Here is a 57,671-nt window from a genome sequence, read left to right as displayed (position 1 = left end):
ATGGGGATGGTAAAAAAATAGCGCTTAAAGTGGGTGATGTTGTAACCGACGATACAGAACTGCGCTTTGAAGCTGACTCTGAATTTGAATTAAACACAAGCTTTGATGTACAAAGTGATTTTGTTGGCACATATACGAATGGCCAAGTGACAACTTTCACTACCACATCAGGAACAAGTGCGACAGATGGAATAACGATTTCAGGTGGTACTTTCTCAGGTGAAGCACCGGATACGACAAGTACTTTAACCGAAGCGACACTGAATTATGACGGAAGCGACGGTGAAAAAGGCTTGGGGGTAAATGGCTCAGAAGTTGAAGTGGCAAACCATGAATATATAGCGGTAGATTTTGGTAATAGCCGTTTAGTCCATAGTATTGATGTTGATTTGGGCAGCTTATGGGGCAACTTCACTGATGACCATAAAGCGGATGCTGAAGTGAATGTCATCTTATTGATTAACGGTGAGCAGGTAGGTGAGACGCTCAGCTATGATGAACTGTATAATGGGACGGGAGAAAGTACCCTAACAATAGATAGTGTTTCAGGATTTGATGAAATTCGGATTTATACAACCTCACCAACAGATACCAATTCAAATTTCGTACTGCAAGGCGTCACTATAAATGATGCTGAGTTAGTTGATAGCTTTGACTACAAGGCTATTGATTCAGATAAAGAGGCTTCATTGTTAGACGGTACTATTTACTTGTCAGTTGGTGTTACCAATGATTCACCAGCTGCAGAAAATGACACAATGCGTCTTGATGAAGATGGAGCGGTAAACAACTTTAATGTACTAGGTAATGACAGTGATGCAAATGGTGATGCGTTAAGTGTTACTGGAGCAGAGGCTAGCCATGGTGCAGTGAGCATCAATGCTGATGGGACGATAAACTACACTCCTGAAACGCACTACAGCGGTACAGACACCATTACCTATACAATAAGTGACGGTAATGGCGGATTTGATACAGCTGAGGTTGCGGTGACGATTAACTCCGTTAACGACGCACCAGTTGCGAATGATGACGGACCAATCCCGGTGATAGAAGATACGCTTGCGAAGGGCAACGTGTTAACAAACGACACCGATGTGGACAATGAACATAGTGACTTGAAGGTGACAGCGTTCAGTTTTGACGGTAATGATGGGACGGTTGGTCAGGCGCTGAGTATTGCAGATGTTGGCGAGTTAACAATCTATGCCGATGGGTCATTCGAGTTTATGCCAGAGTTAAATTATACCGGACCCGTCCCGAACGCTATGTATACAGTGAGTGATGGTAAGGATGTTGCTCTGACTCGAGGTACATTGAGTTTTTCTGATGTTTCATCTGTCAACGATGGTCCCGTTGCAACCGACGATTTTAACAACACCATCTTCACAGAAACCTTCGAAGAAGGGCATGATATTACCGGTAATACATGGGGGGTTGTCGACAACTATAATGGTTGGGATACATCAGTTAACGGCGTGGAAATACAGTCTGGTAACGTTGGCGGTTCAACCGCTTCAGAGGGCGAAGCCCATGCAGAGCTTGACGCTCACAACATCGTTACAATGTCTAGAAGTCTAGACACGCCGGACTCTGAATATCAGCTTGTTTTCGATTACAAACCTCGTCCTGGTTCTGAAGCGGATAGTGACATGGAGGTGACTTTTGCAGGGCAAACAGTGCAAATTCACTCTGATGCTGAGGGTAATCTAAGTTTTGTGTCTGATGATGGTGCTACGGTATCGCTGTCGGCGACGTTAAATAACGGTTGGTCGACAGTTAGTATCACGTTCAATACACCTGCTGACAGTAGTCAATTGAGCTTTACCGGACTCGGTGATTCAAATAGTCTGGGTGCGTACATTGATAATATTCGTGTTAGTGAAGGGTTCGATACGAATGAAGATAAAGCGATTGACTTTACAGCGTCTCAATTATTAGCAAATGATAGCGATATCGATGGTGATACTTTGTCTATCGTTGGCGTATCTGATGAAGAAAATGGAAGTGTAACTCTAGTCTATACTGATGATGTCATTACGGGTATCACGTTTGAGCCAGCAAATGATTACTCCGGACCGGCCAGCTTCCAATATACGGTGAGTGATGGTAATGGTGGAACAGACACTGCTACTGTATTCATTAATGTTGCGCCAGCCAACGACGCACCAGTTGCGAATGATGACGGACCAATCCCGGTGATAGAAGATACGCTTGCGACGGGCAACGTGTTAACAAACGACACCGATGTGGACAATGAACATAGTGACTTGAAGGTGACAGCGTTTAGTTTTGACGGTATTGATGGGAAGGTTGGTCAGGCGCTGAGTATTGCAGGTATTGGCGAGTTAACGATAGATGCCGATGGGTTATTCGAGTTTATGCCAGAGTTAAATTATACCGGACCCGTCCCGAGCGCTATGTATACAGTGAGTGATGGTAAGGATGTTGCTCTGACTCAAGGTACATTGAGTTTTTCTGATGTTTCACCCGTCAACGACGCCCCTACTGCGAATGATGCTTCATTCGAAGCCAATACTGGTGAAACATTTATCAATATCAAGCTGGCGGATAAGGCCACTGATGTTGAAGATGATCTTTCTTCTAGTAAAGTGACTACAATTGAAATTACAGATTTGCCTGAAAATGGTGCTTTGTATCAAATTGATGGGGATGGTAAAAAAATAGCGCTTAAAGTGGGTGATGTTGTAACCGACGATACAGAACTGCGCTTTGAAGCTGACTCTGAATTTGAATTAAACACAAGCTTTGATGTACAAAGTGATTTTGTTGGCACATATACGAATGGCCAAGTGACAACTTTCACTACTACATCAGGAACAAGTGCGACAGATGGAATAACGATTTCAGGTGGTACTTTCTCAGGTGAAGCACCGGATACGACAAGTACTTTAACCGAAGCGACACTGAATTATGACGGAAGCGACGGTGAAAAAGGCTTGGGGGTAAATGGCTCAGAAGTTGAAGTGGCAAACCATGAATATATAGCGGTAGATTTTGGTAATAGCCGTTTAGTCCATAGTATTGATGTTGATTTGGGCAGCTTATGGGGCAACTTCACTGATGGCCATAAAGCGGATGCTGAAGTGAATGTCATCTTATTGATTAACGGTGAGCAGGTAGGTGAGACGCTCAGCTATGATGAACTGTATAATGGGACGGGCGAAAGTACCCTAACAATAGATAGTGTTTCAGGATTTGATGAAATTCGGATTTATACAACTTCACCAACAGATACCAATTCAAATTTCGTACTGCAAGGCGTCACTATAAATGATGCTGAGTTAGTTGATAGCTTTGACTACAAGGCTATTGATTCAGATAAAGAGGCTTCATTGTTAGACGGTACTATTTACTTGTCAGTTGGTGTTACCAATGATTCACCAGCTGCAGAAAATGACACAATGCGTCTTGATGAAGATGGAGCGGTAAACAACTTTAATATACTAGGTAATGACAGTGATGCAAATGGTGATGCGTTAAGTGTTACTGGAGCAGAGGCTAGCCATGGTGCAGTGAGCATCAATGCTGATGGGACGATAAACTACACTCCTGAAACGCACTACAACGGTACAGACACCATTACCTATACAATAAGTGACGGTAATGGCGGATTTGATACAGCTGAGGTTGCGGTGACGATTAACTCCGTTAACGACGCACCAGTTGCGAATGATGACGGACCAATCCCGGTGATAGAAGATACGCTTGCGAAGGGCAACGTGTTAACAAACGACACCGATGTGGACAATGAACATAGTGACTTGAAGGTGACAGCGTTCAGTTTTGACGGTGATGTTGGGACGGTTGGTCAAGCTCTGAGCATTGCAGGTATTGGCGAGTTAACGATAGATGCCGATGGGTCATTCGAGTTTATGCCTATGTTAAATTACACCGGACCCGTCCCGAGCGCTATGTATACAGTGAGTGATGGTAAGGATGTTGCTCTGACTCAAGGTACATTGAGTTTTTCTGATGTTTCATCTGTCAACGATGGTCCCGTTGCAACCGACGATTTCAACAACACCATCTTCACAGAAACCTTCGAAGAAGGGCACGAGATCACCGGTAATTCATGGGGGGTTATCGACAACTATAATGGTTGGGATACGTCAGTTAACGGTGTGGAAATACAGTCTGGTAACGTTGGTGGTTCAACCGCTTCAGAGGGCGAATCCCATGCAGAGCTTGACGCTCACAACATCGTTACAATGTCTAGAAGTCTAGACACGCCGGACTCTGAATATCAGCTTGTTTTCGATTACAAACCTCGTCCTGGTTCTGAAGCGGATAGTGATATGGAGGTGACTTTTGCAGGACAAACGGTACAAGTTCACTCTGATGCTCAGGGTAATCTAAGTTTTATTTCTGACGATGGTGCAGAGGTGTCGTTGTCGGCGACGTTAAATAACGGTTGGTCGACAGTTAGTATCACGTTCAATACACCTGCTGACAGTAGTCAATTGAGCTTTACCGGACTCGGTGCGTCAAATAGTCTGGGTGCGTACATTGATAATATTCGTGTTAGTGAAGGGTTCGATACGAATGAAGATAAAGCGATTGACTTTACAGCGTCTCAATTATTAGCAAATGATAGCGATATCGATGGTGATACTTTGTCTATCGTTGGCGTATCTGATGAAGAAAATGGAAGTGTAACTCTAGTCTATACTGATGATGTCATTACGGGTATCACGTTTGAGCCAGCAAATGATTACTCCGGACCGGCCAGCTTCCAATATACGGTGAGTGATGGTAATGGTGGAACAGACACTGCTACTGTATTCATTAATGTTGCGCCAGTCAACGACGCCCCTACAGCACAAGACTTTACTGTGGTAGCGGATGCAGGTAAAGAAATAGCATTTAGCTTCGATGGCGGCCAAAACGGCACACAAAATAACGTTACAGATGCAGAAGATGATAGTACTGGTGGTGATACTCAAGTCATTATCGACTCGGTTCCACAGCACGGCACATTATTCCTAGCAAACAGCGATGTACCTATTACCAAAGAACAACAGATTGATGACATTAGTCAAGTCAGATATGTTGCGAATTCTTCTGAAGATATTCTGGACTCATTGAGCTTCACGGCTTCAGGAGGATTATTATCTCATTTGAATGTTAACGACGGCTCTATGAGCGGGTACGTAGACGGCACGGATACGGTTGTCGAAGCCAACGTACTGATCACTAGCGGCCGACTTGATAAAGAATCTACATCGCTAACCTATGACAGTGGCAATAATGAATCTGGATTTGGTGTTGATAGCGGTGCAGAAGGCGGGAGTAACGAACTTGATGTTCAGGAACCTGAATATATTAAGGTGGATTACAGCGAAAGTGGCGCATTAGTAAATAGCGTCGCCATAGAGTTTGGAAGTTTATGGGGTAACTATGATGAAAGTGACACAAATAATCCGGACAGCAATGATCCTAATGCGCAAATTAATGTAATCGTTACTATGGTCGATGGTGATGGTCATATTGTTACGAGAGTAGAAGATTACAATGACGCCACGAATCAAGACGTGTATACCGGTTCAGGCAACTTTGAAGCGATTATTACAGCGGACAACGGCTATAGCATCCAAAGCCTACAGATATATACGACGAGCAGCACACAGAGTTCAATGAATTCTAATATGCTCGTTAATAGCGTCGAGGTACTGGATGCTCAGGCTAATGAAACTATTGAATATCACGCGATTGATGCGCAAGGACTTGCTGGGAACACTGCCGAAGTAACCTTCGTGGTTAATACGGATCCTACGCTTTATATTGGCGATAACGGAACCAATAATATTGACGGCTCAATTAGCAATGATGTCATAATTGGCGATCTAGGTGGCGTCGAAACTCGTGTTGTGCTTGAGGCAGACGATTACAATATAGCTCTGCTAGTGGATGTATCTGGCAGCATGGGGGAAATTTTCGAGACGGGTTCAATACAATCTAAGCTGTCAGCAGTACAAGACAAACTGACCGATTTGATTGAGTCAATGAAAGATCACCCAGGGGAAATTAATGTCACGCTAATCCCATTTGGGCCTGAGGCAGGATCGCCGGTCGAAGTTACGAATTTAACAGCTAGTAATTTCGCCGCATTTAACATCGCTATTGATGCCCTTACCTCAGGTGGTGGTACCAATTACGTATCTGCCTTCCAGGCTGCCACTAACTACTTCACTGGGTTACCATCTTCTGATGCACAAAACCTGACCTTCTTGTTGAGTGATGGTGAACCAACGATGGTAACACCGGGTGATAACTCTGGCGGAACAACAGAGCCAAGAGATATATCTCAAGCTATAACGGCATTTAGTGCGTTAAGTGCGATTAGTGATGTTAAGGCAATTGGTGTCGGCGATGATATTTCCGTCGAGACGCTTGGCCATTTTGATAATACGGGCACTGCGGATGTAACTCTAGGATTAGGAAATCTTGAATTTTATAACGATAAAGGCGATACCGTTAAAAACGATGGAGACCTTATTAAAGTCGCTGGAAATAAAAAGTCGATAATTTCTGAGGAAATATTCGTTTCAGATAGTGCTGATATTTCGTTTGAATTATCCCATATTACCGGAAACGGTAGCTCTAACTGGGCACTGATAGACTCAAATGATAACGAGGTTAATTCTCAGGCTATTGTGACACCTAATGGTGTTGAGAAAATCAGCATATCCGTAAGTATTCTCGATTTGCCTGTTGGTACTTATAGGCTACGGCTTTCGAATTCTGGTGGTGGTCAAGTTAACCTAGCGAATCTAGCGGTTGTTCTGGCAGGGTTAGGTCTAGTTGACATTGTGAGCGGTAATGACGAATTAGAGCTTGCTTTGAATACGGGTGTAACAGAGTTAACCGAGATTGCAGTTAGTTCGGATACGCTTTACGGCCATGAAGGGAACGACATTATCTTTGGTGATGTGCTAAATACAGACAACTTGGATTGGTCAGGAATAACAGGTGTTGATAAACCTGCAGACGGTTCGGGTATTGAGGCGTTAGAAACGTATCTTGAGGCGAAAAACGGAACAGCACCTACAGAATCTGAGGTTTACGACTTTATTAAAGCGAATGAAGAGTTGTTGTATGTTGACTCTGATCCACGTGGAGATAGCGATACTATTTACGGTGGAGAAGGTGATGATACTCTGTATGGTCAAGGTGGTGCGGACAAGTTATATGGTGAAGAAGGAAATGATACCCTATATGGTGGGAAAGGTGATGACTTCTTAGATGGCGGACTTGGTAACGATATTCTCACCGGAGGTGATGGTGCAGATACTTTCATTTGGTCTACGGACACCATAGATTCAGGCACTGACATTATTACTGACTTCCACCTGAACTCAGATAAAATTGACTTGACTGACCTGCTAGAATCCAACGCCCAAGTGGATAGTATTGATGATATTCTTTCGAGTGTTACTGTTGATGGTGATAATGTTAAAATTCAGTTCAATGAGCAAGGGAGTAGTCAAACGATTGTTCTAGAGCATGGTGTGTCTGCCTTAGAATTGGATAGTTCTTATACTGATGGTTCGACCATTGATTTAACCTCGGAGTTATTGGCTAAAGTATTCACCTACGACGGCTAGATGTTAATATCATGCCAAAGTAAAGAAGGGCTCCTAGGAGCCCTTCTTTTGTATAGGTAATTCAAATCAGGACGTCTTGAACAGTCTGAAGAATCGAATTTATTTTGATGATACAACTAATGTAAATGGTATGATTTTTGGTTATTGTCTAACCTACAACACCTTACAAGCAAATCCTTTCAAGTAAAAACCTTCCGGATAGGCACTATCAATAACGTGATCGGCGGCTTGTTCAAAGCGTTCAATAAATTTAACGCTACGACCAGAATCTACGGCCGCATCTGCGATGACTTTCTGGAAAAGATCGGCGCTCATTAATCCTGAACAAGAATAAGTGAGTAAGGTTCCGCCAGGGTTTAAGATCTGCATCGCTAGCATGTTGATGTCTTTGTAGCCTTTTGCACCTGAGGTTATATTTTGACGGCTGCTTATGAACTTAGGTGGGTCCATAATAACGACATCAAATTTGGTGCCTTGATCCCGGTATTCTCTAAGCAGTTTGAATACATCCGCATTAAGAAACACAGCCCGTTTTTTTGATATATCGAATTGGTTCAATTCTGCGTTTAGCTTGGCGTTATCAAGTGCGGGTTGAGATACGTCAGCATTAATAACACGTTTAGCGCCTGCTTTTAATGCATAAAGGCCAAAGCCACCCGTGTAAGAGAAGCAGTTTAGTACGTCTTTGTCCTTCATATATTTCATTGAACGCTGGCGACTGTCACGCTGGTCTAAGTAAAAACCTGTTTTATGGCCGTTGACGATATCAACGTTTATCTTTATACCGTTTTCTTCGATGACAACCGACTCAGGAGGCGTCTCACCATGCAGTACGCCCATTGTTTCACTCAGACCTTCCTTTTTACGTACTGCAACGTCAGAGCGTTCATAAACGCTACAGTCTGGAAAGCACTCAACTAGGGCTGCAACAAGATGTTTCTTATTGTATTCTGCGCCCGCGCTCAAAAGCTGACAGACAAGGAAATCTTGGTATCTGTCTATTGTTATGCCGGGTAAACCATCGGATTCAGCCGCAATAAGACGGTAACCTGTCAGGCCATCTCTCTCGATGGTGTCTTCTCTCAATAACTGCGCTTGTCGAATTCGTTTAACGAAAAATGCCGTGTCTATCTCTTCCTTTTGAAAGCTCCAGACGCGTGCGCGGATCTGCGATATTGGAGAATAGGCCGCTTTTGCCAACCATTCGCCATTGTGTGCCAACACGTTTACGGTCTCACCAAGCTCAGGCTCTCCTTCGACTTTATGCACACCACGGGAAAAAATCCAAGGATGTTTACGTCTTAAAGATTTGTCTCGACCTTTTTCAAGATAGATTGCAGCTGTCATGGTGTTACCTGAATAGTAATAAGGAGCGGTATTGTGGTGAATTGTAATTAGAAAATCAACAAAGAAACATAGGAATATAATTACAGGTTATTATTAGGACGTTAGAATAGGGTATTCGTTGTCCAAGGAGTGTGTACGATGGCTAAGGTTTGTATGAAATTTATTGTGTCCGGTGTTGTGCAAGGTGTGGGTTTTCGATACCACACGTGCCATGAAGGCAACAAAAGAGGATTAACGGGCTATGCTAAAAACTTGGATAATGGCGATGTGGAAGTGATCGCTTGTGGAGATGAAAGCTCGATAGAATCGTTGCACGACTGGCTGAAAAAAGGGCCGAGAATGTCGATTGTTAATCAGCTTTTGTCACAACAACTCGCGTTTAAGTCGTACAGAGGCTTTAACATTCTGTATTAATACCCGTTAAAGTATTCAATCTCTACAGACATTTGGCTGGTTTTGGTAGGCCAGCTAATTTTGTCGCTTGTTTTGCAGGGCCTTTGCGAAACAGTGTAAATAGGTATTTACTGCTCCCTTTTTCTGGGCCATGTTCTTTAGCCATTGCTTTTACTAGCATTCTAATAGCAGGGGAGGTATTAAACTCTTCATAAAAAGCACGGACAAAAAAAATTATCTCCAGGTGCGCTGCGGTTATTTCTATCCCTTCTTCTTGCGCAAGTACAGTAACCATGCCCTTTTCCCACTCGTCGAAGTTGAGTAGATAGCCTTCCGCATCCGTCTGTATCTGTTTTCCGCTGTATTCAAACATGGTTCTTTCCGATGGCAATTTTTAGCTAAAGATACCGCTTTTTGCGCAAACAAAAAAGCCCAGATAAGTATCTGGGCTTTTATTTTTATCATCTTATCGGTTAGTCATCATTCAAGAAGCCAAGAATGTGAAGCAAACTAACAAATAGGTTCAGAATATTTAAGTACATCGAAATTGTCGCGTTGATGTAGTTTGTTTCTTCACCACGAACGATTCGACCTGTGTCATAAAGAATAAAGCCAGAGAAAACCATGGCAGAGACACTACTAATAACAATATGCATCATCGATGATTGAACAAAGAATATGTTAAGTAATGAGGCGACGATGACAATAATCAACCCTGCCATCAAGAAACTTCTCATGAATGAAAAATCTTTCTTCGATGTGATAGCGTAAGCAGAGAGTCCCATTGTTACCAAACCAGTCATACCTAATGCTTGAGCAATAACGCCCGCACCGTTTGGCATCGCAGCATAGTAATTGAGCATTGGACCTAATGCCGCTCCCATCAAAGTAGTGAAAACAAATGTCCACACAACACCCATTGATGAGTTAATAGCTTTAGGCATAACAAAAAACAGAATACCAATAGCGGCAAGTTGCATACCAAGCGCCATCATTGGAGATATTTGAATCGCCATTGTAACAACTGCTGCAATAGCACTTGTGAATAGCGTCATCGAAAGTAGGAAATAAGTATTACGCAATACTTTGTTCGTTTGAATCGCGCTCGGTTGCGTTGAAGAACGCGACACCAGTGGACTGTTCATAATCTTCCTCAAAAGGTAACTGACTAATTATTTAGTCTATATTTTGGGGTGAAAGTTTCAAAATTCAACCCTTGTTATAAGAGAGTATATAAAAAAACGCAATAAATTATAAAGATACTACCAACCGCAGATGTAACAAATTATTACCGCATCAAAACTATATATACAAGAGGCGGCTATCAGCCGCCTCTTAGGTCATTGTCGCTTACTTTCTCTAGTGACTCAAGATCTGACTTAAGAAGTTTCGAGTACGGTCGGATTCTGGATTCTCAAAGAAATCAATAGGATTGTTTTCCTCTATGATCTCACCAACGTCCATAAAGATAACTCTGTCTGCTACTTCTTTAGCAAACCCCATTTCGTGCGTAACACAAAGCATGGTCATGCCTTCATCTGCAAGTTCAACCATAACATCAAGTACCTCGCGTACCATCTCTGGGTCGAGTGCGGACGTAGGTTCATCAAACAGCATAATTTGTGGGTTCATACACAATGAACGTGCAATCGCCACACGTTGTTGTTGCCCGCCAGAAAGCTGGCCCGGATACTTCTCTGCTTGATCAGGAATCTTAACACGTTCGAGATACTTCATCGCAATCTCTTCCGCTTCAGCCTTGGACATCTTTTTCACCCAAATAGGCGCAAGCGTACAGTTTTCTAAAACCGTAAGATGTGGGAAAAGGTTAAAGTGCTGAAAACACATCCCAACTTCTTTGCGCACGGCTTCGATGTTTTTTAAATCTTCTGTGAGTTCATTACCAGCAACAATAATCTTGCCTTGTTGATGTTCTTCCAAACGGTTGATACAACGAATCATCGTTGACTTACCCGATCCAGACGGACCACAGATGACAATTTTCTCACCTTTCTTAACCTTCAGGTTAATATCTTTAAGTACGTGAAAATCCCCATACCATTTGTTCATCTTCTTTAATTGGATTACATAATCTTCTTGCTGCGTCATAATACGTCCTTGAATCTTTAGCTATCGTTTGTGACCGGTATTGAGTTTGTTCTCTAGATAGATCGAATATCTCGACATACCAAAACAGAATACCCAGAACACTAACGCGACAAATACATAACTTTCTTTTGCAAAGCCCAACCACTCAGGGTCATTGTTGGCCGACTGACCAATGCCCAGAACGTCAAACATACCGATGATAAGTACCAGACTGGTGTCTTTAAACAGACCGATAAAGGTATTTACAATCGAAGGAATAGTGATCTTCAGAGCTTGGGGAAGAATGATTAATCCCACTTTTCTCCAATAACCTAAACCTAATGCGTCGGCTGCTTCATACTGACCTTTCGGTATCGCTTGTAAGCCACCACGAATAACTTCCGCCATATAAGCCGCACTAAACAGAACTACACCGATAAGCGCTCGAATAAGTTTATCTGTTTCTGAACCTTCTGCAAGGAACAAGGGCAGCATAACTGACGCCATAAATAGAACGGTAATTAACGGAACTCCGCGCCACATTTCTATATATACCGTACACATACTGCGTATTATTGGCATATCAGAGCGACGCCCAAGCGCTAATGCAACACCGATAGGTAACGAAACAACGATACCAACGAGTGCAATAATCAACGTAACCAGTAAACCACCCCATTTATGGGTATCAACGACTTCAAGTCCAAAGACACCGCCATAAAGAAGAGCGGCAACAAAAAATGGATAGATGTTTACGAATACTAACCATATCCACGTTCGCTTCGGGGTTCTCTCATAGACTAATAAAGCGATGAAAATAGCCAATGTTGCGTAGAAGATTTGTGGTCGCCAGAGTTCCTCTAGAGGATAAAAACCAAACATGAACTGGTTCCAGCGCACACTAATAAATACCCAACAAGCACCTTCACGGGAGCATGCATCACGGGTTGTGCCGACCCAATCTGCGTTAATAAACGCCCACTGAGCAATCGCCCAAATTAAGTTAAAAGCAATATAACCAAGAACAAAGGTTAATAATGAGTTTACAGGGCCATTAAATAGGTTCTTTCTTGCCCAACCAACGATACCAACAGTATTGGCGGGTGGTGGTAGACTTTCTTGAAATTGATGTATTTTCATTCTATCTCTCCACCAGTGCAACTTTGCGGTTATAAATATTCATCAATGCTGATGTCACCAAACTCAGTGTTAGATAAACCCCCATAGTCATGGCAATGATCTCTATTGCTTGTCCTGTCTGGTTTAGCGTTGTACCTGCAAACACAGAGACTAAATCTGGATAACCGATTGCCATCGCTAAAGAGGAGTTTTTAGTTAGGTTTAAGTATTGGCTTGTTAAAGGTGGAATGATAATTCTTAATGCTTGCGGAATAACCACAAGCTTTAACGTACGGTTGCGTGGTAGGCCAAGCGACATTGCCGCTTCTGTTTGACCATGGCTTACCGCATTAATACCAGAACGCACTATCTCTGCGATAAACGAAGCAGTATAGATACTCAACGCGAAAAGTAGCGCACCAAGTTCCGGAATAATGCTGATACCGCCCTTAAAGTTAAACCCTTTAAGTACTGGGTAATCACCAGAAATAGGAGAACCGGCTAAGAAGTAAACAATCATTGGCAGCACAAGACATAGCGTAATACCAATGCGTACTATTGGTGTTTGTTGTCCTGTGAGCGCTTGTCTGTTTTTGCCCCAAATATTAATGATTATTGTAAATACAATACCAAAAATAAACGATGCAATAACAAAGTTACTGCCACTTTCAAACACAGGAGCAGGGAAAGAGATACCACGTACATTGAGAAATATGGCTTCACCTAAACTTAAGCTTTGTTTTGGTGACGGTAGTGCTTGAAGTACGGCGAAATACCAGAAAAATATCTGTAATAACAGAGGGATATTTCGAAAAGTTTCAATATAAACTGCAGCCATTTTACTGACTAACCAATTCGACGATAACCGAGCTATACCAACGGTAAAGCCAAGTACTGTTGCAAACGCAATACCAAGTACCGAGACTAATGCGGTATTTAGTAATCCGACAATGAATGTACGCCCATAAGAGAACGTTTCATTGTATTCGACGAGCGTCAGACCAATCCCAAAGCCTGCTTCTTGACTTAAGAAACCGAAACCTGTGGCGATGCCACGAGCGTCTAGGTTGGTGAGTGTATTATTTACAATGGTATAAAAGAAATATACGAGAGCAGCGACCGCTATAATCTGAAAAACGATAGAACGAAAGGTGGGATTATACAGCAGGTTTGAGCTTTTGGCTGCCGGGGCGTCCGAGTCCTGCGCTATTGTATTGGTAGGTTTCATACAGCTATAACCTCTAAATCCAAATAACAAAGGGCGGCCGGAACCGCCCTAATTCAATTACTAACTCAAATAAGTGAATTAACGGATTGGTGGAGCATACATAAAGCCACCCGCGTTCCAAAGTGCATTGACACCACGAGCGATCTGCAACGGTGATCCTTTACCAACAGTACGTTCGAAACTTTCACCGTAGTTACCGACTTGCTTAACGACTTGATAACCCCAATCGTCAGGAATACCAAGGCCTTTACCTTTAGGACCATCTACGCCAAGAATACGCTTAACATTTGGATCGGAAGATTTAAGCATATCGTCAGCGTTTGCCGATGTGATGCCATACTCTTCGGCGTTGATCATCGCATTCAGTGTCCACTTAGCGATGTTCAACCATTGGTCATCGCCTTGGCGAACAACGGGACCTAGAGGTTCTTTAGAAATGATTTCTGGTAAAACTTGAGCGCTGCTTGCGTCTTTAAGGTTCAAGCGAAGGGCATAAAGACCAGATTGGTCAGTTGTCAATACATCACAGCGACCAGAGTCAAAACCAGCGGATGTTTGAGCCGCTGTATCGAATACTACAGGCTTGTAAGACATGCCTTTATTACGGAAATAGTCAGCAAGGTTAAGTTCTGTTGTTGTACCAGACTGAACACAAACTGATGCACCGTCTAATTCTTCAGCACTTGTTAGACCAAGTTCTTTCTTAACCATGAAACCTTGACCATCGTAATAGTTTACGCCGGCAAAGTTTAAGCCTAGAGCGGTGTCACGATGCAGTGTCCACGTTGTATTACGACTTAGGACATCGATTTCACCTGATTGAAGTGCAGTGAATCGTTCTTTTGCAGTTAAAGGTACATATTTAACCTTTGTTTTGTCACCTAGAACGGCTGCTGCAATAGCTTGACAATATTCAACATCGATACCTTCCCATTCGCCTTTTGAGTTAGGGTTAGAGAATCCTGGTAATCCTGTTGAAACGCCGCAACTAACAAAACCCTGAGCTTTCACTTTTTCTAGAGTACTTTCTGCTGCTGAAGCTGAATTTGCTATCAAAGCAGTAGAAGCTGCTACCACTGAAGCAATAATCGTAAGTTTATTCGCCATTTGTATCCTTCCTGTATAATCCATGTTGAACTAGGTGACACCTGTTGCCGTGTCTTTATATGTTGTCTGTTGTATATTGTCTTTTTGCAAAATGCGTTTAGAACAATGTTTACATTTGTGCGTAAAGTTTTAATTCTATTAATTAATGTTGTAAAAAGTGTAGTCTATAAAAATTTAATTAACTTCACGTTGTTTAGAATGACGAAATGTTGCGTGTTTGTAAATAGTGCAACAGTGCACAAGTTTGGTGATTTAGAGTGATTTGTAGTAAAAAAGACGTGCTACTGAGTTAATGTGCTGTAAAGCAGCTATAATTAAGTGTAATAATCTGGTATGACGTGTAAATTTAACAGTAAATAGTTATAATTGTGTATAATTTGTTAACTAAATGCACTAAGTTGGGGACGTGTACCACTTTAGTGCTATGTATTAAATAGGAATAACATGCAGTACTTTCCACTATTTTTAGATTTGAACAACAAGCCAGTATTGGTTGTAGGCGGGGGGGAAGTGGCTAGCCGAAAAATAGAGTCCCTATTACGAGCAAACGCAAAGGTCACCATTGTCTCACCTGTATTGACTGATTATTTGCAAGAATGTGTTGAAGAAGGTCGTTTAACTTGGGAGTGTTCTCAATATCGAGATAGTTTCATTACGAGTTACATACAAGTGTGGGCTACAACGAATGATGCTGAACTGAATCATCAAATACATAAAGATGCAAAAAAACGTAATATATTAGTCAACGTGGTTGACGATAAACCCTACTGTGATTTCATTACACCGTCGATGATTAACCGTGGCAAAGTTCAGATAGCAATATCCAGTGGAGGGGGTTCTCCGGTATTGGTGCGAAACATACGAGAGAAAATTGAACGGGTACTTTCTCACAATACAGGTTTATTAGTGGAGTTTGCCGCAGCGAAAAGAAGGGATATCAAAAATGTCTATAAATCAGTCGATGAACGCCGTCGGTTTTGGGAGCGGTTTTTCGCTGATTCAAAAATTGAACTCATTGATAATATGGCAGAACTTGAGTCTCTGTACCAATTCCATTTATTCAACGAAGCTGGTGTTACGCTGTCACAGTGTTGGATCGAATTTGGTCGAGATGTTGAGCTTATCTCTATCAAAACATTACGAATAATGCAGGAAAGTGAGAGAGTATTCTACCCAGAAGGCTGTCCATTCTCATTCATTGATTTATGCCGTAGAGACGCAGAAAGAACCTGTTATCAAAGCCATGCACATTTGGTCCAATTGTTAAAAGAAAACAGTCGAGTGCGAACAAGCCGGACGTGCATATTTATGCCTAAAGGAATTTCTGAAACGAATACGCCACTTAAAGAGCTGATTGCGTCCGACAAGGTTTTGAGGATCATTGAGTAGCAAAGCGGTTACCCCATTCAATCAAATTTGCAGAAATACACTGCAAACAACAAAGCCCCTAGCATCAATCAGATAATAGGGGCTTTGCGGTTAACCAAATTTTTAGTATTTAGTCTCTAAAATTATCGAACTGGAAAGGTTGTCCCAGATCAGATTCTCTCACTAACGCCATCGCGTTTTGTAAATCATCACGTTTTTTTCCGGTGACACGAATTTTTTCACCTTGAATAGAGGCTTGAACTTTTATCTTCGCATCTTTGATCGCTTTAACGACTTTCTTCGCAACTAAGACCTCAACACCTTGCTTAAATTGTACATCTTGAGACCAGTTTTTACCTGAATGAACGGCTGTATTGGTTTCCATAGATTCGGCATCAACACCACGCTTGGCCAGGTTCCCGCGTAGAATATCCATCATCTGTCTTAGCTGAAAATCATCTTGTGCCGCGAGTTTTACCACGTCATCTTTTAAGGTGTAGCTTGCTTCCACATTTCGAAAGTCAAAACGCGTCGTTAATTCACGATTGGAATTGTCCACAGCGTTATGTAGTTCTACTGAATCTACTTCTGAAATAATATCGAACGAAGGCATCAATTATTCTCCTAAATTTCTATCTTTAATCGCTAAAGAAAGCATATCTAACATCTTTTCGGTGTCTTCCCAACCCAAGCATGGGTCGGTAATAGATTTGCCATAAGTTAAGTTATCAAGGTCGGTCATCGATTGATTACCTTCCTCTATAAAGCTTTCTGCCATAATACCGGCAATGAATGTACTGCCAGAACGGATCTGTTGACAAATATCCTCAGCAACGTCTAACTGTTTTCGGTGCATTTTTTGACAGTTCGCATGGCTAAAGTCGACAACTAACCTTTGTGGTAGTTCAACGTCGCCAAGTTTGCTGCATGCTTCTTCTATCGACGTTGAGTCGAAATTAGGGCCATTGTCGCCCCCCCTCAAAATGACATGTCCGAATGGGTTTCCGCTGGTGCGATATACCGTCATTCGACCATTTTTATCTGGAGAGTAAAAATAGTGTCTGGCTCTAGCCGCTCTAATAGCATCGATCGCTATTTTAGTATTACCATTTGTTCCGTTTTTAAATCCAACGGGACAAGAGAGCGCAGATGCCATTTCTCTATGTATTTGAGACTCAGTGGTGCGAGCGCCGATCGCTCCCCAAGTAATCAAGTCAGCGATATATTGCCCTGTAATCATATCCAAAAATTCGGTTGCGGTTGCTAGACCAAGCTTGTTTATATCTAGAAGTAGTTTGCGTGCTTTTTCTAAGCCAGCTTCGAGCGCATAAGAACCATCGAGATTGGGGTCCGTGATCAACCCCTTCCAGCCAACTATAGTACGTGGCTTTTCAAAATAGGTACGCATAACAATAAATAGCTGGTCTTTATATTGGTCTTGAACACGGCTCAGTCGCTCAGCATAGTCAATAGCTGCGTCGGTGTCGTGAACTGAGCAAGGACCCACGATCACTAAAAGGCGATTATCTACACCTGTCAGAATATTTTCAATTTGTCTGCGAGAGAGAGCAATTCGTTCTGCGACATCATCGGTAAGAGGGTGCGATTTAACAAGTTCAGCAGGTGTTGGCATTGGCCCAAGGGCCTGTGTTCTTAGTTCGTCTGTTTTAAGTGGCATCTTCGAGGCAGTTTTGTAATTGCGAAGCGGTAAAGATAACGGAAATATTGATAGGAATAAACTGCCAATATAAGTCGATAAGCAAAAAGAGGGTGAAAAGGTCATAAATATTCAGTTTAATTAGAATTATCGTCACTTTTCGCTTGAGTTAAGCGTAGTTGGATTGTATTTTCGTTAGCATAGTAATTGAATATCTAACGGAGTAGTAATGAGTAACGCAGCTCAAGGTGTCATTCTTTCAGAAATTGAAGTCGTTAACGCGCTTCCTTCTTACATTGAGCAGACTGAGTCTGATCAGTTATATGTGTCATTAGCCGATTTGATTATGGAAAAGGTTTTTTATCACCCATCTATCGATCAGGCATCGTTGTCTGAAACGGACGCGGCAACCTTACAAGCGATACTTAACGGTCAGACTGTTGCGGAACATTTTGTTTCAACACTGTACTCTGCCATTAGAGACTCGATTACACCAAGCCACAAAATTATCCGCGTTTGCCTGAGTAACAGCGACAGTTATGCCTTTAATGCATTGTTGGGTGGGCAATGTGAAACCAACGAAGTAAACCCTGCAATGGGGCTTCGTGGTGTAGGTCGTTACGCATCGGAGTTATATGGTTCATCGTTCGCGTTAGAATGCCAAATAGTGAAACAACTTCGTGCTGAAGGACTGAATATCGAGGTTGTTGTGCCATTTGTTAGAACCTTGAGCGATGCCGCAACGATTATCGATAAACTTGCGGAACAAGGATTACCTAGAGGTTTAAATGGTCTCAAACTACTTTATTCTTGTGACGTACCATCGTCTATCCTTCTTGCTGAAAAAATACTGCAATATTTTGATGGTGTGGTTATAAATGTCGAAAATCTCGCTCAATTTACACTTGGTATTGATAATAAAAATGAGGCGTTAGAGCATAGCTTTGACATTCAAAGTGAAGCGGTATCTATTCTTATTGTTCAGATGGTTAAGCTTGTAAATAAAGCCAAGAAGCCGTATTTGGTTTTATGCCCCGCGTTAGCATCAACCCCTATTTTGCAAGAAACACTAATAGAACTTAAGAACATGAAAGTGGTTGTTACAAGCTAATACCCAATGTAGTTATCATTTTATTAACATTAATTTGACATTTATAGAGGCGCCCGATTAACTGGTCCAATCAGTTAATCAATACGGCGCCTTTATGTTATCTCCTCTAGCGAAAGCAAATCTTTACCTTAATCTCTTCGCCTTTACCAAAGTTCCTTTAATTTGGATATGTAGACCTAAGATACTCGAAATGGATGAAGAGAAAGTCATTGTTAAAATCCCATTAAGACGTAAAACAAAAAATCATTTAAATAGCATGTATTTCGGCGTATTAGCCGTTGGTGCTGACGTTGCGGGTGGTTTTCTCGCAATGAGTAAGGCACAAGAGAGTGGAAAAAAAATCTCGTTGGCTTTTAAAGAGGTAGAAGGTCAGTTTCTAAAACGACCAGAAGCGGATGTTATTTTTACATGTGAAGACGGAAAGTTAATCGATGACATGTTAGACGAGGCAATTAGTACTGGTGAGAGGGTCAATAAGTCAGTGAAAATTGTCGCTACGTGCCCATCAATTGGTGGTAATGACCCGATGGCTATTTTTAGTCTGACCTTGTCTATAAAAGTGGTGGGGTAGCGTTGAGAGCGAAATTTATTTTGATTACGGATGGGTAAAATCGATATTAGATTTTAATAACAACAGAAAGTTAGATAGCGTATAATCCCGAGCTCATTAAGAATGGGAACAGATTCATGATTAAAGTTGGTCAAATAAACGAGCTAGAAGTAGTAAAAATTGAAAGTTTCGGTCTATTTCTAGATGCAGATGATTACGGCAGTGTGATGTTGCCAAAACGTCAAGCACCTGAGGGACTCGAGGTTGGCCAGCGTGTAGAAGTATTTTTATTCTTCGATTCAGAGAGCCAGTTAACCGCGACAACTGAAACCCCAATCGCACAAGTGGGCGAGTTTGGTTTGATGTCTGTAGTGGGGGTTAACAATACGGGGGCATTTGTTGATTGGGGCATAGAGAAGAAAGATCTTCTGGTTCCTTTCAGCGAACAGCGTGCTCGATTTAACGAAGGACAAAATATCCTCGTTTACGTGTACCGAGATAAAGCATCGGGTCGAATTGTTGGTACAACAAAATTCAACAAGATATTAGATCAAACACCCTCTAGTTACACGCTTAACCAGCAGGTAGATATAATCATCGCAGAGCGCAGCGAGCTCGGTTACAAAGCCATTATCAACGGTACTCACTGGGGAATGATTTTTCCTTCTGAAGTGTTCGGAAAGGTCTTTATCGGCAAGCGCCTTAAAGGCTTTATTAAGAATGTCAGAGAAGATGGTAAAATCGATCTGTCATTCCAGAAGATTGGTGTCGCTAAAATGGATGACCTGAGTGAAAAAATCATCGATTTGTTGAAAAAGAAAGAAGGGTATTTACCTTTGAATGACAAGTCGACACCGGACGCTATTTTTTCTGTTTTTCGCACCAGTAAAGGAACCTTCAAAAAGAGCATTGGTGGTTTATACAAAAAAGGCATTATTACTATCGAACAAGAAGGCATTCGTCTTGTAGTCGAGTAGCTTCAAATTAGATCGTGTATTTTTGCTATCGGTTAATCATAAAAAAAGCCCAGATTTAGTAAAATTTGGGCTTTTTGCTTTTGATACCTTGTCGGTTAGAACGTTAGAACAGGTTTCCATCGCGAACCAATTCTCTAGGTAAACCATTTTTGATTCTAGTACCGACCCATTTCCCAAGACCAATGACATCGTTATTGAATGTTATTATTACTCCACCGGTTCCTGTTAACTCTTCTGGTCGCACATCTCTACCCATGTACCATTCTCGAGCGTCTTCGATAGACAGAGCAACCGTGGCCGCTTCGTTGCCTGTGGCTAAAGCAATGATGGCTTCATGCTGCCAACGGTAACCTTTCTTATGAGACTCTGCTAGTTTTATCCCCATACGATCGAAGCGAATCTGGCCGATCATCGATTCTAGCGCGATGGGGAATAACCAGACCTCTTTGTCACGAGTCCATATTTGACCATCGTCAGGGAGATGGACACCAAGTGCTTCAAAGAGCGACTGTGTGACGGTGTCACTTGTTGTTTTGTCTGCTTTAGTAAAGGGAAACTTACCCAATCGTTTTTTGACAGCTGGGGCTTCTACTGAACCAAGTTTGCGCATTTTAGCGACAAAAAAACCTTCACTATCAAATATTTGAGGAAATATATGCAAGAAGCCATCTTCGGTTATTGCTTGTTCTGCATTAGGGAATAGATCGCTTAACGGTTCAAAAGCCACTTTGTCAGGAAAGGTATTGAATAGATGATGACAGACTTGTTGATTCTCTTCTAAATTGAGAGTACAGGTAGAATAGACCAGAACGCCGCCTGGTTTTAAGGCGTGAAAAGCACTTTCAATGAGATCTTTTTGAGTCACCGAGATTTCGTTTACCGATTCCTTACTCCAGTTATTCATCGCATCAGCATCTTTACGAATAGTACCTTCACCGGAACAAGGAGCATCGAGCAGTATTGCATCAAATTTTTCAGGTAACCATCCGCCAAATACCCGGCCATCGAAGTTGGTTAAGGCAACGTTTCTTACGCCACACCGCTGGACATTTGAATACAACCCTTTTATTCGACTCGCTGAGAACTCATTGGCAACTAGAGCGCCTTTATTGTCCATGGCTGCCGCTATTTGTGTTGTTTTAGAACCTGGAGCCGCAGCAACATCTAAAACTGTCTCAAAAGGGTAAGTTTGGTCGTTCAAGAGCGCTGTTACAGGCATCATCGAACTTGCTTCTTGAATATAGAACTGCCCAGACATATGCTCAGCCGTATTGCCCAAAGGCATCTTGTCCGATTCGTCTCTTTCAATCCAAAAACCAGTATCACACCAAGGGACAGGAATAAGTTTCCAACCTTTGTGCGCTGCACGTTCCAAAAAAGCGTCGACAGATATTTTTAATGTATTAACACGAATGCTTCTGCGTAAAGGGCGTTTACACGCTGCAACAAAATCGTCCATATTGAGATGGGACGGCATGATTGATTCGATTTGAGTTAGAAACGCTTGCGGAAGTTTGATGTTAGCGTGCACAGATAATACTCGGTGATTTTATTATGGAGGGCAATTCTAACGAATGTTTTACACATATGAAAACAAAAAGCGTCCTTTGATCTCAATGTTATGTTTTTTGTGGTGGTTAAACTTCGTCATTGGTGACTATACGACGCCATCTCTAGTCAGATGCCATCCAGCGAGACAAAAAGAACACAATCTAAAATGATTAGCACCGTTTTTCGTTTGATTATGTCTACTGACCAAATCAACAAAACGGTGCTATCTACTTCATGTGTCCTAGCTAGGCGATGGCTATTGTCGCGGCTTAGGTATCGCAGTGCGCCACTCTCTCCATTCGGGCTGTAGCGCTGGGTGGAGGATAAAAGTGTGGTCAGCCTTCGCAATGGGCAAGACATTTTGAGTGTCTGGTGTAGCGAAAGCGATGCCGCCTCGCAGTAGATTATCAAATGTACCTGCTTTTATCTGAGCGCCAGATAAGCCGATAGAGATATCCACTCCGGATACGTTCCAAAATACGCTATTTTCCCTGATGAGGTAAGCGTATTTAGGTTGGATCTTAATCGTTGAAACGACTCTATCAGCAAATGTGCCTAAATCGATCTCTGTTACTTTACCTACCTCTATATCGCGGTAGAGTATTGGTGTACCAACGCTCACTGAATTTCGATGTTCGCTTTGCAGAGTGAAACTAATACCTAAGGTATTTATAGGCGTTGAATTTAAGTCGAATAGGGTGCTTTTCTTACCTTTTCCTGGTGATACATTTATATAGGCGCTGATTAGACTATCTAAATTTTGGACGCCGTTTAACCCAATTTCAGGAGAAACAAGCCAAAAATAACTTCCTTTCAAGGCAATTTTTTCCGCATACTCAGGATAGATTCGAGCTTGTATTTCAGTCTGCTTTTTGTCGAAATTTGGGATCAGTAATTCAACTTGGCCTACTTGCACGCCTTGAAACTTAATTGCAGACCCTTTGCTAACGGTTATCTTGTTAGAGCTTATAAGTGAGATGGTTTTACCATATCGCCTAGCGTGGTTAAAGTCGTCATATAGACGCCAGTATTTACCCAGTTTATTTTCTACTCCTGCTAAGTTATCAAAAGCAATACCACCTTGTAACAGCGTTTTTAATGGAGCGGCCTTAATTTTTACCCCAGTCAAACTTGCGTCAATATCAACACCAGATCGATTCCAAAAAACCGTGCTTTTCGTCAAAAGATGTTTATAGCGATTCTCTATTTTAATCACAATTTTAACACCACCATCCGTTAACGAATAGTCGTCTATTTTGCCGACCTGCAGGTTTCGGTAGAGCAGAGGGCTTCCTTTAGATATAGAAGGGAGTTCGTTAGCAAACAGAGTGAGCGTCTGTGTACCAGAACGGTTGTAGCTCGCGAGTTCGGCGAGTGATTTACTCGCAAAAAGTCGATAGTCACTGTTCGCTTTTTTGTCCCCTTCGCTGATAAAACTGATTGACCCAGTCAATAGTTGCTTTGCAGGTGGTACGGTGATGCTTAAACCGGATTCTGTTAGTTCAGCCGTCGCACTTCCGGAGACAAAAAACCGATTCTGAGAACGTATCAAATCGCGATATCTATTATCGATTAGTGCGCTGAACATGACCTGATCATCGACTAATCTGGTTTCAGTTATTGAGCCGACGGCGAAACCGCGGTAAAGAATTTCTATTCCAGCGTCGAGACCATAAGAATTATCTGCTGTTAATGATATTGCGATCGAACGCTGTTTTTCTTTGAGCAAGTCATCTTTGCGTACCGCGGTAAAGTTGCGTGTTTGCACACCCGTTCCAGGAATCAGAGTCAGGAAATTTCCTGTCACCAAGTTGGATAGGTTTTCTACGCCAGTGAGAGAGAGTTTAGGTTCCTCTAACATAAAACGTGTCCCCCCATTTAACGTATCACTGAAAGCGGGTTGAATGGCGGCGGAAGCGACTATACTTGCTCGTCCTTCGCTCAGTGATAAGTCGGTGATTTGTCCAATCTCTAGGCCGCGATACATAATAGGTGCACCGCCAATACTGATTTTATTCCCGTCTGGTAGGGTTATTTTAATGGGAATACCGCGACCAGCCGTCTTTAAGTCTGGGTACAAACTAAACTGCGTCTTCTCTTTTATCGGTTCCCCACCATCTGGAGAATCGACCGCTATCGCACCCGTTAAAAGCGCGCTTAGGCTTTCAAACTGAACATCAATTCCATGGAAACCTATCTGAGCACCAGCACCACTAACATTCCAAAATCGACTTTTATCTGTAATTATATGGGAAAATTCGTTCTTTATGTACGCTCGAATTAAGACGTTTTTAGAATCGTCATCTAGTTTGTAGCTATACACTTCACCTATTGGTATTTTTCGATATACGATCTGCGAACCTATAGATATGGAGCCTAAATCTTGAGACCGGAGAGTTATATTTAATCCTTGCTTCGCTTGTAGGTCTGCAGGGCGGGCGGTCAATGCTGTATATTTTTTAGGGAACTCGTCATCGTCGTCATCGTTTTGTATGTTTTCCCCAGGTTGAATAGCAATATAGTTGCCGGACACGAGGGCATCCAATCCTGAAATACCTGAGATGCTCGCGGTTGGCTTTACGAGCCAAAATCGAGTGTTTTTACCTAATAACTTGGTTGCTTGTGGATAAATATCGGCGTCTACGTAAATATTTTCTAGTTTTGATGATAAAGAGATATCACGAACTATTCCTACCTCAAGACCTTGGTATTGAATAGTCGTACGGCCTGCAATTAACCCTTGAGCATCAGAGAAATAGATCTGAATTCGTTGGCCTGCGTCATTGATTGCATTTATCACCAGCCAGCTCGCCAATGCTAAAGTGACTAAAGGCAAAATCCAAAGAGGTGAAATTCCGAAGTCTCTTTTAACGTTCGGTTTATAAGTTGTCGGTGTTGATTCGGAATTACTCATTGATTACTTAGCCTTCCTTGTCAGTAACATTAGGATTTATTTTGAGGTTGTCTTGTATCGAAAAAACTTCATCTTGTCGAGTCGATGAAGGTGGGACTTTGTCCCATATCAATCTTGGGTCGAAACTATCGGTCGCTAACATCGTCAAAACGACAACCGCGCCAAACGCGACAGCCCCAAATCCTGGTGTGAAATTAAGTATTTGTCCTCTATCAACTAATGTCATCATAATTGATATCACAAAGAGATCCATTACAGACCATTTTCCTATCCACTTCACAACAAAATATATAAACATTCTCTGCTTTTTTAATATTTCTTGTTTGAATTGGATACTGAACAGGATGTAACCCAAACCGACAATTTTTGCTACAGGTACAACAATACTCGCGACAAAAATAACAAGTGCGATGCCATACTTATCGGTCACGATAAGATAAGCAATACCGGAGAAAATGGTATCTTCAATTCTCTGACCATTATTGAAGAGAATGGATATGGGGAGGATATTGGCAGGAAAGATAAACGCTGCTGCAGCAATCAGAAGAGCCCATGTTTTTTGAATCGAGTTGGGCTTTCGGTGATGCAAAGTGGTATGACAACGCTGACACTGCTTAGAAAAAGGCTGAGATAAATGGCAATGACCGCAATGTATCTTTTTATTTTTGAAACTGAAATCAGATTCTTTATGCCAAGCTTCCCAGTAATGCCTCACGTTCACTCTTGAAATTAACATTAACGAAAACAACTGCAACAAAATAATGCCGTATAATCCGATGCCGACGTAGATGTCTGAATAGTCTTGTAGTTTGAAACACGAAATAGCAACGCTGACCAAAAATACATCCAACATCATCCATTGCTTTAGAAACTGAATAACCAACAATGAATACTTCAAAGACGAAAACCATCGATACCTAAGTGCAAGGTGAGTCAATAAGACACTCAAGCTTACTAATAGGGGCGCGATGGAACTGCAAAAAAGAATAAGTAGGCCCAGGCCAACAAACCCTTCTTGCATTAATGTAAATGTACCAGAAGGAAGAGTAGCAGGTATCATCACACCGATTAAACGAATACTTATAAACGGAAAAAAATGCGAGGGAATAAATAGCAACAAGCAAGTTGCTGCAATGGCAAGGTTACCGACTAAAAGTTGTGTACCACCTTTATAAAGCTTCATGTTACATCGTGGGCAATAGGCGCTTTTACCAATGGCGATGTTTTCTACCGCGACAGGTAACTCACAGCCTTTGCAGATGCGTATTTTTGTAGAACTTTCCTTGTTGCTAGCTAAACTTTCCGCATCCATCGTTTGTTGGTCTCTAATCCTTTCGTCAATTACGCGCTATATTCGATATAAATGACATTATAACTTACTAGTCATAACTATTTGTTATTTGTAAGCTTAGTTGCCGATAGGTATGGTAACAAAAATAAATTCCCGCTTAAACAACCTAATGGGCTGTTAAGTATGAACATTACATAGTAATTTGTTAGATTACGAGTAATCATAGTCAAAATAACGAAACAACATATTGTAAAATGGTAAACCTAAGTATGGAATTAAGTAATTATCAAACGTTAACAAAGCAAGCAATCGCGATAATTGAGTCAGAAAAGAATCTGATTGCTAATCTTTCTAACATCAGTGCATTGTTGAATATGGAGTTACCACGGATAAACTGGGTTGGATTTTATTTGATGGATGACGCTGAGTTGGTTCTCGGCCCATTTCAAGGTAAGCCGGCTTGTGTCCGAATACCAACAGGGCAAGGAGTGTGTGGAACGGCGGTTGCTACCAATACCGTTCAACGAGTAGAAAATGTTCATGATTTTGAAGGTCATATCGCTTGTGATGCAGAAAGTGTGTCAGAGTTGGTTATTCCTTTTTCGATCTCTGGTAAGCTTGCGGGCGTTTTAGATATCGATAGTCCTATTCCGTCGCGTTTTAGCGAAATTGATCAACAAGGACTGACTGTTTTGATGGCTGAAGTGCAAAAGGTGCTTAATTCGCAGGCGAACGAGACATAAAAAGTCAATTGCCTGTGGTTTTTCATTAGCATCTCTTTATAATAGCGCAAATATTTGTCAGATTTAGTTCGCGGGAAGGCCGCTCCAACCAGGAAACCTCATGGAAAACACTGAAAAGTTAAAAAACAGCAAAGAAGTAATCGCACATATTGCTGAATGTTTCCCTAAATGCTTTACTCTAGATGGTGAAGCTAAACCACTTAAGATCGGTATCTTTCAAGACCTCGCTGAGCGTCTGTCTGAAGATCTTAAAGTGAGTAAAACTCAATTACGTGCAGCATTAAGACAATATACTTCTTCATGGCGTTATCTTCATGGTATAAAACCAGGAGCGACTCGTGTGGATTTGGATGGTAATGCATGTGGTGAGTTGGAAGAAGAACATGTAGAGCACGCAAAACAAGCCTTGGCTGAGAGTAAAGCTCGAGTTCAAGCACGCCGGAAAGAGCAAGCAATTAAAGCTCGCGAAGAAGGCAAAGCCAAACAAAATGCGACAAAGCCAGCACAGCAACGTCGTGCTAAGCCCGCTACGCCGCAACAGAAACAAAATAACAAGCCTGCAGCCCCAGAAACACGTGCACTAACCTCTGACGATATGATCGTTGGAAAAGAAGTAAATGTGAATATGGGTAAAGGAAATATGGCTGCAACTATAGTTGAAATTAATAAGGATGATGTGCGTGTTCGCCTAACCAACGGTCTTCAAATGGTTGTTAAAGCGGAGCACTTACGCGCATAGAGGAGACTATCCTACGCATGAATTGCCATTTAAAACTGACTCTAGTCGCCGCATGCATTAGCATTGCGGCTTCTGCACAAGCTTTAGAATCCAAAATTTCTAAAGACCAATTACCCACACTTGCAGCGGAAGTTCAACACCAAACCGCAAGCAAAAGAGTAACGTCTCGCTTTACTCGATCTCACTATAAGCATTTTAGCCTTGATGATAATTTCTCTAAGGCGATGTTTGAGCGTTATTTAGAATCGCTCGATTTCAGTCGAAATATATTTGCCCAAACGGATATAGATTCTTTTTCTGAATGGTCGACTCAATTAGATGACCAGCTCAAGATTGGCAACAATCAAATTGCATTTGATGTTTACAACCTTGCAATGGAGAAGCGATTTGAACGTTATGTTTTTGCTTTGTCCGTTTTAGATAAAGAAATCAAATTTGATGTTGAAGAGTCGATTGAACTGGATCGTTCTGAAGCGAGTTGGGCTCAAACTACCGAAGAGTTGGATGAACTGTGGCGTAAGCGTGTTAAGTATGATGCCTTAAGTCTAAAGTTGACGGACAAAGAGTGGCCCGAAATTAAGGAAATGCTTGAAAAGCGTTATAACAACGCTATAAAGCGTATTACTCAATCTAAAAGTGAAGATGCATTTCAGATCTATATGAATGCCTTTGCTCGTCAGGTCGATCCCCATACGAGTTATCTGTCACCACGTAATGCAGAACAGTTCCAATCAGAGATGAGCTTATCTTTAGAAGGGATCGGTGCGGTATTACAGATGACCGATGATTATACGGTGATTCGTTCGCTGGTGGCTGGTGGTCCTGCATCTAAAAGCAAAGAACTATCTGACGGCGATCGCATCATCGGTGTCGGTCAAGAAAGCGCCGAAATGGTTGACGTAATAGGTTGGCGATTAGACGATGTTGTTCAGTTGATTAAGGGACCGAAAGGTACCAAGGTTACATTGAACATACTTCCGGAAGGTAAGACTGCAAAAAGTTACGACGTCACAATCGTGCGGGATAAAGTTCGCCTAGAAGATAGAGCGGTTAAGTCTGAAATCATCGAAAGAGGCGGCAAGAAAATTGGTGTTCTTGAAGTACCTAGTTTTTATGTAGGCTTATCAAAGGATACAGATAAGTTAATCAAAGAACTTCAACAGCAATCTGTAGACGGCATCATTGTTGACTTAAGAAACAATGGTGGTGGGGCATTAACTGAAGCGACCGCATTATCGGGTCTGTTTATTAAGAAAGGACCCGTTGTTCAGGTTCGAGATAGTTATGGTCGTGTCAATGTTAACAGTGATACCGATGACATCTCTAGCTATGACGGACCATTAACTGTTTTGACCAATCGTTATAGCGCCTCTGCTTCAGAGATATTTGCCGCGGCCATGCAAGACTATGGACGTGCAATTATTTTAGGAGAGCAAACCTTTGGTAAAGGAACGGTCCAACAACATCGTTCATTAAATCATATATATGATTTGTTTGATAAAGAACTAGGCTACGTACAGTACACTATTCAAAAGTTCTACCGTATTAATGGTGGCAGTACACAGAATAAGGGTGTTGTTCCTGATATATCCTATCCTAGTGCCGTTGATCCAGAAGAAACGGGTGAAAGTGTTGAAGATAACGCGTTGCCATGGGATAGCATTGATAAAGCAGTCTATGATGTGTTGACACAACGTGAAACACAGATAACTGCCCTTAATTTACAACATGAACAGCGTATAAGTAGCGATAGAGAATTCGGTTTTATTGCGCAAGATATTGCTCAATATAAACTAGAGAAAGACGACAACACATTGTCATTAAGTGAGAAAACTAGGAAAGACAAAATAGAGGATAGAGAAGCAAAGAGATTAGCTCGTATCAATGAACGTCAAAAGTCGCAAGGTGAAGAAGAATTTACCTCTCTTGATGATGTTGACAAAGATTACGAAGGTCCAGATGCTTATTTAGACGAGTCTGTTGCTGTTATGGTTGATATGATAAAGGCAAAGCCAGCTAGTTGATAACAATGAAAATAATCAAAAGGCGAGCGCTATGCTCGCCTTTTTTCTGTTTAAAATAATGTGATTTGCGTCAAATATTTCGCTTTATTCAGAAACTAACTCTACGCTTATAGAAAGTGAGGAGAGTCAGTGATGAAGATTATCATGTTAATTCTAGCCTGTTGCACACTCGTGTTTTCAGTCTCGGTTAGGGCGACTAGCGCAGAAATAAATAATAAAATCGATTTAACTCAGTTTGATTACCCTTTTTTACTCGGTGATTGGTTTCTGACTAACCCAGCTCCAGGAGAAGGTCATGCTGATTTTTTAGCAATACGGTTGCACATAGCATCAAACTATCAATTTGCTATTGAGATACAAAATAATGATCAAAGCATGAATTATTGGCAAGGGAACTATTCATTAAGTAACGACACTTTAATATTAGGGTTAGATACTGAAACGCCCCAGACCTACAGTTACTTGGCTAACCATAACCATTTAATGCTCAATGGCATCCCCTTTGTCAAAGGTTATTCGCCAGAACTCATTGGTCGTTGGAAAAGTGCGGAAATTAAAGGGGATGACATTCTCGCAAGTAATGTCAGCCATGTCAGCCTCACCTTACAACCCGATTTCATGTTTTTATTTATGTCAGAATCTGCAGACGGGAATCTCGCGGCCTATCAAGGTATCTACTATTATGAAGGCGAAAACTTAGTTCTTATGTATGAAAAAGGTGAACACAATTCTCGCTATAAAGTAGAAAATAATACCCTGACCCTTGAAGGAACGGGTTTTGATATGTACACGGTAATGAATAGAGTTGAGTGAATTAATCTGATTACGGTCTAAATAGCACTGTATAGAGAGGGCACTTTGATAAAGGTGCCTTTTTTGTGTTTGTTAAACCTTGTTTTTGTTCAAAATAACCCGACATATAAGGGTAAGGATAAACGAACTCGATTGTTTCAATCTGAACTCGCTTTATGATCTACTCAATTCTCTGGAAAGACTCTTAGCTAAGTAAGAGTAAAGGAAGAACTATGTCTGAACAAACAACACCTGTCGCTAAGTATCGTATAGATTACCAATCGCCATCGCATTCGATTACTCATATAGATTTGGAATTCGACCTCTATGATAGAGAAACCATCGTTGTTGCCGTTTCTAAAGTCCAACAGTTGCAAGAAAGTAATACTCTTACCCTAGAGGGTGATCAACTAAAACTTGTAAGCGTAACCATTGACGGTGAACAATGGACGAATTTTCAAGAATCTGATGGGAAACTTACCATCGAAGAATTACCAAAAGAATTTGAATTAGCGATTACCACTGAGTTAGATCCAGAAGGGAATAGTGCATTAGAAGGTTTATATAAATCAGGTGGCGCATTTTGTACGCAGTGCGAAGCAGAAGGGTTCCGTCGTATTACTTATTATATGGACCGTCCCGACGTGTTAGCCGTCTTCACGTCAAAGGTTATAGCAGACAAAACTCAGTATCCGTTTTTGTTGAGCAATGGGAATAAAATTGGATCTGGTGACCTTGATAACGGGCGTCATTGGGTACAATGGTTAGACCCGCACCCGAAACCTGCGTACTTATTTGCATTGGTAGCCGGCGATTTTGATCTACTAGCGGATAGCTATACAACGATGTCTGGTCGTGATGTTGCCTTAGAGATTTATGTAGATAAGGGAAACCTAGACAGAGCAAGTCACGCGATGCTATCGTTAAAAAATTCGATGACATGGGATGAGCAGCGTTTTGGTCTAGAATACGATCTTGATATTTATATGATTGTTGCCGTCGATTTTTTCAATATGGGTGCGATGGAAAATAAAGGGTTGAATGTATTTAACTCTAAGTTTGTATTGGCGAACGAAAAAACGGCCACAGATACGGATTACTTAGGTATTGAAGCTGTCATCGGTCATGAATATTTCCATAACTGGACAGGAAATAGAGTCACTTGTCGCGACTGGTTTCAACTTAGTTTGAAAGAAGGCTTAACCGTATTCCGAGACCAGGAGTTTTCATCTGATCTTGGCTCTCGCGCCGTGAACCGGATTAACAATGTCAGGATTATCCGCGGGCCTCAGTTTGCTGAAGATGCAAGCCCAATGTCACATCCTATTCGTCCAGACAAAGTTATCGAGATGAATAACTTTTACACGCTTACCGTGTACGAAAAAGGCAGCGAAGTCATACGTATGATGCACACGCTGCTAGGTGAGGTGAGTTTCCAAAAAGGGATGAAACTTTATTTTGAACGACATGACGGAACCGCAGCAACATGTGATGATTTTGTTTCCGCTATGCAAGATGCTTCCGGTGTTGACTTAACTCAGTTCAAACGTTGGTATAGCCAATCAGGTACGCCAACTATTCATGTCACTAGCTCCTATGACAGTGAGCAAAAAACTTATGCCGTTACTGTAGAGCAATCAACCGCTGCGACTCAAGAACAAAAAGAGAAGTTGCCTTTACATATTCCTCTCAATATAGAGTTGTATGGTTCGAATGGTGACGTTATTCCGCTACAGTGTAACGGAAAGATTATCGATAACGTTCTTAATATTATCAAAGAAAAACAAACAGTTATTTTTGAAAATGTAGATGAGTTACCAGTTATCTCTTTGTTGCGTGAGTTCTCAGCGCCAGTGAAATTGGTCTATGATTATACCGACCCAGAGCTGATGTTCCTGATGGTCCATGCGACTAATGAGTTCGCTCGTTGGGATGCCGGACAGATATTATTAGCTAAATACATTAAAGCAAACGTAGAGAATGTCCAAAATGGGCGTGCCTTTGAGTTGTCTGAGCGTGTTCTAGACGCATTCAGAGGCGTGTTGTTGGATCGCGAGTTGGACCCCGCGTTTATTGCAGAGGTGTTGTCGCTACCAAGTCAAAACGAAGTAGCTGGTTGGTTCAAGCCAGTTGATGTCGATGCTGTGTTCTCAGTATTAAAATCAATAAAGATGGCTATCGCTGACAACCTGCAAGATGAATTAGCGGCTGTTTATGGATCATTAGGTCAATCTCAATATACTGTAGAGCATGATGCCATTGGTAAAAGGGCGTTAAGAAACATGGCCTTAAGTTATCTCGCTTATCTACCGCAAGGTGATGAGTTGGTTAAAGCACAATACAGTAGTGCCAACAATATGACTGACACAATGGCCGCGTTATCTGCTGCGAATCAGGCAAAACTGCGTTGTCGCGAAAAGATGATGGATGATTTTAGTGAAAAATGGGTCAATGATGGCTTGGTAATGGATAAGTGGTTTGCATTACAGGGCACTAGCCCTTCAGATGACGTTTTAGATGTGGTGAAGAAAACCATGCAACATCAAGCGTTCACTATGAAAAATCCGAATAGAATTCGCAGCCTTATCGGTTCGTTTCTTACTGCGAATCCGGTTAGTTTCCATGCGAAGGATGGCTCCGGTTATCAATTTGCTGGAGAAATATTAACTGAATTGAATGAAAGCAATCCACAGGTTGCCTCTAGACTGATTGATCCTCTATTGAAATATCGCAATTATGATGAAGCAAGACAGTTATTAATGCGAGCAGAATTAGAAAAGTTGTCAAAACTTGAAAATTTAGCAAAAGATCTGTTTGAAAAAGTGACCAAAGCGCTTGATTCTTAGCTAAAACTTATAAGAAGATAGTCGCATGGCTATCTTCTTATTTTACTTAAGTAAAACGTAATATGAACCAATATACATTTCGTCTTGAAATTTCTTACAATGCGTTTCTACAACACTATGCCGGTTCAGCAAGCAGTGTACTGGTTTATACTGAACAAGGGTTAAAACTGCAAGTTCCTGCGATGCGATTAAGACCGTTCTTAACTCAAATCGGTGTAAAAGGTCGGTTTCGATTAACCACAGATAAAACGAACAAGTTTGTTAGCCTAGAATCGGTTTAGATATGTTAAATTTCAGATAGTTAAATCGAGTTACCACTCACAATTTTTGATACCCACCTCTCTATTTGTAACCAATTCATTAACTTATTTTCAATATATCTCTTACAATAACTAAGTACCCAACGAACATTGTGTTCGTGTTCCCACTAATAATAATTTGGAGTGCAATATGACCGCACGCGAGCCTGTTGTGCCGGTTCTACTTGAAAAAGTGTATCAACTTATTCAAGACAAACTTGAACTTGCTCAAAAACCTTTAGTTACTCAGCTAGCGAAACATCTCTACAGCAACATTTCTCAGGACGACCTGATAAATAGGAATGACTCAGATCTTTATGGCGCAGTAATAAGTTTATGGCACCATATTTCTGAAACACAATTCAAAGATATTTCGGTTAGGGTATTTAATCCTAGCTTGAGCCGCCATGGTTGGCAGTCAACGCATACGATAATTGAAATCGTCGTTCCAGACAGTCCGTTTCTCGTAGACTCAACAAAAATGGCTTTGACCAGACTGGGACTAACTTGTCATTTTATGCTTAATGGACCCACGCAATTAAAGCGAAATAGTGACGGTGAAGTTGTCGAGTTAAATAGTGGTGAAGGGGATTTTCAATCTCTTTTTCATATTGAGGTTGATAGGCTGACCAGCAAAAATGAAATGACGGCACTAAAAACTGAGTTGGTGGGCGTGCTAACCGATACTGGATTAGTGGTTAGCGATTGGCAGGTGATGTCAGATAAATTACAACAAGTCATAAAAAAGACAGAAAATAATCTTAAATCGATTCCATTGGAGAAAAGTCGTTTAGACGAAAGCTTGCAATTCATGAGATGGCTCGGTAAGCACAACTTTACCTTTATGGGCTACAAAGAATATGATCTGGTTGAAAGCAACAATGGCCTTCAGCTCGAGCCAACGAAAGAGAAAGGCCTAGGATTATTTGGTCTTGCTAGTCGTATTCGTACTGTAGAACTTTCAAAGTTCGCTGAATCAGCGCAAGCCGAAGCGACAAAACCTTATCTACTGATTCTCACAAAAGGTCATGCCTCTTCAAGAATTCATCGACCTGCTTATACCGACTATATAGGTATCAAAAAATTTGACGAACAAGGTAATGTTGTCGGTGAGCATCGATTCACAGGGCTATACACATCTGCTGTCTACAACCAAAGTGTATTCAACATTCCCTTAATTGGACAAAAAGTAGAACGAATTCTTAGCGCTAGCGGGTATCGAAAGGGATCTTACTCTTATAAAGCACTTCTCAATATTTTAGAAAACTATCCAAGAGATGAGTTGCTCCAAGCAAAAGAAGAAGAGTTGTTAGAAACGGGCCTTGGTGTCGTACAAATGCAGGATCGTGATCTTGTTCGTTTGTTTGTTCGTAAAGACCCGTTTGGCCGTTTTTTCAGTTGCATGGTTTATGTCTCCAAAGAACGTTATAACACTGAAGTCCGAAAACTGACCCAACGCATACTCCGTCAGCATCTAAATTCAGATCGGGAGGTTGAATTCACGACGTTCTTCTCAGAAAGTCCACTTGCAAGGACGCATTACATCGTCCGAGTGGACAACAACAATTTTAATATAGATGTAAAAGCGATAGAGCATAACTTGATGGAAGCTTCTTCAACTTGGGTCGATAGATTAGAACACGCAATTGTTGCAAACTTGGGCGAAAGCAAAGGTCTTTCATTTGCAAAACAATATAAGAATGCATTTCCAAGTTCATATAAGTCAGATGTCATGCCTAGCATTGCGGTTTCCGATATTGAACGATTAGAAAATCTGAATGACGAAAACAAATTAGGCATGCTGTTTTATCGACCTCAAGAAGAGGGGATAAATTCTAAGGTAGTTCATCTTAAACTATATCACCGTGATGAACCGATTCATCTGTCTGATGTCATGCCAATGTTGGAAAACCTCGGGTTACGAGTTGTTGGTGAATCGCCGTACGAAGTAAGAAAAGCAAATGGAACAGTATACTGGATACTCGATTTCTCCATGCTCCACAAAAGTGATGAAAACATTGACTTACGTGAAGCACAAGAGAGATTTCAACAAGCGTTTGCCGCTATTTGGTCTGGTGAGTTAGAAAGCGACGGCTTTAATAGATTGTTACTTGGTGCAGGCTTAACAGGAAGAGAAATTACGATACTAAGAAGCTACGCTCGATATATGAGGCAGGTTGGATTCCCGTTTAGCCAAAGCTATATCGAAAACACGTTATCCGATCACACCGAAATGGCAAAAAGCCTAGTTGAGTTATTTGGGAGACGATTTGATCCTAAATGCAAAGGAGCCCAAAAAGGGCAGACGGATCTTATACAGTACATCACTGAGCAGCTCGATCATGTAGAAAGTTTGGATGATGATAGGATCATTCGACGCTATATGGAAATGATCTCAGCGACGCTAAGAACAAATTATTATCAACTAGATAAAAACAAAAAGAACAAACCTTGGTTATCGTTAAAACTTAGGCCGCGTGAAATTTCAGATATTCCCAAACCCGTTCCTGAGTTCGAGATATTTGTGTATGCTCCGGATATCGAAGGGGTGCATTTACGGGGTGGAAAGGTTGCTCGTGGTGGACTTCGTTGGTCAGACAGACAAGAAGATTTCCGTACGGAGATACTCGGGTTAGTAAAAGCACAACAAGTAAAGAACACCGTGATTGTTCCTGTTGGTGCGAAAGGCGGTTTTGTATGTAAAAAACAACCAAGTCTATCTTCGCGTGACGAAATATTTGCGGAAGGTAAACGTTGCTACAAGAAATTCATTCGCGCGTTACTGGATGTATCAGACAATATTGTGGAAGGTCAGTTGGTTCATCCAACGAATGTGGTTCGTCATGATGAAGATGATGCGTATTTAGTGGTAGCAGCAGATAAAGGAACGGCAACATTTTCTGATTTGGCGAACTCAGTCTCTGAAGAGTATAATTTCTGGCTGGGTGATGCATTTGCCTCTGGCGGGTCAAATGGTTACGACCATAAAGCGATGGGCATAACGGCTAAAGGGGGATGGGAGTCAGTTAAACGCCACTTTAGAGAAATGGGGATTAACTGCCAAACCACCGATTTTACCTGTATCGGTATTGGGGATATGGCAGGAGATGTGTTCGGAAATGGGATGCTTCTCTCCAAGCATATAAAACTGCAAGTTGCGTTTAATCATATGCACATATTTATCGACCCAACCCCAGATTCTGCAAAAAGTTGGAAAGAGCGAGATCGTCTGTTTGCATTACCACGATCAAGTTGGGAAGACTACGATCCTAAACTGATCTCAAAAGGTGGCGGCATATTCTCAAGGCGATCAAAGTCGATCAAACTTACACCAGAAATACAGAAGATGATCGGAACACGCAAGACGGCTTTAGCGCCGAATGATCTTATTAATATGCTTCTGAAAATGGACGTCGATCTTTTATGGAATGGTGGTATTGGTACTTACGTTAAAGCGTCCACAGAAACTCATACTGATGTTGGTGATCGTGCAAATGACGTATTGCGAATAGATGGCCAAGAGTTAAAAGCGAAAGTGGTTGGAGAAGGTGGCAACTTAGGAATGACCCAACAAGGTCGTATTGAATATGCCTTGACTGGTGGACGTGTCAACACGGACTTTGTTGATAACGTTGGTGGCGTTGATTGCTCTGATAACGAAGTGAACATTAAGATATTCCTTAACGGACTAGTTGCACTTGGTGATATGACAACGAAACAACGTAATGAAATCCTGGATAAAATGGAAGTTGAAGTCGGCGAGATAGTCTTGGAGGACGCCTATTGTCAGGCTGAATCTATATCAGTGACCGAAAAACAAGGAACTTCATTAGTTAAGGAACAGATTCGATTCATCCATACATTAGAAAAAGCAGGTCATCTAGATAGAGTATTGGAATATATTCCTGATGATGAAACCTTGCTAGAACGAGAAAAACAAGGCAAGGCGTTTACTCGACCAGAGCTGTCTGTATTGGTTGCTTATGGAAAGATGATATTAAAAGAACAGTTGGTAAGTGACGAGATAGCATCAGATGACTATCACAAACAACTGTTAGTAAAATACTTCCCCGAGGAGTTACGCCGTAACTATATTGCTCATGCCGAAAATCATCCTTTAAAACGAGAGATAATAGCGACGGCACTTGCAAATCAAATGGTTAATGAGATGGGATGCAATTTTGTTACCCGTCTTCAAGAAGAAACAGGCGCTAGCATTGATAAAGTTGCCAATGCTTATTCGGCGGCTCGGGACATTTTTAACTTCGAGAAAACCTTAAAAGATATTCGTAAACTTGATAATATCTCAACAACAAGTGCACAGTATGATTTGATTTTCCAAGTGAGAAGGACGTTAAGAAGATTGTCGCGGTGGATGATCAGAAATAATCCGGGTAGTTTTAGTGTTAATGATCTGATTAGTCATTATAAGACCGATGTGATCGCGATAGGAAAAACACTAGATCAATGTTTAGTACCAGAAGAGGTCAAAGAGCACGACGATCTCGCCAACGCGTGGATCGAACAAGGTGTTGAGAAGGGATTGGCGCATCATGTGGCTCGTTTGTCGAGTCTCAATTCAGCGTTAGATATTTCCTCTGTTGCGAAAGAAAGCGGGCGAAGTGTTGAAGACGCGTCTAAGTTATACTTTAACTTAGGGGATAGGCTCTCATTACATTGGTTCCTAAAACAGATCAATACCCAAGGTGTAGATAATAACTGGCAAGCTTTGGCAAGAGCTGCATTTAGAGAGGATCTCGATTGGCAACAGCGCCAACTTACGGCGCTGGTTCTCAGTTGCAATTGTGGTAGTACAGCATTTGATCCTTTATCTGATCTGGATTCTTGGATCAGTAGTAATAAGCCATCTTTAGAGCGTTGGGAGAATATACTGAACGAATTTAAAGTAGGTTCCATGCATGAATTTGCTAAGTTTTCAGTTGCCTTGCGAGAATTAATGTTATTAAATTTGAATTGTTCCAAAAATAAGTAAATAATACAGCCCCGTTTATACGGGGCTTTTTTTTATCGGAGGCATACATGCTTTACCGTCTTGCTAGGACTGGTTTTTTTCAACTCGATGCCGAAAAGGCACACGATCTCGCAATTCAAAATTTCAAACGTTTTCAAGGTACACCATTCGACCTTTTTTACCGTCAGCACTTACCAGATAGACCGGTAGAGTGCATGGGACTGAAGTTTAAAAATCCGGTTGGCTTAGCCGCAGGCTTGGATAAAAATGGAGAATGTATCGACGCGTTTGGCGCAATGGGATTTGGATTCATAGAAGTTGGCACGGTAACACCAAAACCGCAGCCAGGAAATGACAAGCCAAGATTGTTTCGCTTGACTCAGGCTCAAGGTCTAATCAATCGGATGGGATTTAACAACGACGGTGTCGATAATCTCGTTGCCAACGTTCAAAAAGCATCTTACGACGGAATCCTTGGCATCAATATTGGTAAGAACAAAGATACTCCCTTAGAAAAGGGCAGCGACGACTATTTAATCTGTATGGAGAAAACCTATCAGCATGCAGGATATATTGCTGTTAATATTTCTTCACCTAATACGCCGGGCCTAAGAACGTTACAATATGGTGAGGCCTTGGACCATCTTCTATCTGATTTGAAGTTGAAACAAAACGAATTAGAAAAGAAGCATGGGAAATATGTTCCATTGGCGCTTAAGATAGCGCCAGATTTAAGCGATGAAGAAATTGTTCAGATTTGTGACTCTCTCGTTCGTCATAATATTGATGGTGTCATTGCAACCAATACAACGTTAGATAGAAGTATTGTTAAAGGTATGAAACATTCGGATGAAGCGGGTGGGTTAAGTGGTCGGCCAGTACAACAACGAAGTACAGAAGTGGTTCGTTGTCTATACGCAGAACTTGGCGACAAACTTCCTATTATTGGTGTGGGTGGTATTGACTCATTTGTTTCGGCGAAAGAAAAAATGATGGCAGGCGCAAAATTAGTTCAAGTTTATTCTGGCTTTATTTATCAAGGTCCTGGTTTGGTGAGAGATATCGTCAAAAATATCTAATAACATCATTAAAAATAAAAAAAAGAGGAAATTTATTTCCTCTTTTTTTTTGGCTCCGTACTTGTAGAATTATTTTGTTAGTTGAATAGGTAGCACCCAAATTACCTAGAAAACGGAATTTATAATAATCATAGAGATGGAACGATGCTTAAACCTCGAGATACATGGAATTGGTTTTTTGATGAGCAAGAAAATGCTCTGATGCTTGACCTTGGAAGTGACATGCTGTTTAGAGTCAATCTTCCTAAAAAACACCTCGTAGATTGTGCCTATACTGACACCGATTTTACGGTAGATGATGCTTCTGCTTTTCAAGCATTTAAAGAGAGCGCATCTAACCTAAACCTAACTGAACCGAGACAAGCAGAGTTGGTCCTTAACTGTGTTGCGTCAAAGCGGTTTCACAAGCCCGTACAGCCTCAAAGTTGGTTCTTCGATGAACAAGCTGCAGATTACCTTCCAAATGAAGGAGATATCGTTCACCTCAAGAATAGTTATGGGGAAGGGTATTTTATGGTTATCGAAGTTTGTCACAATGCGAGCCTATGTGCGTACATTGAGACTGACGAATTTGCCTTGAATGGACGTAAAGTTCTTAAGTTTGGTGAGCCAATTAAAGTTATGCATAATCGCATGGTGTGTGCAAACTCGTTATTTGAAGCGTTACCGATAGCTTTGGTAAGCTAATACCTCATTCGTTCCCTTGTTGTACTTTCCCATCGACCCTCGCGGTCGATTTTTTTTGTTTAAAATAGTTCAATAATTCCTACTTTTACCTAAAAGTTGAGAGTAGAACTTAGCTCGACAATAAATCATCTCTATTTGTTATCCAAATTAACGATTATTGCACTCTCATCAATGAGACATCGATACCAAAGAAAAATAAATTTTCTTAAGTCGTCACCTCGATTCGTCTAAATATCATTCAAATTCACCTCATTTATTCCCGTTTTAACGCATAATGTAAGTAAATTACCACTCATTAATGTAACTGGTATAGACCAATACTGACCTGAATAAGTATTCACTTCGCCTACGGGTCAGTAAAAACGTAATATGGATTAGAGAAGTAAATACTCACTTCGTTTTGGATGAAAAAATAGTTCTAACGAGAACTGAAGGGACAATGTTGTCGAAAAACTGAGCACCTGAACAAGCTCTGCGAGATTTTTTAGCGTTTTGTTCTTAATTGATTTATTAATCAGGTATAATCAAGGCCATTTTTTTGCTGATTAAGATAGATATGAACCAATATTTAGCGATTACTTCAAATGGCTTGGAAAACTTGCTTGTTGAAGAGTTAAAAGCGCTCGGAATAGTTGATTTTAAACCTGTTCAAGCAGGTGTGAAATTTAAAGCGACCAACGAACAGGTGTATCGTTGCTGTTTATGGAGCCGTATTGCTTCAAGATTTGTACGTGTGTTGTCTGAATTTAATTGCCAAGACGATATGGACCTCTATCTATCTGCTTCTGCAATAAACTGGTCATCTCACTTTACAAGTTCGAAGAACCTCGTGGTTGACTTTAATGGTACCAATAACGAGATTCGTAACAGCCAGTATGGTGCGATGAAAGTTAAAGATGCCATCGTTGATAGCTTTACCAAAAAGAATCTAGAAAGGCCTTCAATCAGCAAAGAACAGCCGGATATACGAATCCACGTTCGTTTAAATCGTGAAAAGGCCATCTTAGGTATTGATTTGGTTGGATTAGGTCTGCATCAGCGAGGCTACAGAACCGAAGCCGGACAAGCCCCGCTTAGAGAGACACTGGCTGCTGCTGTTGTAATGAGAAGTGGTTGGAAGAAAGGGGTTTCGTTATTAGATCCTATGTGTGGTTCAGGCACCTTGTTAATAGAAGCAGCTTTAATCGCGGCGAATATGGCACCTGGTGTTCTACGTAGTAAATGGTCATTCGAAGAGCTTAACGACTTTGAACCAGAACTATGGGCAGCGATAAAAGCAGAAGCAAATGTTCAGGGACGCAGGGGTGTCAAAAATATTGACACTAAGTTTTACGGGTTAGACAACGACAAACGCGTGCTTAATATTGCCAAACAGAACGCGAAAAGAGCGGGTCTAGAAAACGTGATTGAGTTTCGTGTTGGAGACGCCGCAGCGTTAACTCGTCCCGAAGGTTATGAAACGGGTGTGATCCTGTCCAATCCGCCCTATGGTGAAAGGTTGGGTACTGAACCGGGTTTAATCGCGCTCTACACATCCCTCGGTGCTCAGCTTAAACAGAACTTTGCAGGCAGTCAGGCTTCTATTTTTTCTAGCTCTGATGACTTGTTAAGCTGCTTAAGAATGCGTGCTGATAAGCAGTATAAGTTGCAAAATGGCGCGTTACCGTGTCACCAAAAAAATTACTCAATTAGTGAACGACGTGCTAATGACGGTAACGAGGCCCAACAAGAAGGTGCTCTAATAGCACCAGACTTTTCCAACCGCTTAAAGAAAAACATCGCCAAAATTGGCAAGTGGGCGAAACGTGAGAAACTCGATTGCTACCGTATATATGATGCGGACTTACCCGAGTACAATGTTGCGATAGATGTTTATTTGGATCACCTTGTTATTCAAGAATATGCCGCGCCAAAAGATATCCCGGAAGAGAAATCGAAAAGACGATTAACGGATGTTATCCGTGCCGCCATTCAAGTTACTGGTGTTGATGTAAATAAAGTGGTCCTCAAAACTCGCGAAAAGAAAAAGGGATCGTCTCAATATCAAAAACTAGGCGAAGGCTCTAGAACGTTCGAAGTGCAAGAGTACGGCGTTAAGTTGCTGGTCAATTTACATGACTACCTTGATACAGGGCTGTTCCTTGACCATAAGATCACTCGTCGTATGATTGGCGAGATGGCGAATGGTAAGGATTTCCTAAATCTATTTGCTTATACCGGTTCTGCAACAGCCCATGCCGCTTGTAGGGGTGCAAAATCGACGACGACGGTAGATATGTCGAAGACCTATCTAGAATGGGCCAAAGAGAATCTAAAACTAAACGGGAAAGTGGGGCGTGAACATAGGTTTGAACATGCTGACTGTTTACAATGGATTCTACGAGCACAAGAGACTTATGATCTCATCTTTATTGACCCACCTACGTTTTCCAATTCGAAGCGTATGGATCAAACATTTGATGTACAAAGGGATCATATCGAGTTGATTAAGGATCTGAAAAGGTTACTGCGCTCCGATGGAACGATTGTATTCTCGAACAATAAACGTCATTTTAAAATGGATCTTGATAGTCTTAAAGAGCTTGGTTTAAGTGCCATTAATATTTCGCCTAAAACCTTGCCTATGGATTACGCAAGAAACAAACAGATTCACAACTCTTGGTTGATCAAGCATGCAGAAGCATCTTGATTTAAAGCTTTACAGTACAGAAGGGTGTCACCTTTGCGAGCAGGCTTTAGATATGCTGCATATGTTGAAGGTGTCACCTCAAGTCATTGATATTGCATACGATGATACGTTATTTGAGCGTTACGGGGTCACAATTCCAGTGGTTAATTTCAGTGGAATTGAACTTAACTGGCCCTTTGATAGTACAAAACTTAAAATTTGGTTAGAAGAAAATGGCATTACTTACCATACATAATGGTCAATTAGCATTTGGCGACGTACCGCTACTCGATGGTTCAGACTTTACGTTACAAGAAAACGAGCGAGTCTGTTTGGTTGGCCGAAATGGCGCCGGTAAATCGACCCTGATGAAGATACTTTCTGGTGAAGTCATTATGGACGACGGAAAGTATCAAATAACTCAAGATGTCGTTGTCTCACGTTTAGAGCAGGACCCACCACGGAATGTCGAGGGTACAGTACTTGATTATGTTGCAAGCGGTCTTGCTGAAGTAGGCAAGCTATTAAAAACCTATCATGAGCAACTTGATCTTGTCGCAAGTGAACCGACCGAGAAGCACATTAATCGTTTAGCTAAAACGCAAGAAAAACTTGAACATGCCGATGCGTGGCGTTTTGAAGACAGAATCAAGAATGTGTTAGCGGCCCTTAAATTGGATGGTGAGACGAAGCTGACCGAATTGTCGGGTGGTTGGCAGCGAAAAGCGGCGCTTGCAAAAGCGTTGGTCTGTGACCCAGATGTGTTGCTGCTTGATGAACCAACAAACCACCTAGACGTTACCACCATTGAATGGTTAGAAGGTTTTCTAAAAGACTTTAGAGGATCAATCATATTCGTTTCGCATGATCGAACGTTTATCAAATCTATGGCAACTCGTATTGTTGATCTTGATCGCGGTAATTTAAGCTCTTTTCCGGGTAATTATGATCAGTTTCTAATCGATAAGGAAGAAGCCCTTCGCGTTGAAGATATGCAAAATGCCGAATTTGATAAAAAGCTGGCTCAAGAAGAAGTGTGGATTCGGCAGGGTATTAAAGCTCGAAGGACGCGTAATGAAGGCCGTGTAAGGGCGCTTAAAAAGCTAAGACAAGAGCGCAGCGATCGACTTGAGGTTCAAGGCAAAGCGAATATTCAGATTGATACAACCAACCGTTCTGGGAAAATCGTCTTTGAAGGTGAGAACCTCAACTTCAGCTACGAAGGGAAACCGATTGTATCTGATTTCAGTTTCAATATTATGCGCGGTGATCGAATTGCGCTCATCGGCCCAAATGGCTGTGGTAAGAGTACAGTATTAAAATTGCTGCTTGATCAAATCAGTCCACAATCAGGCTCACTGCGGTGCGGTACAAAACTTGAAGTCGCCTATTTTGACCAATATCGTGAAACACTCGACCCTGAGAAAACCGTTATCGATAACCTTGCTGATGGTAAGCAAGAAGTTACGATAGGGGGAAAAGAACGACATGCGCTTAGTTATCTCCAGGATTTTTTGTTTTCACCTAAGAGAGCAAGAACGCCCGTTAAAGCACTTTCTGGTGGCGAAAAAAATCGTCTGTTACTTGCACGATTATTTACCAAATCGAACAATTTGTTGGTTCTCGATGAACCGACCAACGATTTAGATATAGAAACTTTGGAACTTTTAGAAGATTTGCTTGCCAACTATGAGGGGACGCTTTTACTTGTTAGCCATGATCGTCAATTCGTAGACAACACGGTGATGACAAGTTGGATATTTGAAGGCGACGGTGTGATTGAAGAGTTTGTTGGCGGTTATCACGATGCGCAGCAACAACGAACACAAGCACAACAATCTAGAACGCCTGAGATAGACTCTCAAAATAAGGTGGTTGAGCAAACGCAAAAAAATACTCAATCACGTGGCAAACGAAACAAGTTCTCGTATAAATTACAACGAGAGTTAGAAGAATTACCAGCGAAACTAGAGCAGTTTGAAGAGGTGATTGAAGCCCTTCAAGTGCAGGTCAATTCTTCAGAATTTTTTGCTCAATCCGTAGAGCAAACACAGCCCGTATTGGATAAGTTAGCTTCTCAAGAGAAGCAACTTGAAATAGCATTCGAAAGATGGGAAGAATTAGAAGCTATGCAACAGGAATTAGAGAAATAAATGAGTAGTAAAACATTTAAACTATCCACATTAACTATCTTGATCGTTAGTGCTACGCAGGCCAACGCCGCACTGTATAGAGTCGTTGAAGTGGCTTCTAGCAGTACTGATAGTTATTCAGCGGCAATAGAGTCAGGTGCAGTGTCAGGCCAAGATCTTGGTTGTTTTGGTACAACGAGTTGCGGTAATGACGACTACAAATTGGCGAGTGATACCCGCAAAGGTTTCGCCGGCTTTTCTTATAAACAAGAAGTTCCGTTCGGTATTGATAATCGTTTTTACTATCTTGACCAAGACGATATCGAAAATTACTGTGACAACGAACTCGGTTACTCAACTTGTGAGAGTTGGGCATACAATCGCTGGTTCGGCGTAGATAATGTTGGCGGTCTTTATCGGGAGCGTCAGGCATGGAATTTAGGCAGCTACCCATCAAATGCGTCGGCTTATTTACAACTAACGAACATTGATTCTCCTTCCGCAACGGCCCCGACAGGTTCTACGTTAATATCCAATAGCAAGAATGTGGTAGTTAATGAGATTGAGGGTACGGGCACAGATACGACGATCATAGGAAATAGTAACAGCGGCTATTTTAACATCAATGGTAATGCCATTTTAAAATATCGCGATCGCGGTTTCTATGGTTCGACTTCATTGCTTCCCAAATCGATTGCTGATGGCGCCGCTGATATCGTAGAAGAGATGGGTAGGACGATGGCGTTTGACTCATTTGTTTATGACAGTAAAACATATGTTGTTGGATCTGGTTCAGTAGCACCGTTCGCCTATGGCGATGCCGATAAAGACTATTTTGGAGACGTTGGGCTTTGTGTCACGTATTCCGAAGCGGCACTTCACAATAATTGTCAGAATTTCGCGTTCGCAATGAAACCGTATATATGGAAGGTAAAAGATGCTGGAGTTTCCGTCGGCACTTCTGCGGAGGGGGTGAGCGCGTCATTGTGGAGCATCGCTAGAGATGACGCCAGTGATACCGTCAGCACTTCAAATGTGAATGATTATTCTGCACAGGGTAGTATACGTAGTGTTGTTGTACCTACTGCTGCAGGTACCTACCAAGGTAAGCCTGTACTCGTAGGTTACAATACCGATGAATACAGCAGCCGATTATTAATGCAAGCCGCGGTGTTTTATCCAAATGCTACATTTGACTCCTCGGGTGTCGTTGAGAACGCCTGGAGCACCACATTTATTTCCGATGCAACTGTTCGTGTCAGTGGTGATTATGTCCACAGTAATTCGGTCGCAAAAGATATCAATGACAACCTGTTGGTTATTGGCGAAGCCAAGCGCTATGGTGACACACCAGAAGCAGGGGCCGCGAATAATAGATTGTTTATTGCGAATGCAAGTAACGGCAGCCCAAGTGCCGCCTATTTCTCTGGTGGAATATTCTTTGCTGGTGCTGGTGGTGAAGCGAATGCGATAAACAACTTTAACGAAGTGGTTGGTCAAATTGATGCGGAAACAAACCGAGAAGTCAACGGTAAGAAACGTCGCAGACGCGCCTACATTTATCCTTATAACGGTACGGGCACTGAAGCGGCAAGACGGTCGATATTTAGTGATCAAGCATGGTGGATAGATAGTCTCACCAATGGTGGTAGTTACAGCTCTGCAAATAACCACTTCAGAGTGGTCAATGCGACGGATATAAATGATGCGGGTGTTATCTCTGCAACCGCACTGAAATGCAGCGTTGGAGGATACGACTCTACGGCTCATAACGCTTATTGTGGCGGAGGGTCAGGGAAGGAAGAGATAGTTGCAGTTAAGCTTATTCCAATTTCTGGCGCAACGAGTTCGGATATCGAAAATCGTCCTTTAGAAACAGCGACTGTTTCAAGATCGGGTGGCGGTTTAGGGTTTTATGCTTTGACACTTCTTGCTTTGATTAGTTTCAGAAGAACAAAGTAATATTGTCATCGAATGACACGAGTCCAATATTTTTGGGCTCGTGTTTTTTTATACTTGAGAAATGATCAACATTGAACCAATATTATTGGTGGAGCTGAATGCTCGGTTTAATGACTAATACATTAGGAATCATCTAAAGGTTTAAGGATAGACAATATGAAGCGACAAAAGCGTGACCGCCTAGATAGAGCACAATCACAAGGTTACAAAGCCGGATTAAACGGGAAGTCGATGGAAGAATGCCCACATCATCAAACAGATGCTAAGTCTTTCTGGTTAGGTGGATGGCGTGAAGCAAGAGATGATAAAAACGCAGGTCTCTATAAATAACTCTTTACTTATTAATGTGAGCCTCTTAATTGGGGTTTATATTAACATTATTACGCACTATAACTAAATATGTTGGCACTAAAAAGACAGCTCGAAAGCTGCCTTGATTAAGAAATACGACTAAAAAGCAGATGTATCTTTGAAAAGCCCCACTTTTAAGTCTTTAGCAGCATAAATTTCTTTACCATCCACTAACACTCGTCCATCTGCTACGCCCATAACCAATTTACGATTAATAACACGCTTCATATTTATTTGGTATGTCACTTTTTTTGCAGTAGGCAAGATTTGGCCAGTAAACTTCACTTCACCAACACCAAGTGCGCGTCCTTTACCTTCGCCACCAACCCAACCAAGGAAGAACCCAACGAGTTGCCACATTGCATCAAGTCCTAAACAGCCTGGCATTACCGGGTCGCCAGGGAAGTGGCAATCAAAAAACCAAAGGTCAGGAGTAATATCTAATTCTGCTTCTACGTAGCCTTTACCGAACTCGCCGCCATCTTCCGTCATGAGATTAACACGGTCCATCATTAGCATGTTTGGTGCTGGCAGTTGTGGATATCCCGGGCCAAACAATTCGCCACGGCTAGAGGCTAATAGGTCTTCGCGATTATATGAGCTACGTCTGTTCTGCATTTTTTATCTACTCCAATTTATATTACGTGCATCTTAGTAAACACGTGTAAGCTAATCAAGTCCGATCAGTGACTTAACCATCTATTTTTTAGGCGGTGCAATAAAGAACCGTGACCTTCCCTGCGGTGAAAATAGGCAATTCGGTCGGAAATTTGGTTTAAAAGCGCATCTTCATCATCGCCTCTAAATGGCTTACCTGTAATCAATTCAATAGCTTCATCAACATTTTCTACTGACCAGATATGAAAGTCACCGTTTCGAATGCTATTGACGACATCTTTATGTAAGGATAGATGCTTTAGATTAGATTTGGGTAAAATAACACCTTGGTTTCCTGTAAAACCTTGATGTTCACATACATGATAGAAACCTTCAATCTTTTCGTTTAATCCGCCAACAGCTTGTACTCGACCAAACTGATCAATAGCGCCCGTAACCGCAACTTGTTGATTAATTGGGGTATCGGATAACGCACTCACTAGCGAACAAAATTCTGCTAACGATGCGCTGTCGCCATCAACTTCACAATATGATTGTTCAAAAACAATAGAAGCGGAATAAGGGAGAGGTTCATCCAGATCAAGCGCCGTATTAACTAAAGCCTGCATTATCAGCATGCCTTTAGCGTGTAAATTACCACCAAGCTCTACTTTTCGTTCCACGTCAGAGACATCTCCATCGCCAAAATGGATGACGCATGAAATACGCGCCGGCTCACCATAAGAGACAGGATGACCGGGTATATCAACGACGGTTAGTCCGTTTACTTGGCCCACGTGTTCACCTTTTGTTTCGATGTTCACTTGGCCTTCAAGAATATCGTCTAAAGCACGTTTGGGAAGATAGGATTCACGATAAAACTTATCATCAATAGCTTTATCCAGATCTAACTCTGACATAGTACGGTCTGCAGAGTGGATAGCAGCTTCACTTAACAGCGCGTTATGCCATTGAAGACACAGAGGAATAGCATGCTGATCTTCGCACTCTCGTGTTCCCGCTGTTAATAAGCGACGTATCCCTGAGTCATCCAGCAACGGTATTCCAAAGCTGTCAATTAGACCCTTAACATAGCCTAAATAGGAAGGTAGTGATTCTTTTGTTAGTTTAAACTCTAATTCAACTTCGCTAAACATACAAAATCCGGATTGTATATCCGCATCAAAATAATCGAGGTCACTCATCTGTTCTCTATCGCCAATAACAATCAGCTTTACGTCAACCTGATGAGCTGGAGGATCCATTGCAATATGTTTTGGGTCGACGCTGACAGGTGATACAAACTCACCTAATAACGCCGATTTTAAAACCATCCATGAAGATGGATTCGCCATTATTAGGTTTGCTGAGACAACGAGATATCCACCATCAGCTTTCTTCAACAGCCCTTGAGAAAAAGAATCAACTTGTCCATTTTTTGCTTTGTATTCTCCCAATATTGCGCGAATCTCTAAGGTTTCTGCTTTTACAACGACACGTTCATCAGGAACCAAGTGTTCGTCGTGTATGGCATCTAAAATAGCATTTCGATAGATCGCATTATCTGGTGAATTAATTAGCAGTACTTTGGTCCAATTGCGCAATTTTTCGAATCGAAGCATTGCGGCTCTTAACCTAGGTTGGAGGTCAAAAAAGGATAGAGGAGAGTAAGATGAAAATTCATGGATGATATTTTCATACTCATCAAACTGTGGTGTGACGGAACGCCAATCTTCTTGATTCATTTCGACTTAGTATGATTAAAAGGGCGTTGATTATATATAAAAAGCAGGTCGCCTTATAGTTATAATGTGAGTTAACAGTTTTTAAGATCAAAACAACAACAAAGCTTGTTTAAATGGTCCTTTTTGAGTTACGCTGTAACCATAAAAAGGTTAGGGAAATAGTCATGAAATACCAACAACTTGAAAATCTTGAATGCGGCTGGAAATGGCAATATTTGAGTAATAAATGGAAAGATGGTACACAAATCACAAAGCATATTGACAGCAGCGAAGTTGAGCGAGCGGTTCAAGTGCTGAGAGATATTGAACATGAACCTATTCTTGTCTTAGATTGGATTGATAATCACATGTCGCTTGAGTTAGACAACAGATTAAAACAAGCTATCAGGGCGAAACGAAAAAGACATTTTAATGCTGAGCAAATACATACTAAAAAGAAGTCTATCGACTTAGATTACCGAGTATGGGAGAAGCTTTCTAATAGGGCAAATGAATTGGGATGTACCTTATCAGACGCTATTGAATATCTGTTAAGCGAAGCATCACGAACAGAAAAAGCCAGTAGAACAGTAAACAGTTTAAAAGAAGATCTGAGCAAATTGCTTGGTGATTAGCTAAGGGGATAGTTATGTTGTATGTTGTTTTAGTTGGAGCTTTGCTTGTTTTTTGGTTAGTCGCAATTGACAGACCGAAACTTAAAATGGAATTTAAAGACGGTGAGCTTATAAGCCACAAAGGCGAATTACCGCACGGGTTTGGTCATAGCTGCAAAGAAATAGCACATAAAAGTCCATTCAGCGGCACGATTAAGGTTTACATGACACGTTCCGGTGCCAAGTTAACTTTTTCGAAAGGTATCTCAAATAAAGTTCAACAGCGAATACGCAATGTTTTCCCACATCAAGGCTTCAAGTCGCATGGTAAAAAGAAAGCGTAATATTTAATTTTAATAGAAAAAACGCGCCATTTCTTATAGGAAGGAGAAATGGCGGTCACCTGCAATATCAACCGATTGGTTATTTTGAACCGATATCTCGACAATGCGTTCATTATTTTAACCCCATTTTGTTTAATTCAACAACTATTCTGCCTGCACTCGCCACCTATAAAACTGTACCTACACAGAATTAACCAATTTTTAATCATTATGTTACTAATTTTATTTAAAATTACTTATGCTGCTTTTACATTATCAAAAAAAGCCGTTTAGTCGGCAAAAAATTAAACTAGAGGTTCGGGAGGTTGATCGTTGAATCTGAGCTTGTTACAAAGGTCAAAGTTTTAGGCCGCAGACGCTTAACTTAAAGACCCAGCCTCTGTTCACTGTGTTCATCTATTATTGAAGATTTAATCCCCGATAACTAAGTTGTTAATACAAATAATGCAGAATAATCAAACGAAATGAACTGACTCGTCTTTACAACGATTAGATTTAAAGCGAAACTCTCGTTAATTTATATCAAAATCAATAGAACAGTGGTGCATAAATCACATAAGGATGTTAGCTAACATGGATCAATTGCAACTAGAGACTCGAGCATTAAAAGTAAGAGAGCTAAATTATTCTCGGAAGTTGTTCATTGTCGCTTTGGTTCTTTGTATCATAATTGAAGGTTTAGCTTTCCAGTTGTTACCACCGTTAGATAGATTGAAGCCTTTGTATTATAGCTTTATTTTTGAGTTTATTGGCTTGTTATCACTTCTATTAATTTTCCTAATAGTACAATTTGCACCTCTATTAAACTTTCGTGCCCATGCTCTGTTAAGCGTAGGACTATTTTTATGGATATTAGCCAGCGTTGTTGATATTGGTGATGAGTTTTTCTATCAACCATTGTGGCTGTCATTATGGGGCGAAGACGTATTGAGAACCATCGGCATGGTTGTCTATACAATGGGAATAATGATCGCTATTAAGACGGTGTCTGTGAGTTACAATCAAATAAAGAAACTATCTATGATTGATGAGTTAACTCAGCTACCCAATCGAAGATATTTTAAACAGATGTTGAGCAATCATGAGAATCAACCTTTTCTGATTTTGCTCATAGATGTAGACCATTTTAAAAAGATTAATGATCTGTTCGGTCATGACGAAGGTGATTTGATTTTACAAAGTTTGGGCAATTCACTGTCTGGAATTATGACTAATAATGTCACGGCAAGTCGAATAGGTGGTGAAGAGTTTGCCATATTTATAGATAGTGGTGACCAACAAAACGCAATCGATGTTGCGAATATAGTCATGAGGGAAGCGGATAAAATCAGCTCTGAACACAAGAAGGTTTTCACCGTTAGCATTGGTATAACGTTGAAATCCCCCAATGAAACTAGCCGAGTGGCAATCAAAAGAGCAGATGGAGCTCTTTATAATGCAAAAGCAAAAGGACGTAATCGTTTTGAGTGGTCGTCGTAACGTCGAAAACCTTAGGGGACACCATACCTTTATGCAACGTGAAACTATCTGTCTATTTGTCACTCATCGCTATCTTTGTTTGTCATAAAGATCAAATTCCGTAAATCCTTATTGGTATTATCAGTGTGGATTCGACTCAGGTAATATAAAAGCTCAGTAATATCCGAGTTACATTTAGCGAAAACTCAGTTTTTGATAATCAACATATAACAATCAGTTTTGGAGTTGTTAATAACCAAAATTATTAATCAAGCCATTAAAATCAAACCATTCAGGGCTTTTTACATAAGGTCAAACTAGAAATGCCCTGTGAAATCGTCTACGACAAAATAAAGTGGAATAGGGCACAAAACCGCCAAGTTACACCCTAAGATTATTGCAAATAAGGAAAGTGTCTAACAAGCTTAAGTATTACGCTAGTTAGACACTGTTTTAATGAGTTTTAGCCATTATTGAGTGGCTTACTTGCATAGACACCGTGACCATCTTTACTAAGATCAAAAGAGATATCACTTTTTAGATCTGCACATGAATATAAAGACGAGTTTTCAGTTTCCGCGACGAGGCTACAGTTGTCCTTAATACTGTTTGTATCATCAGCGTCAAATTCGAATGTAGCCGTGACGACTTTCGACTCTATATTGTGTAACGCTTCAATATTTACTGCAGACTTTGGAAGATAATTGGGTAACCATCCTTGTTTAAAAAACTCAGACTTTTCGATGTCCATATAGTTTTTAAAGACTGTCGCAACCGTTTCATCCGATGATGCAGCCCAGCTGTGAGCCGAAAATAGTAAGACCATAGGCAATGCTAATAACAATTTAGTTTTCATTTTTGTTTCTCCATTTATGGCAGATTTATTCAACACTGCCGGTTATTTAAAAGCGTTCGAACAGGAGAAAGTTTAAGTGGCTTTGTAACCAAATATGTCACTTACTAGTCAATCATAAGTTAACGTTTCATCATTTAGTCCAATATAATCAACGTATTGAATGACAAATTTTGAGATGCTGCTTCAGTAAATCATTAGAAATATCAGAGCAACGTAAAATGAACGTCTAATGAATTGACAGAAATTGGTCAATTAAACACATTCACCATCGCTGATTTAATTCTGCAACGCATAGCGATGAGTTTGACAGTGCTTACAACGGGCATAATGACCGCTAAGGCTCAGATAGCTGAGTGCGTATTATGCAAAGTTGGTTAAATCGAATCTTTTTATATTCTGACTGTCATAGGAATAAGATAAATTCGACCTTCGGTTATAAAAAATGAAAATTCTAAAAACATTTTGGCTGTCGGCTCTATTTTGGGCTTCCAGCTTTGCATGTTGGACTAGTTATCACCTAATTGGTTCGCACGTCGACAAAGGCGGCTGGCTTATTGAACCTTTTGGATTTATTCCATTAGGTTGGTTATTTTTACTTCTCGGACTAATCTCGTTCTTAATGTCCTTGTTCAAAATGGTGAGAGGGTATACATCTACGAAAAAATAGAGAACTTGCAAAAAAACGTAAACGACATCTGAATTTCAACATCCAATAAACCTCAATGCGATAACATATAATAACTGTAGTGATGGTTCGCCATTAAGGTGACATTTTAACTTCGGTAAATAGTGACATTACAACTTTGCGCTCACAATCTTAGTGCGTATTATGGGTGATGTTATGTTGAGTGGTTTGCTGTAAGCCTAAGCGTAGAAAAGAGTGGGCGAGGGACTTGGACAATCCAGACGCCCGTCTGTGATGCCTAGGATAGAGAATCGCTTTTCAAGTGAGAGCCCGTAACATAATTTGCATAATGCGCGCTTCGATTTCAACAGAACTGAAGACCACTTCCTTTTCTATAGTTTGTAAAGCTCATAGTGTTTGTTCCATCGTAAGGATAATAATTTACGGAATATCTTTTTAAAATAGACATTAAATTTGCTATCTCATCAGGTGATTCAGGTGTATTTATCAAAAACATAGTGCCTATAAATCGAAACTCAAAGTCACTTAAGCTTTCTTCTAATTTGGGTTTTAAGTCAATGGTTTTTTGGCTATGGGCTAAAGTCATAGACGGAACTATTAACGCGCCAGTAATTCTCCAACCAGAAAAATCATTCATGTCTGTTCCATCTGTTTCCTCAAACGAAACTAAATATTGTCCTTTGGGAAGATAATTAGCATAAGTATAAAAAGTCCCTGTGCTTTTAATATTTGAAATAACTGTGTTAGCGTCTCCAATAACAGAGTTAGCGTTACTGTTCAGTGAGACAGAAAGCAGTATTATATTTCTAGCGGCTTTCACCCATCGCTTTAATTTAGCTCTGCTAGAAAATTTTCTAGTAACTGTAAGTTTCATTCTAATCGCCTTTTTGTGACTCATATCACATATGGTAACACAAAAGTTGACGCGCCATAAATTTTCATGATCTTTTTATGTAAATGCAAACTATCCAACCCCCCCTTTAAAAACTCACCAAAAAGCGGCTTGATGACGTTCGAAGATGAGCGAGACTGAGCGAAGATGAGAAGGAAGAAATAAAGCGGAGAAGGGCAATCAAGGAGGCAAGCGAAAGCGCCTTTGATGCACTTCGATTTGCCTCCCATGTTAATCAAATGTTGTCAATTACAGTTGGGGTTACTGTTACACCCCAACTAACTGCGGACTTCCGCATATCACACTACAAAATCTGAAAAATATCATCTTCTGATTTCGTATTATCTTTCAATAAACTCATCAAATATTCTGCATGGTCAGGAACTTGTTCCCAGGTTCTCAATGTCTGAATTGCATTGTCAGCACCGAGTTTAGATAGCTCTATTATGAACTTCTCAATCGGTAGTCTTTTATTCAACATACCTTTACAGATTTCACCTTCTGTAACTTTCAAGACTTGGGCAAGTTTCATTACTTGAGAAGCTTTAGGTTCAGTAGCTCCATTTTCCCATTTCAAGTATGTTTGCTTCGTTACACCAACACTTTCAGCAACTTCGGTTTGGGATAGATTGATATTACTTCTTGCATCTTTTAGTACATCACAAATCATTTCTAAATCCATTTTGGTAAGCCTATCTTTAATTATACATACATAAAAATAAACCCATCATTTGCAAAATACAAATCTTTACTATAATGTACACATAAACGTACCATAATTTTTATTGACAGGTTTTTTTGTGTACTTCATTGATCAGCTTTTCTTACAACAACGACATACCGACGGTGGTTTACCACTAGTTGGTACTCACGTTATTGAAAGGTTAGATATGGAGACTGGGGAAGCATTACCCCCATCTGTTAATCAGAAGTTCTTAGAAGGATCTTTTAGTACAAAAGTAACTATCCAATGTGATGGTTCATGCATTCGAATGAGAGGCAACCCGTCTCGATGGCAAAGAATGGATAACCTGTTTGGGCTAAGGACTCTTGATGAATGTATTGAAGTCTACAACTACATTTTACCAAAACTTGGACTACCTCCATTTACCAAAAACACACGACTTTTTCATCGTCAAACATCGGAAAACAAACCCGCTACTCTGATCGGCGATGGGGCTGAAATTACTTCTATCGATTGGACGCGAAACTTGTCAGTCGGGCAGGGTAAAGAAGCATCCTTTATTAGAGGTATGTCCTCAATGCAAATAGGCAGAGGAAGAAAACCTCATCTTTTTCCTAATGGAATGACCTGCGGCTGGGGATATGGTTCGTCATGGGCACTTAATAAACTTTATTGCAAAGCGTGGGAGCTAAAAGAACACTTAAGAAAAGATAAACGCAAAAAGAAAGGCGTTGTACCTGAACAATTGATTTATATAGAAAAATTAATCGACTTCTGTGAAATGAATGGCGTAGTTCGTGATGAAATGAGCATGAAACAAATATTCTTAAAAAAACACAACTTACAGTTCTACGGCCTAGTAACAGAAGAGGATTTTTACTCACATTTAAATGATATCGAGAACGCTATGAAGACAATTCAAATCAATCACGATGAACACAAAAGCATTGCAGATCAATTACTGGAGCTAGGAGTAGTGAACAGTCGTCAGGCGGCTAATTCTACTCAAAGTTACGCCATCATGTGGCAAAGTGGGATGAACTTACGCGAAGTATTAAAAGAACGTCAGTTCTATGAACATAAAGCTCGCTTAAAACAGATAGGTATTGATGTTGCGCAGGCTTTTGATGTGACTCGTATTTGTCCCACATTAAAACGTTCAGAACTCATTGAAGTTAAACCGCTTTCTATTCCTGATTGGTATCAACTCCCGGTTGTAGCTCAGTCAAATATATTACCATTTAAAGCTTGCGCTTAAGTTAATTATAAAAGGATCATTCCATGTTGAAAATTGAAGTTTTTCCAGAAGATACAACCATCCAAACCCGGACAATTCAAGGTAAAGATGGTAAGCCACCTAGAACGATTTACGAACAAACCGCATATGCATATTTAGGCGGTAAATTCCCAGTTCAAATGAAATTATCACTCGATGAAGGGCAACCCGCTTATGTTGCCGGAGAATATACAGTGCATAGCTCTGGCTATATCGTTAATAACTTTGGCGGTCTTGAACTGAGACGATACGGCTTAACGATAGAACCTCTAGAGATTGATTTATGAGTTGCGATGAACTTGATGAATTAGTCGTATGGCTGCATGAAGACCTCGATGAATGCTTAATTGAATCTGAAGATCTTCAAGCCTATTTGAAATATCAACAAATGTTCAGTTACTTAGATTTACTAAAAAAGGATTTACTAAATGCCGCTTGAACAAATTAAAATGCTCGGTTATAGGTATGACAGTCCAAAGGTGCTTTGTATGGTCGGAAATGCAACACCGGAAATATTGTCAGAACTTAAACCCGAATTTAAAATCGGTGATTGGTTTTTATCAGAAGCAATTGAAACTATTTTCGGGCATCACGTTCAAATCTACGGACCATATACTGAAATGAATGAAGCTCTACAAGATGCTCATAAACGTTTTGGTGTGACATCATTCAGAGATTCATTATCAGAACTAACTTACACATAAATAATGATTACAATGCGGTGAAATATAAGGAACAACGTGAACATATTTTACTGCGTTGCAATCCGCCAACTGATAAGGCGGCAGTTCAACAACGGTCGTAATGACTGCTAAAGCCCAGCTAGCTAAGTGCGTATTATGGGTGATGTTATGTTGAGTGGTTTGCTGTAAGCCTAAGCGTAGAAAAGAGTGGGCGAGGGACTTGGACAATCCAGACGCCCGTCTGTGATGCCTAGGATAGAGAATCGCTTTTCA

The 57,671-nt window shown here is 41.0% G+C and carries 45 protein-coding genes (1 of these 45 running past the window's edge); 28 read left to right on the top strand and 17 right to left on the bottom strand.

Annotated features, from left to right (window positions below; translation table 11 throughout):
- Positions 1-7,628, top strand: part of the annotated coding region (locus tag AACW90_RS21215) for a tandem-95 repeat protein (protein WP_390238607.1) (this coding region is incomplete at its 5' end). 1,434 nt of the annotated region lie to the left of the window's left edge; 7,628 of its 9,062 annotated nt are in view.
- Positions 7,629-7,781: 153 nt separating this feature from the next.
- Here the strand turns inward: AACW90_RS21215 and AACW90_RS21210 are convergent.
- Entirely contained in the window at positions 7,782-8,975 is a 1,194-nt protein-coding gene (locus tag AACW90_RS21210; protein WP_390238605.1) for a class I SAM-dependent methyltransferase, read from the bottom strand.
- Between the two features lie 138 nt (positions 8,976-9,113).
- Here AACW90_RS21210 and yccX point away from each other — a divergent pair, with 138 nt between their 5' ends.
- Positions 9,114-9,389, top strand: coding sequence for an acylphosphatase (yccX, locus tag AACW90_RS21205; RefSeq protein ID WP_390238602.1), 276 nt, complete (start codon positions 9,114-9,116; stop codon positions 9,387-9,389).
- Between the two features lie 22 nt (positions 9,390-9,411).
- On the opposite strand, the gene AACW90_RS21200 is transcribed toward yccX, so the two are convergent.
- The 6 genes from AACW90_RS21200 to AACW90_RS21175 form a co-directional block, all read right to left on the bottom strand.
- Positions 9,412-9,741 (bottom strand): TusE/DsrC/DsvC family sulfur relay protein, encoded by a 330-nt coding sequence (locus AACW90_RS21200; RefSeq protein WP_390238599.1) that lies wholly within the window; start codon positions 9,739-9,741, stop codon positions 9,412-9,414.
- A gap of 100 nt (positions 9,742-9,841) precedes the next feature.
- Entirely contained in the window at positions 9,842-10,513 is a 672-nt protein-coding gene (locus AACW90_RS21195) for a Bax inhibitor-1/YccA family protein (RefSeq protein WP_390238596.1), read from the bottom strand.
- A gap of 214 nt (positions 10,514-10,727) precedes the next feature.
- Positions 10,728-11,477, bottom strand: a complete 750-nt coding sequence (locus AACW90_RS21190) for an amino acid ABC transporter ATP-binding protein (RefSeq protein WP_275136586.1) — start codon at positions 11,475-11,477, stop codon at positions 10,728-10,730.
- Between the two features lie 21 nt (positions 11,478-11,498).
- Positions 11,499-12,596 carry an amino acid ABC transporter permease gene (locus AACW90_RS21185; RefSeq protein ID WP_390238593.1) on the bottom strand — a complete coding sequence of 366 codons (1,098 nt, stop codon included), beginning with the start codon at positions 12,594-12,596 and terminating at the stop codon, positions 11,499-11,501.
- Between the two features lies 1 nt (position 12,597).
- Positions 12,598-13,803 carry an amino acid ABC transporter permease gene (locus tag AACW90_RS21180; RefSeq protein ID WP_390238590.1) on the bottom strand — a complete coding sequence of 402 codons (1,206 nt, stop codon included), beginning with the start codon at positions 13,801-13,803 and terminating at the stop codon, positions 12,598-12,600.
- A 78-nt stretch (positions 13,804-13,881) separates the two neighbouring features.
- Positions 13,882-14,910 (bottom strand): amino acid ABC transporter substrate-binding protein, encoded by a 1,029-nt coding sequence (locus AACW90_RS21175; protein WP_390238587.1) that lies wholly within the window; start codon positions 14,908-14,910, stop codon positions 13,882-13,884.
- A gap of 444 nt (positions 14,911-15,354) precedes the next feature.
- On the opposite strand from AACW90_RS21175, the gene AACW90_RS21170 reads away from it, so the two are divergent.
- Entirely contained in the window at positions 15,355-16,299 is a 945-nt protein-coding gene (locus AACW90_RS21170) for a precorrin-2 dehydrogenase/sirohydrochlorin ferrochelatase family protein (protein ID WP_390238584.1), read from the top strand.
- A gap of 109 nt (positions 16,300-16,408) precedes the next feature.
- Here the strand turns inward: AACW90_RS21170 and AACW90_RS21165 are convergent, their stop codons facing one another.
- Together AACW90_RS21165 and AACW90_RS21160 are read right to left on the bottom strand one after the other, a co-directional pair.
- Complete coding sequence (locus AACW90_RS21165; RefSeq protein ID WP_195703241.1) at positions 16,409-16,891, bottom strand: YajQ family cyclic di-GMP-binding protein; 483 nt, start codon at positions 16,889-16,891, stop codon at positions 16,409-16,411.
- A gap of 3 nt (positions 16,892-16,894) precedes the next feature.
- Positions 16,895-17,956, bottom strand: a complete 1,062-nt coding sequence (locus AACW90_RS21160; RefSeq protein ID WP_390238581.1) for a 3-deoxy-7-phosphoheptulonate synthase — start codon at positions 17,954-17,956, stop codon at positions 16,895-16,897.
- Between the two features lie 208 nt (positions 17,957-18,164).
- On the opposite strand from AACW90_RS21160, the gene AACW90_RS21155 reads away from it, so the two are divergent.
- The 3 genes from AACW90_RS21155 (at position 18,165) to AACW90_RS21145 (ending at position 20,573) form a co-directional block, all read left to right on the top strand.
- Entirely contained in the window at positions 18,165-19,046 is an 882-nt protein-coding gene (locus tag AACW90_RS21155) for a putative PEP-binding protein (RefSeq protein WP_390238578.1), read from the top strand.
- Between the two features lie 94 nt (positions 19,047-19,140).
- Entirely contained in the window at positions 19,141-19,617 is a 477-nt protein-coding gene (locus AACW90_RS21150) for a PaaI family thioesterase (RefSeq protein ID WP_275136593.1), read from the top strand.
- Between the two features lie 116 nt (positions 19,618-19,733).
- Positions 19,734-20,573: a CvfB family protein gene (locus AACW90_RS21145; protein ID WP_390238574.1), complete on the top strand. Its 840-nt coding sequence runs from the start codon at positions 19,734-19,736 to the stop codon at positions 20,571-20,573.
- Positions 20,574-20,676: 103 nt separating this feature from the next.
- Here AACW90_RS21145 and rsmF read toward each other — a convergent pair whose 3' ends face one another.
- The 3 genes from rsmF to AACW90_RS21130 form a co-directional block, all read right to left on the bottom strand.
- Positions 20,677-22,104: a 16S rRNA (cytosine(1407)-C(5))-methyltransferase RsmF gene (gene rsmF / locus AACW90_RS21140; RefSeq protein WP_390238572.1), complete on the bottom strand. Its 1,428-nt coding sequence runs from the start codon at positions 22,102-22,104 to the stop codon at positions 20,677-20,679.
- Between the two features lie 276 nt (positions 22,105-22,380).
- On the bottom strand, positions 22,381-25,038 hold the full coding sequence (locus tag AACW90_RS21135) for an MlaD family protein (protein WP_390238569.1): 2,658 nt from the start codon (positions 25,036-25,038) through the stop codon (positions 22,381-22,383).
- A 7-nt stretch (positions 25,039-25,045) separates the two neighbouring features.
- Positions 25,046-26,350 (bottom strand): PqiA/YebS family transporter subunit, encoded by a 1,305-nt coding sequence (locus AACW90_RS21130; RefSeq protein ID WP_390238567.1) that lies wholly within the window; start codon positions 26,348-26,350, stop codon positions 25,046-25,048.
- A 248-nt stretch (positions 26,351-26,598) separates the two neighbouring features.
- Here AACW90_RS21130 and msrC point away from each other — a divergent pair, with 248 nt between their 5' ends.
- From msrC to rmf, 14 genes are all read left to right on the top strand, one after another.
- Positions 26,599-27,072, top strand: coding sequence for a free L-methionine (R)-S-oxide reductase MsrC (gene msrC, locus AACW90_RS21125; RefSeq protein ID WP_390238564.1), 474 nt, complete (start codon positions 26,599-26,601; stop codon positions 27,070-27,072).
- 100 nt (positions 27,073-27,172) lie between these two features.
- The gene (gene proQ / locus AACW90_RS21120; RefSeq protein ID WP_390238562.1) at positions 27,173-27,811 is read left to right on the top strand and encodes an RNA chaperone ProQ; all 639 of its coding nucleotides are present in this window, start codon (positions 27,173-27,175) and stop codon (positions 27,809-27,811) included.
- 17 nt (positions 27,812-27,828) lie between these two features.
- Complete coding sequence (gene prc, locus AACW90_RS21115; protein WP_390238560.1) at positions 27,829-29,835, top strand: carboxy terminal-processing peptidase; 2,007 nt, start codon at positions 27,829-27,831, stop codon at positions 29,833-29,835.
- A 132-nt stretch (positions 29,836-29,967) separates the two neighbouring features.
- Complete coding sequence (locus tag AACW90_RS21110) at positions 29,968-30,648, top strand: hypothetical protein (RefSeq protein ID WP_390238557.1); 681 nt, start codon at positions 29,968-29,970, stop codon at positions 30,646-30,648.
- A gap of 212 nt (positions 30,649-30,860) precedes the next feature.
- Entirely contained in the window at positions 30,861-33,473 is a 2,613-nt protein-coding gene (pepN, locus tag AACW90_RS21105; RefSeq protein WP_390238555.1) for an aminopeptidase N, read from the top strand.
- Positions 33,474-33,535: 62 nt separating this feature from the next.
- A complete protein-coding gene (locus tag AACW90_RS21100) occupies positions 33,536-33,754 on the top strand; it encodes a DUF2835 domain-containing protein (protein WP_390238553.1) in 219 nt (72 codons plus the stop codon).
- 169 nt (positions 33,755-33,923) lie between these two features.
- Complete coding sequence (locus AACW90_RS21095; protein ID WP_390238551.1) at positions 33,924-38,765, top strand: NAD-glutamate dehydrogenase; 4,842 nt, start codon at positions 33,924-33,926, stop codon at positions 38,763-38,765.
- 47 nt (positions 38,766-38,812) lie between these two features.
- A complete protein-coding gene (pyrD, locus tag AACW90_RS21090) occupies positions 38,813-39,823 on the top strand; it encodes a quinone-dependent dihydroorotate dehydrogenase (protein WP_390238548.1) in 1,011 nt (336 codons plus the stop codon).
- Between the two features lie 144 nt (positions 39,824-39,967).
- Positions 39,968-40,510 (top strand): cell division protein ZapC, encoded by a 543-nt coding sequence (locus tag AACW90_RS21085; RefSeq protein ID WP_195703257.1) that lies wholly within the window; start codon positions 39,968-39,970, stop codon positions 40,508-40,510.
- A gap of 556 nt (positions 40,511-41,066) precedes the next feature.
- Entirely contained in the window at positions 41,067-43,199 is a 2,133-nt protein-coding gene (rlmKL, locus tag AACW90_RS21080; protein ID WP_390238545.1) for a bifunctional 23S rRNA (guanine(2069)-N(7))-methyltransferase RlmK/23S rRNA (guanine(2445)-N(2))-methyltransferase RlmL, read from the top strand.
- Positions 43,183-43,434, top strand: coding sequence for a glutaredoxin family protein (locus tag AACW90_RS21075; RefSeq protein ID WP_390238542.1), 252 nt, complete (start codon positions 43,183-43,185; stop codon positions 43,432-43,434). The genes rlmKL and AACW90_RS21075 overlap by 17 nt, the downstream gene beginning before the upstream one ends.
- The gene (locus AACW90_RS21070) at positions 43,412-45,331 is read left to right on the top strand and encodes an ABC transporter ATP-binding protein (RefSeq protein ID WP_390238538.1); all 1,920 of its coding nucleotides are present in this window, start codon (positions 43,412-43,414) and stop codon (positions 45,329-45,331) included. The genes AACW90_RS21075 and AACW90_RS21070 overlap by 23 nt, the downstream gene beginning before the upstream one ends.
- The gene (locus AACW90_RS21065) at positions 45,332-47,272 is read left to right on the top strand and encodes a DUF3466 family protein (protein ID WP_390238536.1); all 1,941 of its coding nucleotides are present in this window, start codon (positions 45,332-45,334) and stop codon (positions 47,270-47,272) included.
- Positions 47,273-47,428: 156 nt separating this feature from the next.
- Positions 47,429-47,602, top strand: coding sequence for a ribosome modulation factor (rmf, locus tag AACW90_RS21060; protein ID WP_390238533.1), 174 nt, complete (start codon positions 47,429-47,431; stop codon positions 47,600-47,602).
- Positions 47,603-47,722: 120 nt separating this feature from the next.
- Here rmf and fabA read toward each other — a convergent pair whose 3' ends face one another.
- Together fabA and AACW90_RS21050 are read right to left on the bottom strand one after the other, a co-directional pair.
- Positions 47,723-48,241, bottom strand: a complete 519-nt coding sequence (fabA, locus tag AACW90_RS21055) for a bifunctional 3-hydroxydecanoyl-ACP dehydratase/trans-2-decenoyl-ACP isomerase (protein ID WP_390238530.1) — start codon at positions 48,239-48,241, stop codon at positions 47,723-47,725.
- A 65-nt stretch (positions 48,242-48,306) separates the two neighbouring features.
- Positions 48,307-49,965 carry an AAA family ATPase gene (locus tag AACW90_RS21050; RefSeq protein WP_390238527.1) on the bottom strand — a complete coding sequence of 553 codons (1,659 nt, stop codon included), beginning with the start codon at positions 49,963-49,965 and terminating at the stop codon, positions 48,307-48,309.
- Between the two features lie 164 nt (positions 49,966-50,129).
- Here AACW90_RS21050 and matP point away from each other — a divergent pair, with 164 nt between their 5' ends.
- The 3 genes from matP to AACW90_RS21035 all read left to right on the top strand — a co-directional run bounded on the left by matP (position 50,130) and on the right by AACW90_RS21035 (position 52,381).
- Positions 50,130-50,579 carry a macrodomain Ter protein MatP gene (matP, locus tag AACW90_RS21045; protein WP_390238525.1) on the top strand — a complete coding sequence of 150 codons (450 nt, stop codon included), beginning with the start codon at positions 50,130-50,132 and terminating at the stop codon, positions 50,577-50,579.
- A 14-nt stretch (positions 50,580-50,593) separates the two neighbouring features.
- Complete coding sequence (locus AACW90_RS21040; RefSeq protein WP_390238522.1) at positions 50,594-50,902, top strand: DUF3634 family protein; 309 nt, start codon at positions 50,594-50,596, stop codon at positions 50,900-50,902.
- Between the two features lie 573 nt (positions 50,903-51,475).
- The gene (locus AACW90_RS21035; RefSeq protein WP_390238519.1) at positions 51,476-52,381 is read left to right on the top strand and encodes a GGDEF domain-containing protein; all 906 of its coding nucleotides are present in this window, start codon (positions 51,476-51,478) and stop codon (positions 52,379-52,381) included.
- Positions 52,382-52,823: 442 nt separating this feature from the next.
- On the opposite strand, the gene AACW90_RS21030 is transcribed toward AACW90_RS21035, so the two are convergent.
- On the bottom strand, positions 52,824-53,216 hold the full coding sequence (locus AACW90_RS21030; protein ID WP_390238516.1) for a YbbD-related protein: 393 nt from the start codon (positions 53,214-53,216) through the stop codon (positions 52,824-52,826).
- A 442-nt stretch (positions 53,217-53,658) separates the two neighbouring features.
- Between AACW90_RS21030 and AACW90_RS21025 the strand changes: the two genes are divergently transcribed.
- A complete protein-coding gene (locus tag AACW90_RS21025) occupies positions 53,659-53,883 on the top strand; it encodes a DUF3955 domain-containing protein (RefSeq protein WP_390238513.1) in 225 nt (74 codons plus the stop codon).
- A 322-nt stretch (positions 53,884-54,205) separates the two neighbouring features.
- Here the strand turns inward: AACW90_RS21025 and AACW90_RS21020 are convergent, their stop codons facing one another.
- Both AACW90_RS21020 and AACW90_RS21015 read right to left on the bottom strand, forming a co-directional pair.
- The gene (locus tag AACW90_RS21020; protein WP_390238510.1) at positions 54,206-54,736 is read right to left on the bottom strand and encodes a hypothetical protein; all 531 of its coding nucleotides are present in this window, start codon (positions 54,734-54,736) and stop codon (positions 54,206-54,208) included.
- 322 nt (positions 54,737-55,058) lie between these two features.
- Positions 55,059-55,436 carry a helix-turn-helix transcriptional regulator gene (locus AACW90_RS21015; protein WP_390238508.1) on the bottom strand — a complete coding sequence of 126 codons (378 nt, stop codon included), beginning with the start codon at positions 55,434-55,436 and terminating at the stop codon, positions 55,059-55,061.
- Positions 55,437-55,554: 118 nt separating this feature from the next.
- Here AACW90_RS21015 and AACW90_RS21010 point away from each other — a divergent pair, with 118 nt between their 5' ends.
- Genes AACW90_RS21010 through AACW90_RS20995 form a run of 4 tightly spaced genes read left to right on the top strand, consistent with a single transcriptional unit; the run spans position 55,555 to position 57,419 of the window.
- Positions 55,555-56,697, top strand: coding sequence for a phage/plasmid replication protein, II/X family (locus AACW90_RS21010; RefSeq protein WP_390238505.1), 1,143 nt, complete (start codon positions 55,555-55,557; stop codon positions 56,695-56,697).
- Positions 56,698-56,720: 23 nt separating this feature from the next.
- Positions 56,721-57,002 (top strand): single-stranded DNA-binding protein, encoded by a 282-nt coding sequence (locus AACW90_RS21005; protein WP_390238502.1) that lies wholly within the window; start codon positions 56,721-56,723, stop codon positions 57,000-57,002.
- The gene (locus AACW90_RS21000) at positions 56,999-57,154 is read left to right on the top strand and encodes a hypothetical protein (protein ID WP_390238499.1); all 156 of its coding nucleotides are present in this window, start codon (positions 56,999-57,001) and stop codon (positions 57,152-57,154) included. The genes AACW90_RS21005 and AACW90_RS21000 overlap by 4 nt, the downstream gene beginning before the upstream one ends.
- A complete protein-coding gene (locus AACW90_RS20995) occupies positions 57,144-57,419 on the top strand; it encodes a hypothetical protein (RefSeq protein WP_390238497.1) in 276 nt (91 codons plus the stop codon). The genes AACW90_RS21000 and AACW90_RS20995 overlap by 11 nt, the downstream gene beginning before the upstream one ends.
- The last annotated feature ends 252 nt before the right edge of the window (positions 57,420-57,671 follow it).

Origin of the sequence: Vibrio frigidus (genome assembly GCF_042465995.1) — a bacterium.
Classification (GTDB): Bacteria; Pseudomonadota; Gammaproteobacteria; order Enterobacterales; family Vibrionaceae; genus Vibrio.
Note: the sequence above shows the minus strand (reverse complement) of the source record. Positions and strands in the feature narration are given on the sequence as shown.

Bases quoted from the DNA above. Each gene is read 5' to 3' on its own strand.
- rlmKL (WP_390238545.1), top strand. From the start codon at position 41,067: ATGAACCAATATTTAGCGATTACTTCAAATGGCTTGGAAAACTTGCTT.
- AACW90_RS20995 (WP_390238497.1), top strand. From the start codon at position 57,144: ATGCCGCTTGAACAAATTAAAATGCTCGGTTATAGGTATGACAGTCCA.
- fabA (WP_390238530.1), bottom strand. From the start codon at position 48,241: ATGCAGAACAGACGTAGCTCATATAATCGCGAAGACCTATTAGCCTCT.
- proQ (WP_390238562.1), top strand. From the start codon at position 27,173: ATGGAAAACACTGAAAAGTTAAAAAACAGCAAAGAAGTAATCGCACAT.
- AACW90_RS21095 (WP_390238551.1), top strand. From the start codon at position 33,924: ATGACCGCACGCGAGCCTGTTGTGCCGGTTCTACTTGAAAAAGTGTAT.
- AACW90_RS21160 (WP_390238581.1), bottom strand. From the start codon at position 17,956: ATGCCACTTAAAACAGACGAACTAAGAACACAGGCCCTTGGGCCAATG.
- AACW90_RS21180 (WP_390238590.1), bottom strand. From the start codon at position 13,803: ATGAAACCTACCAATACAATAGCGCAGGACTCGGACGCCCCGGCAGCC.
- AACW90_RS21110 (WP_390238557.1), top strand. From the start codon at position 29,968: ATGAAGATTATCATGTTAATTCTAGCCTGTTGCACACTCGTGTTTTCA.
- AACW90_RS21100 (WP_390238553.1), top strand. From the start codon at position 33,536: ATGAACCAATATACATTTCGTCTTGAAATTTCTTACAATGCGTTTCTA.
- AACW90_RS21070 (WP_390238538.1), top strand. From the start codon at position 43,412: ATGGCATTACTTACCATACATAATGGTCAATTAGCATTTGGCGACGTA.
- AACW90_RS21150 (WP_275136593.1), top strand. From the start codon at position 19,141: ATGTTATCTCCTCTAGCGAAAGCAAATCTTTACCTTAATCTCTTCGCC.
- AACW90_RS21170 (WP_390238584.1), top strand. From the start codon at position 15,355: ATGCAGTACTTTCCACTATTTTTAGATTTGAACAACAAGCCAGTATTG.
- AACW90_RS21075 (WP_390238542.1), top strand. From the start codon at position 43,183: ATGCAGAAGCATCTTGATTTAAAGCTTTACAGTACAGAAGGGTGTCAC.
- AACW90_RS21195 (WP_390238596.1), bottom strand. From the start codon at position 10,513: ATGAACAGTCCACTGGTGTCGCGTTCTTCAACGCAACCGAGCGCGATT.
- AACW90_RS21200 (WP_390238599.1), bottom strand. From the start codon at position 9,741: ATGTTTGAATACAGCGGAAAACAGATACAGACGGATGCGGAAGGCTAT.
- AACW90_RS21020 (WP_390238510.1), bottom strand. From the start codon at position 54,736: ATGAAACTTACAGTTACTAGAAAATTTTCTAGCAGAGCTAAATTAAAG.
- pepN (WP_390238555.1), top strand. From the start codon at position 30,861: ATGTCTGAACAAACAACACCTGTCGCTAAGTATCGTATAGATTACCAA.
- AACW90_RS21030 (WP_390238516.1), bottom strand. From the start codon at position 53,216: ATGAAAACTAAATTGTTATTAGCATTGCCTATGGTCTTACTATTTTCG.
- AACW90_RS21135 (WP_390238569.1), bottom strand. From the start codon at position 25,038: ATGAGTAATTCCGAATCAACACCGACAACTTATAAACCGAACGTTAAA.
- yccX (WP_390238602.1), top strand. From the start codon at position 9,114: ATGGCTAAGGTTTGTATGAAATTTATTGTGTCCGGTGTTGTGCAAGGT.
- AACW90_RS21025 (WP_390238513.1), top strand. From the start codon at position 53,659: ATGAAAATTCTAAAAACATTTTGGCTGTCGGCTCTATTTTGGGCTTCC.
- AACW90_RS21210 (WP_390238605.1), bottom strand. From the start codon at position 8,975: ATGACAGCTGCAATCTATCTTGAAAAAGGTCGAGACAAATCTTTAAGA.
- AACW90_RS21165 (WP_195703241.1), bottom strand. From the start codon at position 16,891: ATGCCTTCGTTCGATATTATTTCAGAAGTAGATTCAGTAGAACTACAT.
- msrC (WP_390238564.1), top strand. From the start codon at position 26,599: ATGGAATTAAGTAATTATCAAACGTTAACAAAGCAAGCAATCGCGATA.
- AACW90_RS21145 (WP_390238574.1), top strand. From the start codon at position 19,734: ATGATTAAAGTTGGTCAAATAAACGAGCTAGAAGTAGTAAAAATTGAA.
- AACW90_RS21035 (WP_390238519.1), top strand. From the start codon at position 51,476: ATGGATCAATTGCAACTAGAGACTCGAGCATTAAAAGTAAGAGAGCTA.
- rmf (WP_390238533.1), top strand. From the start codon at position 47,429: ATGAAGCGACAAAAGCGTGACCGCCTAGATAGAGCACAATCACAAGGT.
- AACW90_RS21130 (WP_390238567.1), bottom strand. From the start codon at position 26,350: ATGGATGCGGAAAGTTTAGCTAGCAACAAGGAAAGTTCTACAAAAATA.
- AACW90_RS21175 (WP_390238587.1), bottom strand. From the start codon at position 14,910: ATGGCGAATAAACTTACGATTATTGCTTCAGTGGTAGCAGCTTCTACT.
- AACW90_RS21185 (WP_390238593.1), bottom strand. From the start codon at position 12,596: ATGAAAATACATCAATTTCAAGAAAGTCTACCACCACCCGCCAATACT.
- AACW90_RS21155 (WP_390238578.1), top strand. From the start codon at position 18,165: ATGAGTAACGCAGCTCAAGGTGTCATTCTTTCAGAAATTGAAGTCGTT.
- AACW90_RS21015 (WP_390238508.1), bottom strand. From the start codon at position 55,436: ATGGATTTAGAAATGATTTGTGATGTACTAAAAGATGCAAGAAGTAAT.
- AACW90_RS21040 (WP_390238522.1), top strand. From the start codon at position 50,594: ATGTTGTATGTTGTTTTAGTTGGAGCTTTGCTTGTTTTTTGGTTAGTC.
- pyrD (WP_390238548.1), top strand. From the start codon at position 38,813: ATGCTTTACCGTCTTGCTAGGACTGGTTTTTTTCAACTCGATGCCGAA.
- AACW90_RS21065 (WP_390238536.1), top strand. From the start codon at position 45,332: ATGAGTAGTAAAACATTTAAACTATCCACATTAACTATCTTGATCGTT.
- AACW90_RS21085 (WP_195703257.1), top strand. From the start codon at position 39,968: ATGCTTAAACCTCGAGATACATGGAATTGGTTTTTTGATGAGCAAGAA.
- prc (WP_390238560.1), top strand. From the start codon at position 27,829: ATGAATTGCCATTTAAAACTGACTCTAGTCGCCGCATGCATTAGCATT.
- matP (WP_390238525.1), top strand. From the start codon at position 50,130: ATGAAATACCAACAACTTGAAAATCTTGAATGCGGCTGGAAATGGCAA.
- AACW90_RS21005 (WP_390238502.1), top strand. From the start codon at position 56,721: ATGTTGAAAATTGAAGTTTTTCCAGAAGATACAACCATCCAAACCCGG.
- AACW90_RS21050 (WP_390238527.1), bottom strand. From the start codon at position 49,965: ATGAATCAAGAAGATTGGCGTTCCGTCACACCACAGTTTGATGAGTAT.
- AACW90_RS21190 (WP_275136586.1), bottom strand. From the start codon at position 11,477: ATGACGCAGCAAGAAGATTATGTAATCCAATTAAAGAAGATGAACAAA.
- AACW90_RS21000 (WP_390238499.1), top strand. From the start codon at position 56,999: ATGAGTTGCGATGAACTTGATGAATTAGTCGTATGGCTGCATGAAGAC.